This window comes from Halorubrum sp. C191 (genome assembly GCF_002727095.1).
In the GTDB taxonomy this organism is placed as follows: Archaea; Halobacteriota; Halobacteria; order Halobacteriales; family Haloferacaceae; genus Halorubrum; species Halorubrum ezzemoulense.
This window is the reverse complement of sequence record NZ_NHNZ01000101.1, coordinates 1-54,319: the sequence shown is the minus strand read 5'-3', so window position 1 is coordinate 54,319 and position 54,319 is coordinate 1. Positions and strand designations below refer to the sequence as shown.

Annotated in this window: 63 protein-coding genes and 1 pseudogene (1 of these 64 cut by a window edge); 33 read left to right on the top strand and 31 right to left on the bottom strand. The window is 69.2% G+C overall.

Translation table 11 applies throughout. The features are described from left to right. From Z052_RS09910 to Z052_RS09890, 5 genes are all read left to right on the top strand, one after another. Positions 1-237, top strand: partial view of a hypothetical protein gene (locus Z052_RS09910; protein ID WP_141213559.1) — the end only. 243 nt of this gene lie to the left of the window's left edge; only the last 237 of its 480 coding nucleotides appear in the window; its start codon lies beyond the left edge, outside the window; it ends in the stop codon at positions 235-237. A 161-nt stretch (positions 238-398) separates the two neighbouring features. After that, the gene (locus Z052_RS09905; RefSeq protein WP_086220379.1) at positions 399-857 is read left to right on the top strand and encodes a hypothetical protein; all 459 of its coding nucleotides are present in this window, start codon (positions 399-401) and stop codon (positions 855-857) included. Then, the gene (locus tag Z052_RS09900) at positions 854-1,777 is read left to right on the top strand and encodes a hypothetical protein (RefSeq protein WP_086216498.1); all 924 of its coding nucleotides are present in this window, start codon (positions 854-856) and stop codon (positions 1,775-1,777) included. Before Z052_RS09905 ends, Z052_RS09900 begins: the two co-directional genes overlap by 4 nt. A gap of 56 nt (positions 1,778-1,833) precedes the next feature. After that, positions 1,834-2,253: a hypothetical protein gene (locus Z052_RS09895; RefSeq protein ID WP_198943834.1), complete on the top strand. Its 420-nt coding sequence runs from the start codon at positions 1,834-1,836 to the stop codon at positions 2,251-2,253. Between the two features lie 2 nt (positions 2,254-2,255). After that, on the top strand, positions 2,256-3,011 hold the full coding sequence (locus Z052_RS09890; protein ID WP_129452384.1) for a hypothetical protein: 756 nt from the start codon (positions 2,256-2,258) through the stop codon (positions 3,009-3,011). Between the two features lie 71 nt (positions 3,012-3,082). Here Z052_RS09890 and Z052_RS09885 read toward each other — a convergent pair whose 3' ends face one another. After that, complete coding sequence (locus Z052_RS09885) at positions 3,083-4,594, bottom strand: hypothetical protein (RefSeq protein WP_141213560.1); 1,512 nt, start codon at positions 4,592-4,594, stop codon at positions 3,083-3,085. A gap of 334 nt (positions 4,595-4,928) precedes the next feature. On the opposite strand from Z052_RS09885, the gene Z052_RS09880 reads away from it, so the two are divergent. The 3 genes from Z052_RS09880 (at position 4,929) to Z052_RS09870 (ending at position 6,769) form a co-directional block, all read left to right on the top strand. Further along, positions 4,929-5,723 carry an alanyl-tRNA editing protein gene (locus tag Z052_RS09880; protein ID WP_086216495.1) on the top strand — a complete coding sequence of 265 codons (795 nt, stop codon included), beginning with the start codon at positions 4,929-4,931 and terminating at the stop codon, positions 5,721-5,723. A 123-nt stretch (positions 5,724-5,846) separates the two neighbouring features. Beyond that, entirely contained in the window at positions 5,847-6,167 is a 321-nt protein-coding gene (locus tag Z052_RS09875) for a transcription factor S (protein WP_049929490.1), read from the top strand. A 71-nt stretch (positions 6,168-6,238) separates the two neighbouring features. Then, on the top strand, positions 6,239-6,769 hold the full coding sequence (locus Z052_RS09870; RefSeq protein WP_094519394.1) for a hypothetical protein: 531 nt from the start codon (positions 6,239-6,241) through the stop codon (positions 6,767-6,769). 7 nt (positions 6,770-6,776) lie between these two features. Here the strand turns inward: Z052_RS09870 and Z052_RS09865 are convergent, their stop codons facing one another. The 4 genes from Z052_RS09865 to Z052_RS09855 form a co-directional block, all read right to left on the bottom strand. Further along, on the bottom strand, positions 6,777-7,364 hold the full coding sequence (locus tag Z052_RS09865; RefSeq protein WP_094519395.1) for a hypothetical protein: 588 nt from the start codon (positions 7,362-7,364) through the stop codon (positions 6,777-6,779). A 47-nt stretch (positions 7,365-7,411) separates the two neighbouring features. Continuing rightward, the gene (locus tag Z052_RS09860; protein ID WP_049929493.1) at positions 7,412-7,792 is read right to left on the bottom strand and encodes a methylglyoxal synthase; all 381 of its coding nucleotides are present in this window, start codon (positions 7,790-7,792) and stop codon (positions 7,412-7,414) included. Between the two features lie 102 nt (positions 7,793-7,894). Then, positions 7,895-8,071, bottom strand: coding sequence for a hypothetical protein (locus Z052_RS20210; protein WP_155120023.1), 177 nt, complete (start codon positions 8,069-8,071; stop codon positions 7,895-7,897). A gap of 67 nt (positions 8,072-8,138) precedes the next feature. Continuing rightward, complete coding sequence (locus Z052_RS09855; RefSeq protein ID WP_049929494.1) at positions 8,139-10,064, bottom strand: beta-CASP ribonuclease aCPSF1; 1,926 nt, start codon at positions 10,062-10,064, stop codon at positions 8,139-8,141. A 221-nt stretch (positions 10,065-10,285) separates the two neighbouring features. On the opposite strand from Z052_RS09855, the gene Z052_RS09850 reads away from it, so the two are divergent. Then, positions 10,286-10,801, top strand: coding sequence for a hypothetical protein (locus Z052_RS09850; RefSeq protein ID WP_086219613.1), 516 nt, complete (start codon positions 10,286-10,288; stop codon positions 10,799-10,801). Positions 10,802-10,835: 34 nt separating this feature from the next. On the opposite strand, the gene Z052_RS09845 is transcribed toward Z052_RS09850, so the two are convergent. From Z052_RS09845 to Z052_RS09815, 7 genes are all read right to left on the bottom strand, one after another. Further along, the gene (locus Z052_RS09845) at positions 10,836-11,675 is read right to left on the bottom strand and encodes an SDR family oxidoreductase (protein WP_241897920.1); all 840 of its coding nucleotides are present in this window, start codon (positions 11,673-11,675) and stop codon (positions 10,836-10,838) included. A 72-nt stretch (positions 11,676-11,747) separates the two neighbouring features. Further along, positions 11,748-12,224, bottom strand: a complete 477-nt coding sequence (locus Z052_RS09840) for a GNAT family N-acetyltransferase (protein WP_094519397.1) — start codon at positions 12,222-12,224, stop codon at positions 11,748-11,750. Positions 12,225-12,278: 54 nt separating this feature from the next. Next, complete coding sequence (gene psmA, locus Z052_RS09835) at positions 12,279-13,040, bottom strand: archaeal proteasome endopeptidase complex subunit alpha (protein WP_094494733.1); 762 nt, start codon at positions 13,038-13,040, stop codon at positions 12,279-12,281. Between the two features lie 4 nt (positions 13,041-13,044). Then, the gene (locus tag Z052_RS09830; protein WP_094519398.1) at positions 13,045-13,524 is read right to left on the bottom strand and encodes an Rpp14/Pop5 family protein; all 480 of its coding nucleotides are present in this window, start codon (positions 13,522-13,524) and stop codon (positions 13,045-13,047) included. A gap of 7 nt (positions 13,525-13,531) precedes the next feature. Beyond that, on the bottom strand, positions 13,532-14,155 hold the full coding sequence (locus Z052_RS09825) for a class I SAM-dependent methyltransferase (protein WP_094519399.1): 624 nt from the start codon (positions 14,153-14,155) through the stop codon (positions 13,532-13,534). After that, complete coding sequence (locus Z052_RS09820) at positions 14,136-14,888, bottom strand: RNase P subunit p30 family protein (protein ID WP_094519400.1); 753 nt, start codon at positions 14,886-14,888, stop codon at positions 14,136-14,138. Before Z052_RS09820 ends, Z052_RS09825 begins: the two co-directional genes overlap by 20 nt. Before the next feature lie 123 nt (positions 14,889-15,011). Then, positions 15,012-15,827 (bottom strand): DUF6498-containing protein, encoded by an 816-nt coding sequence (locus Z052_RS09815; RefSeq protein WP_049929504.1) that lies wholly within the window; start codon positions 15,825-15,827, stop codon positions 15,012-15,014. Positions 15,828-15,898: 71 nt separating this feature from the next. Here Z052_RS09815 and Z052_RS09810 point away from each other — a divergent pair, with 71 nt between their 5' ends. The 11 genes from Z052_RS09810 to Z052_RS20205 all read left to right on the top strand — a co-directional run bounded on the left by Z052_RS09810 (position 15,899) and on the right by Z052_RS20205 (position 22,895). Next, positions 15,899-16,183 (top strand): DUF357 domain-containing protein, encoded by a 285-nt coding sequence (locus Z052_RS09810; RefSeq protein WP_086216485.1) that lies wholly within the window; start codon positions 15,899-15,901, stop codon positions 16,181-16,183. An 81-nt stretch (positions 16,184-16,264) separates the two neighbouring features. Then, positions 16,265-17,383: a M20 family metallopeptidase gene (locus tag Z052_RS09805; protein ID WP_094519757.1), complete on the top strand. Its 1,119-nt coding sequence runs from the start codon at positions 16,265-16,267 to the stop codon at positions 17,381-17,383. Between the two features lie 102 nt (positions 17,384-17,485). Continuing rightward, positions 17,486-17,638 carry a 50S ribosomal protein L39e gene (locus Z052_RS09800; RefSeq protein WP_004050128.1) on the top strand — a complete coding sequence of 51 codons (153 nt, stop codon included), beginning with the start codon at positions 17,486-17,488 and terminating at the stop codon, positions 17,636-17,638. Further along, on the top strand, positions 17,639-17,917 hold the full coding sequence (locus Z052_RS09795; protein WP_049929507.1) for a 50S ribosomal protein L31e: 279 nt from the start codon (positions 17,639-17,641) through the stop codon (positions 17,915-17,917). Between the two features lies 1 nt (position 17,918). Continuing rightward, positions 17,919-18,584 carry a translation initiation factor IF-6 gene (locus Z052_RS09790; protein WP_049929508.1) on the top strand — a complete coding sequence of 222 codons (666 nt, stop codon included), beginning with the start codon at positions 17,919-17,921 and terminating at the stop codon, positions 18,582-18,584. A gap of 102 nt (positions 18,585-18,686) precedes the next feature. Further along, positions 18,687-19,664, top strand: coding sequence for an ABC transporter ATP-binding protein (locus Z052_RS09785; protein ID WP_094519758.1), 978 nt, complete (start codon positions 18,687-18,689; stop codon positions 19,662-19,664). Further along, positions 19,661-20,476 (top strand): ABC transporter permease subunit, encoded by an 816-nt coding sequence (locus Z052_RS09780; RefSeq protein ID WP_094519759.1) that lies wholly within the window; start codon positions 19,661-19,663, stop codon positions 20,474-20,476. The genes Z052_RS09785 and Z052_RS09780 overlap by 4 nt, the downstream gene beginning before the upstream one ends. Before the next feature lie 126 nt (positions 20,477-20,602). Continuing rightward, positions 20,603-20,779, top strand: a complete 177-nt coding sequence (rpl18a, locus tag Z052_RS09775) for a 50S ribosomal protein L18Ae (RefSeq protein ID WP_049929511.1) — start codon at positions 20,603-20,605, stop codon at positions 20,777-20,779. Next, entirely contained in the window at positions 20,779-21,237 is a 459-nt protein-coding gene (gene pfdA, locus Z052_RS09770; protein WP_049929512.1) for a prefoldin subunit alpha, read from the top strand. Before rpl18a ends, pfdA begins: the two co-directional genes overlap by 1 nt. 15 nt (positions 21,238-21,252) lie before the next feature. After that, entirely contained in the window at positions 21,253-22,332 is a 1,080-nt protein-coding gene (gene ftsY, locus Z052_RS09765; RefSeq protein WP_049929513.1) for a signal recognition particle-docking protein FtsY, read from the top strand. A gap of 101 nt (positions 22,333-22,433) precedes the next feature. Further along, a complete protein-coding gene (locus tag Z052_RS20205) occupies positions 22,434-22,895 on the top strand; it encodes a hypothetical protein (RefSeq protein WP_158228678.1) in 462 nt (153 codons plus the stop codon). 217 nt (positions 22,896-23,112) lie between these two features. On the opposite strand, the gene Z052_RS09750 is transcribed toward Z052_RS20205, so the two are convergent. The 6 genes from Z052_RS09750 to Z052_RS09725 all read right to left on the bottom strand — a co-directional run bounded on the left by Z052_RS09750 (position 23,113) and on the right by Z052_RS09725 (position 29,586). Then, on the bottom strand, positions 23,113-24,147 hold the full coding sequence (locus Z052_RS09750; RefSeq protein WP_099288992.1) for a tyrosine-type recombinase/integrase: 1,035 nt from the start codon (positions 24,145-24,147) through the stop codon (positions 23,113-23,115). Beyond that, complete coding sequence (locus tag Z052_RS09745) at positions 24,140-24,520, bottom strand: DUF5805 domain-containing protein (RefSeq protein WP_049929516.1); 381 nt, start codon at positions 24,518-24,520, stop codon at positions 24,140-24,142. The genes Z052_RS09750 and Z052_RS09745 overlap by 8 nt, the downstream gene beginning before the upstream one ends. A 414-nt stretch (positions 24,521-24,934) precedes the next feature. Beyond that, a complete protein-coding gene (locus tag Z052_RS09740) occupies positions 24,935-25,840 on the bottom strand; it encodes a hypothetical protein (protein WP_094495704.1) in 906 nt (301 codons plus the stop codon). A gap of 100 nt (positions 25,841-25,940) precedes the next feature. Next, positions 25,941-27,785 (bottom strand): alanine-zipper protein, encoded by a 1,845-nt coding sequence (locus Z052_RS09735; protein WP_099288991.1) that lies wholly within the window; start codon positions 27,783-27,785, stop codon positions 25,941-25,943. Between the two features lie 93 nt (positions 27,786-27,878). Further along, a complete protein-coding gene (locus Z052_RS09730) occupies positions 27,879-28,712 on the bottom strand; it encodes an MBL fold metallo-hydrolase (protein ID WP_094519762.1) in 834 nt (277 codons plus the stop codon). A 220-nt stretch (positions 28,713-28,932) separates the two neighbouring features. Beyond that, entirely contained in the window at positions 28,933-29,586 is a 654-nt protein-coding gene (locus Z052_RS09725) for a TrkA family potassium uptake protein (RefSeq protein ID WP_049929520.1), read from the bottom strand. Between the two features lie 202 nt (positions 29,587-29,788). Between Z052_RS09725 and Z052_RS09720 the strand changes: the two genes are divergently transcribed. The 6 genes from Z052_RS09720 to Z052_RS09700 all read left to right on the top strand — a co-directional run bounded on the left by Z052_RS09720 (position 29,789) and on the right by Z052_RS09700 (position 34,317). Beyond that, positions 29,789-31,243, top strand: a complete 1,455-nt coding sequence (locus Z052_RS09720) for an APC family permease (protein ID WP_094519763.1) — start codon at positions 29,789-29,791, stop codon at positions 31,241-31,243. A 4-nt stretch (positions 31,244-31,247) separates the two neighbouring features. After that, positions 31,248-31,901 carry a TrkA family potassium uptake protein gene (locus tag Z052_RS09715; RefSeq protein WP_049929522.1) on the top strand — a complete coding sequence of 218 codons (654 nt, stop codon included), beginning with the start codon at positions 31,248-31,250 and terminating at the stop codon, positions 31,899-31,901. Positions 31,902-32,154: 253 nt separating this feature from the next. Further along, positions 32,155-32,640: a hypothetical protein gene (locus Z052_RS09710; RefSeq protein ID WP_086216366.1), complete on the top strand. Its 486-nt coding sequence runs from the start codon at positions 32,155-32,157 to the stop codon at positions 32,638-32,640. Between the two features lie 136 nt (positions 32,641-32,776). Beyond that, a complete protein-coding gene (locus Z052_RS20200; RefSeq protein WP_155120025.1) occupies positions 32,777-32,917 on the top strand; it encodes a hypothetical protein in 141 nt (46 codons plus the stop codon). A gap of 122 nt (positions 32,918-33,039) precedes the next feature. Continuing rightward, positions 33,040-33,783, top strand: a complete 744-nt coding sequence (locus Z052_RS09705; protein ID WP_049929524.1) for an SDR family NAD(P)-dependent oxidoreductase — start codon at positions 33,040-33,042, stop codon at positions 33,781-33,783. Between the two features lie 120 nt (positions 33,784-33,903). Beyond that, positions 33,904-34,317, top strand: coding sequence for a universal stress protein (locus tag Z052_RS09700; protein WP_094519764.1), 414 nt, complete (start codon positions 33,904-33,906; stop codon positions 34,315-34,317). Positions 34,318-34,414: 97 nt separating this feature from the next. Here Z052_RS09700 and Z052_RS09695 read toward each other — a convergent pair whose 3' ends face one another. The 5 genes from Z052_RS09695 to Z052_RS09675 form a co-directional block, all read right to left on the bottom strand. Continuing rightward, on the bottom strand, positions 34,415-35,788 hold the full coding sequence (locus Z052_RS09695; protein ID WP_086216368.1) for a glutamate-5-semialdehyde dehydrogenase: 1,374 nt from the start codon (positions 35,786-35,788) through the stop codon (positions 34,415-34,417). Then, positions 35,772-36,647: a glutamate 5-kinase gene (gene proB / locus Z052_RS09690; protein ID WP_086216369.1), complete on the bottom strand. Its 876-nt coding sequence runs from the start codon at positions 36,645-36,647 to the stop codon at positions 35,772-35,774. The genes Z052_RS09695 and proB overlap by 17 nt, the downstream gene beginning before the upstream one ends. Further along, positions 36,640-37,416: a pyrroline-5-carboxylate reductase gene (proC, locus tag Z052_RS09685; RefSeq protein WP_080508529.1), complete on the bottom strand. Its 777-nt coding sequence runs from the start codon at positions 37,414-37,416 to the stop codon at positions 36,640-36,642. Before proC ends, proB begins: the two co-directional genes overlap by 8 nt. An 88-nt stretch (positions 37,417-37,504) precedes the next feature. Continuing rightward, complete coding sequence (locus tag Z052_RS09680) at positions 37,505-38,539, bottom strand: glycosyltransferase family 4 protein (RefSeq protein ID WP_089307634.1); 1,035 nt, start codon at positions 38,537-38,539, stop codon at positions 37,505-37,507. 34 nt (positions 38,540-38,573) lie between these two features. Then, the gene (locus Z052_RS09675; RefSeq protein WP_049929532.1) at positions 38,574-39,440 is read right to left on the bottom strand and encodes a hypothetical protein; all 867 of its coding nucleotides are present in this window, start codon (positions 39,438-39,440) and stop codon (positions 38,574-38,576) included. Between the two features lie 119 nt (positions 39,441-39,559). On the opposite strand from Z052_RS09675, the gene Z052_RS09670 reads away from it, so the two are divergent. Next, a complete protein-coding gene (locus Z052_RS09670) occupies positions 39,560-40,573 on the top strand; it encodes a lysylphosphatidylglycerol synthase transmembrane domain-containing protein (RefSeq protein ID WP_086216373.1) in 1,014 nt (337 codons plus the stop codon). Between the two features lie 9 nt (positions 40,574-40,582). On the opposite strand, the gene Z052_RS09665 is transcribed toward Z052_RS09670, so the two are convergent. From Z052_RS09665 to Z052_RS09655, 3 genes are all read right to left on the bottom strand, one after another. Continuing rightward, positions 40,583-41,050, bottom strand: coding sequence for a hypothetical protein (locus tag Z052_RS09665; protein WP_094519766.1), 468 nt, complete (start codon positions 41,048-41,050; stop codon positions 40,583-40,585). 63 nt (positions 41,051-41,113) lie between these two features. Beyond that, a complete protein-coding gene (locus Z052_RS09660) occupies positions 41,114-42,850 on the bottom strand; it encodes a DUF2070 family protein (RefSeq protein WP_094519767.1) in 1,737 nt (578 codons plus the stop codon). Continuing rightward, positions 42,851-43,915 carry a glycosyltransferase gene (locus Z052_RS09655; RefSeq protein ID WP_089307638.1) on the bottom strand — a complete coding sequence of 355 codons (1,065 nt, stop codon included), beginning with the start codon at positions 43,913-43,915 and terminating at the stop codon, positions 42,851-42,853. A 262-nt stretch (positions 43,916-44,177) separates the two neighbouring features. Here Z052_RS09655 and Z052_RS09650 point away from each other — a divergent pair, with 262 nt between their 5' ends. Then, positions 44,178-45,647, top strand: a complete 1,470-nt coding sequence (locus tag Z052_RS09650; protein ID WP_094519768.1) for an NAD(P)H-hydrate dehydratase — start codon at positions 44,178-44,180, stop codon at positions 45,645-45,647. Then, a complete protein-coding gene (moaC, locus tag Z052_RS09645; protein WP_089307640.1) occupies positions 45,640-46,176 on the top strand; it encodes a cyclic pyranopterin monophosphate synthase MoaC in 537 nt (178 codons plus the stop codon). The genes Z052_RS09650 and moaC overlap by 8 nt, the downstream gene beginning before the upstream one ends. A gap of 30 nt (positions 46,177-46,206) precedes the next feature. Here moaC and Z052_RS09640 read toward each other — a convergent pair whose 3' ends face one another. Then, entirely contained in the window at positions 46,207-47,391 is a 1,185-nt protein-coding gene (locus Z052_RS09640; RefSeq protein ID WP_094519769.1) for a glycine cleavage system aminomethyltransferase GcvT, read from the bottom strand. Positions 47,392-47,523: 132 nt separating this feature from the next. Between Z052_RS09640 and Z052_RS09635 the strand changes: the two genes are divergently transcribed. Continuing rightward, positions 47,524-48,186, top strand: a complete 663-nt coding sequence (locus Z052_RS09635) for a S26 family signal peptidase (protein ID WP_049929542.1) — start codon at positions 47,524-47,526, stop codon at positions 48,184-48,186. Between the two features lie 189 nt (positions 48,187-48,375). Here Z052_RS09635 and Z052_RS09630 read toward each other — a convergent pair whose 3' ends face one another. Then, positions 48,376-48,948, bottom strand: a complete 573-nt coding sequence (locus Z052_RS09630; protein ID WP_049929543.1) for an NYN domain-containing protein — start codon at positions 48,946-48,948, stop codon at positions 48,376-48,378. A 220-nt stretch (positions 48,949-49,168) separates the two neighbouring features. Between Z052_RS09630 and Z052_RS09625 the strand changes: the two genes are divergently transcribed. Both Z052_RS09625 and Z052_RS09620 read left to right on the top strand, forming a co-directional pair. Beyond that, entirely contained in the window at positions 49,169-49,420 is a 252-nt protein-coding gene (locus tag Z052_RS09625) for a hypothetical protein (protein WP_049929544.1), read from the top strand. A 110-nt stretch (positions 49,421-49,530) separates the two neighbouring features. Then, on the top strand, positions 49,531-50,709 hold the full coding sequence (locus Z052_RS09620) for an inorganic phosphate transporter (RefSeq protein ID WP_094519770.1): 1,179 nt from the start codon (positions 49,531-49,533) through the stop codon (positions 50,707-50,709). A gap of 19 nt (positions 50,710-50,728) precedes the next feature. On the opposite strand, the gene ilvD is transcribed toward Z052_RS09620, so the two are convergent. After that, on the bottom strand, positions 50,729-52,516 hold the full coding sequence (gene ilvD / locus Z052_RS09615) for a dihydroxy-acid dehydratase (RefSeq protein WP_049929546.1): 1,788 nt from the start codon (positions 52,514-52,516) through the stop codon (positions 50,729-50,731). Between the two features lie 172 nt (positions 52,517-52,688). Between ilvD and Z052_RS09610 the strand changes: the two genes are divergently transcribed. Continuing rightward, the gene (locus Z052_RS09610) at positions 52,689-53,099 is read left to right on the top strand and encodes a hypothetical protein (protein WP_049929547.1); all 411 of its coding nucleotides are present in this window, start codon (positions 52,689-52,691) and stop codon (positions 53,097-53,099) included. On the opposite strand, the gene Z052_RS09605 is transcribed toward Z052_RS09610, so the two are convergent. Both Z052_RS09605 and Z052_RS09595 read right to left on the bottom strand, forming a co-directional pair. Beyond that, positions 53,083-53,511, bottom strand: coding sequence for a universal stress protein (locus Z052_RS09605; protein ID WP_049929548.1), 429 nt, complete (start codon positions 53,509-53,511; stop codon positions 53,083-53,085). The two genes, Z052_RS09610 and Z052_RS09605, sit on opposite strands and share 17 nt — an antisense overlap. A gap of 283 nt (positions 53,512-53,794) precedes the next feature. Then, positions 53,795-54,156, bottom strand: a pseudogene (locus Z052_RS09595) (VOC family protein). Between the last annotated feature and the right edge of the window lie 163 nt (positions 54,157-54,319).

Sequence of the window (54,319 nt, the reverse complement as noted above, 5' to 3'; positions counted from 1 at the left end):
GCTGGCACTGACTCGTTTTTCGCGAACGAGTCTAACTTAGACGGAATACCGACGGCCGAACAGAGTGAGGTGAACGTGACGCTCGTCGACGGAAACGGGACGGTCCAACATACAGTCGGTCCACCGTATCAGGGCGAGTCCACGGCCGCTGCGACACGCGTCGTCGTCCCGGAGTCGGGCTACGTAGGGAACCACACCTGTACGGCCACCTGTCGTATCGAGGTGCGACTATGGTAGCCGGTCCGCCGAAACGGCGACCGCCGTCCGACGCGGATCGCGGGCAAGCGTACACTCTCGAAGGCGTTATTTCCGCAGTCGTGATCCTCACGGCGCTACTGTTAGCGACGACTGCGGTGGTAATTACCCCCACAACGGCCGGAACGATCGATCGCGACACAATGGCACAGTTGGGGACGCAGACGGACGACGTTCTCGCGACCGCTCACGAGCGGGACGCGCTTCGTGAAGCCGCACTGTACTGGGACTCCCAAGACGGACAATCGGGGTGGCCGACCGCGTACCAGCCCGGCGATGACTGCCCCGACACGATAGCGGACGAGCCACTCACGCTGTGCCTTCTCCTCGAAGAGACGTTCACTTCCCGGTTCTATCGGTACAACGTCTATCTGGATTATCAGACGCAGGGGAAGACGACGGAGACGGAGCCGCTGTTCGTCCAAGGAACTCCCGGTCGAAACGCGGTCACCGCGACCCGTTCGATAGCGCTTCACGACGGGATGGAGTTGACACACAGTCCCGGCGGTACCCTCGGGGGGAACGTCTCGAAGTTCTACGCCGAGGACCTCGACGACCCGACCTTGGTAAACGTGGTCGAAGTTCGGGTGATCGTCTGGTGATCCCGAAACTCGACGACCGCGGTCAACTGATGCTCGTGGGGGCGGTCGTGATGGCAGCGAGCCTATTGGCACTCGTCGTCGTGCTGAACTCTACAATCTACACCCAAAACACCAATCCCGGAAATTCTCTCGGGGAGATGAACGAGGTAGAGCGACAGTTGGAAGTCGTTCGAACGGATGTCGACCGCCTCACCGACCGGCTTGAACAACGAGACGGCTACGTCGACATCCACGAGTTGAACGCGACGTTGACCGTTTACAGCGATCGGAAGGCGGAGCAGATCGTCGACCGGCGGCCGGCGTATCTTGATGTGACGTTGAACGAGAGCGCGTCCGAACTCGAAAGGGAGGTTCTTCGGCAGCGCAACCGCTCACGAGCCGTCCTCTCGCGGGCGAACCAAAGCCACTGGACCCTCGTGGAGGACGCGACGTTCAACGAATCCACCCCGTTCGAGCTCGTCATAGAACCGCGGAGCCCGACGCCGACGACGTTCATCGCCAGGGGTGAAGACGGCGGCGATTGGCGCCTCAACGTTAGCCAAGGCCCGTCGAATACCGTCAGCGTCGACGTCACGTACGACAACGGAACCACGGTCAGTGAGTCGGTCTCGGGGAACGCGACTCGGGTGAACGTCACTGGTGGAGCGATCAACGGGACCCAGCGCTTCGCGTTCGCTCCAGGACTGAACGCCCCGTACGACCTTCGCGTTGAAAACGGTCACCGGTCCGACGGTGCGTATCATCTCCTCGTCGACGAGGCCAGCGACGTCGATTCCGGGAACTTCCACACCGACCCGGGTGACGGTCAGCCGTACGTGAGCCGCGAGCTGTCGACTGCCGTCGTCGATGTCGAATACGTGAGCGACAAAGTGTCTGCGGAGTCGCAGATAACGGTTCGGATCGGTGGTGATTCGGAATGAAAGGCATCGGTGTAACAGACCGGCTTCGCGGCGACCGGCGGGGAGTTTCGGTCGCGTTGACACACGTTCTCACGATGGGGATTACCTCCGTGCTGATCGCCGGGCTTATCATCACTGCGGGCGGCGCGGTCGAGACGCAGCGTGAGCGGGCGGTAGAGGGCGAACTCACGACGATCGGAGAACGGATCGGGACCGAACTCACGGCACTGGACCGCGTCGCCGACCCGACGAACTCGACGATGACCGTCGAGACGTCACATCCCGAGCGGGTCGTGAACTCGCGCTACCGAGTGCGACTGACATCGAATTACGGAGACTGTCGGTCGGACGCCTGCCTCGTGCTCGAATCGCGGGCGATCGAAGCCCCGGTCGTGATCCCCGTCCGCGACGACATCGACACCGTCGAGTCGACCGCCTTCGGAGGGGAGATCAGACTCGTTCACAACGGGACCGCGGTCCGCGTGGAGCGTGTGTAGCCATGACTGCGAACGAGCGCGCCGTAAGCGATATGGTCGGATTCGTCCTCTCGTTTTCACTCATCCTACTCGCTGTCAGCGCCGTGTACACCGGCGGATTCGCCGCTATCACCGAACAACAACAGGAGGAACAGATACACAACACCGAGCGCGCGATGTCGGTGCTCGCGGAGAACTTTCACGACATCGAGCGGGGAAACGCCCCGACACGGGCAGGCGAGTTCCGACTCTCGGGAGGCACGCTATCGCTGGACCGTACCGCGAGGTTCACCGTGTCTGTTGGACTCGATAACGGGACGTTCGCGGAGACCGTCCGAACCGGGTCACTCTCGTACACGAAAGACGAGACCGAGATAAGCTACGAGAACGGGGCGGTCCTACGGACGAACGACGGCTACGGATTCGTGTCACGCCCACCGACCGTGACGTGTCGAGACGGGGAGGCGATCATCTCGTTGGTCGAGATCGATCCGCGCGGTAACGTCACATCGACGAGTGTGGACGGATCGGTACTGGTCACGGTCGCGAAGCAGGATTCCGGAATATACTATCCGAGGCGGGAAAACGGGACCGTCGTCAACGAGGCCGACGTGGCCCAAAACGTAACGATCCAGGTCGAGGAGTCACGCCACGAGAAAGCTTGGGAAGGGTGGTTCGCCGAACGCGAGGGATGGAACCAGACGGCGGCGGGCTACACGTGCGAGGCCGATACCGTATTCGTTCGGACGACCAAGGTGACGGTGGGGCTCTTGCCGTAACAGGCCCGTGACGGCAGGGCCCGGTCAAGTCCGAGACGAGCGGTTCGATTTCGATCGGCTGAGCGATTCACTCACTTGTCGGCGGTCTCGATGATGACCTCGTTCGTCGTCAGTCTGATCTCGAACCCGCCGGCGACCTCCTTGCCCTCCTGGTCCTCTATCTCCAAGAGTGCGATCGCGTCGTTGTAATTGGGATCGCCGATATCGTCTTTCGCGCCCTCCCACGTGGCGTCCGGGTCAGTGATCTCGAAGAGGAACACCACTTGGTTGTCCTCTAGCTGTAGGTGTCCCGTCTCGTTGAGCAGTGGGCCGAGAACTTCTTCGGCGTTGCGTTGCCGGTACCTCGTCTCTATCACCGGCATCTCGTCGCCGTTCTTGAGCACTCTGACGTTCTCCGGGTTCTCACCCGCCGACGCGTCCGTGCGGAGGTTCACCGAGCCGAGATCGTCGCAGTTGTAGTGATACCACGTCGTTCCGTCGTACGTGTCCGCCCCAGCGTAGTCGTAATCGGCACACGACCACTGCGTCGCTCGGATCGACACTGTCGCTCCCGCCTCGACTTCGAACTCGTGAGTCCACTCGGAGAGCTGGGTCTCTCGGTCGTTGAGGTTCTGTTCGGCGGTGACGGGGTCACCGGGATCGTACGGTCCGTCGGGCCACGGCCGCATCTGTTCGTCGTCGGTTACGACTCCCATCGTAACCGGGGCCCAGTATTTTCGCATACCGCCCCACCAGATGGGTGTCTGACTGGACACCTCCGTTCCCAGGACCGTCGTCGAGACAGTCGCGTTCTCCGAGACGCTGATTTCGCTTTCATTCCCCCCGACGCCGAAGTCCACGCCTTCGGAGATCGTTACTGTCACCGAGTCGTCGTCGGGATCGGCGTTGTCGAGGTCGTACGTCGAATTCGTCGAGACTTCACTTTCGAGGTATTCGCCCCACACGTCGGCGTAGCGGCTCTCGACGGTAACGGTCATTTGCGACGCGTTCGAACAGTTCGCCATCAGTTGAGAGTACTCGCGAGACCGTTCACGAGAGTATTCGAGGTTCTTGGTTGCCTGGAGCGTCTCCACCTGTCCGCCGGCGCTGCCGTTGATATTCACAGACGGAAACGTCAGCGTTCCGTCCTTGTACTCCATATCGGGGGGTGAGATCATCTCGTTGCCGCTCGGCGTCCCTTTCCAGATCCCACCGCCCTGATAGGTGACGGTCGAGTAACCGTCGCTCTCGTAGTGAAGCGATCCCATCGGAATCACGAACGGGGTACAGCTCGGGCCGCCGTCGAGTTCGATTACCATCTCCGCGTTGTCGGCGACGCGTACCGATTGCCCCTCGCTGGGGTCGAAAGCGAGCGTGTGTTCGAGGTTGTCGCTGAACGCGACCTCACTCAGCCGGGAGTCAATCTCCCGCATCGTCTGTTCCGCGTCTTGCCCCTGAATTTCGCCCCTGAGATCGCCCATCATGGCCGTTCCGAAGTAGAGAGTTACCGACGCTGCTACGACAATCATCCCGATCAACAGGACGAACCCGATGAGGGTCGACTGCCCTCGTTCCCGTCTTCGAGGTGTGGTGGGCGGTGTCATGGGTATTCTCGACGAAGCAGCATCAAGTGCCCCGGCAGGATGTTATGAAAACGTCGTCAATCTGAAATTGATAAGCTTTCGGTCAAAGTATTGCGTATGATAACTACTGGTGTGGATCAGGCCCCAGTACCCTGTGAAGGTCGAACTGGACTCTCCCATTTCAACCCCCCTTTATTTAGCGGCTCACCCCGCTGCTGTCTGGCGATTCAACACGGCCGCTCAGAGACATGAGGGTGCCCAACTCTGCCGCCGCGGGATGGCTTTCCGGCCGGTGCGTTCCGAAGCGGCCACGGCGAGCCGTGGATATATTTCGGCGGCGACCTTTCCTGTATCCGTGACCGAGCGACTCTACCTCGCGGACGACGCGGTGACGACGTTCGAGGCGACCGTCGAGCGCGTCCTCTCGGACCCGGCCCGGATCGTCCTCGACCGGACCCACTTCTACCCGACCGGCGGCGGGCAACCGCATGACACCGGGACGATCCGGGCGACCGACGGCGACGGGGACGCTCCATGGCGCGTCGTCGACACCGAGATGGCGGACACGGTCCACCACGAGGTCGAACCGACCGGAGACGCTGGTAGTTCGGACGAGGCACCCGCGCTCCCGGAGCCGGGAACCGACGTAACCTGCGAGATCGACGCCGACCGCCGCGTGGCGCACTCGCGGTACCACACCGCACAGCACCTGCTGTCGGCGCTGCTGCTCGACGAGTTCGACGCGCAGACGACCGGGAACCAGCTGTACGCCGACCGGGCGCGTCTCGACGCGGCCTACGAGCGGTTCACCGACGACGACCTCGACCGGATCGAGGCGCGGCTCAACGAGCTCGTCGCCGACGCGCGACCGGTGTCGAGCTACACGATGGACCGCGAGACCGCGGAGGCGACGCTCGACACCGACCGGACGCGGATCGACCTCCTCCCCGACTCGATCGAGGAGCTCCGGATCGTCGAGATAGCTGGCGCGGACGAGGGCGACGAGCCGTACGACCGCACCGCCTGCGCGGGGACGCACGTCGCGAACACGTCCGACATCGGCGAGGTCGTCGTCACCGGTCGAGAGACGAAGGGGCCCGAGGAGGAGCGCGTCCGCTTCGCGCTCGCCGAACACGTCGACGTGGAATGACGGGGGAGACGCCGGCGGCCCGGTCGGCGTCCGCCCGCGACTCTTCCCGGCGCTCGCCAACGCCTCCACCCGGCGTCCGTCTGCGATCCCGCCGTTTATATACGATCCGCGGTAGGTTCGGGCATGAAGTTCTGCGACGAGTGCGGATCCATGATGAAATCCGGCGCGGGCGAGGACCACTGGGTGTGCGACTCCTGCGGGTACGAGATCGGGCGCGAGGACGGCGACGACGAGTGGACGACCCAGTCGCAGGTCGAGTCCGAGATCGTCGACGTGAGCGACGCCGAGGACAAGGGGCTCCCGACGACGACCGCGCAGTGTCCCGAGTGCGACAACGATCAGGCGTACTGGTACATGCAGCAGATCCGCGCGGCCGACGAGTCGGAGACCCGGTTCTTCGTCTGTACCGAGTGCGAACACAAGTGGCGCGAAGACGACCACTGACCGGCTCTTCGACCCTCTGACCGCCTCCCGCTGCCCGTCCGTTTTATTCCCGTCCGGAGAGATACGAGTCCATGGAGCCACCGGTCGTCCCCCGCGACCGCCTCGACGGCTGGACGCTCGTCGCGGAGGCGACGGAGCGCCCCTTCGAGGCGGGACCGGTCTCGGTCACCGCGGGCACGGCGCGCTACGAGCGCGAGACCCCGCCGCCGCGGCCGTTCTTCTTCGCGAGTCGACTCCGCGTCTCGCCGGAGACCGGACCGAACCCGGCGCTCACGCGGCTCGTCGAGTCGCGGGCCCGCGAGGGGTTCCGCGACCGCCTCGCCGAGCGGGACATCACCGGCCTCGCGCGGCGCGACGAGCGACGCATCGACGTCGACGATCCGGACGCGTCGCGCGCGACGCTCACCGTGTCCCACGGGCGCTGCGAGGTCGACGGCGAACACGTCTCGGTGGAGGCGCTGCTCGCGGTGTGGGAGGCCGGAGAGTACCTGCTGGCGGGCGGCGCGTACCCGAGCGGTGACGACTTCGAGGCGACCCGACGGGAGGTGTTGTCGCTCGTCCGCGGGGTTCGTCCCCCGGACGACGACGCGGTCGAGCGGTAGGGGCCCGTCAGCAGTCGACCGCGCCGGCGCTCGAACCGATCGGCGATCCGTCGTCCTCGTAGTCGGCGTCGCCCACCGACCCGGTGAACATCGGGAACCGTAGCTCGTAGGTGTACAGCACGTCGAACGCCGCGAACGGGTCTCCGTCAGCGATCGCCTGCCGCGCGGTCAGTCGCACGCCCGCGGCGAGCGTCACGATCGGTTCGCCGCCGAGTCGCCCGACTGTCTCGACGCCGAACTCGTTGCCCGCGGCGGGGTCGGTGAGTACGGAGAGGTGGATCACCGTCTCCATCGTCGCGCTCCCCTCGTCGCCGCCGATCGCGATCGGGTACCCTGTTCCGGCGAAACACCGCGTGATCGGGCCGACCCGACTCCCGCTCGCGTTTGCTTCGGCGCCGACGGTCCCCGGACCGCCCGCGGCCCCCGCGACCGACGCGTGGGCGCCCGCCGCCGCCAAGCGAACGACCGTTTCCGACCCTGCGGCGTGCTCCGACACCGCGGGCTGGCCCGCGGCCGCGCCGGCGCCGACGGTCGCGAGGAGGAGCAGCAACGCGAACGCGAGGGCGCGGACGCGGGTTCCTGCGGGGCGAGTCATCTGTCGACCCTTGGTTCGGCCGGGTTAAATCTCCGCGGTCGGCGGTATCAGTCGAGAGAATCGCCGCCGAGCAGCCCGTCGACGAGCATCTCCGCGGACGCGACGTTCGTCGCCAGCGGTACGTCCTTCACGTCGCAGACCCGCAGCAGCGCCGAGATGTCCGGCTCGTGCGCCTGCGCGGTCAGCGGGTCGCGGAGGAAGACGACCCCGTCGATCTGGTCGCCCGCTATCATCCCGCCGATCTGGAGGTCGCCGCCGAAGGGACCGGAGGCCTGCCGGTTCACGGAGAGGCCCGTGGCCTCCGCGATCCGCTTTCCGGTCGTCCCGGTGGTCACCAGTTCGCACTCGCCGAGGGCGTCGGTGTGCGACTCGACGAACGCGACCATCTCGTCTTTCAGCTCGTCGTGAGCGATGAGCGCGAGGCGCATACAGGGGAGTCGCGGGGGCGTCGCTTAAGCGCTGGCCTCGTCGCCCGAACCGTCGCCGCCGCGGGCCGTCCGACCCGCGCCGGAGCGACCGAGCGTCACCGGCTACGCGCCGGCGACCGCCGGGACCGGCGCTCCGTCCGCGAGCGTCGTCCCCGACCACACCGGGACGAACTGCGGCATCGCGCCCGCGATCGTCACGCACACCCACGCGATCAACAGCAGGTGGACGAGACCGCCGAGTCCCGGCGCCGCGTCGATGTCGCCCGGAACTACTCCCATACGCGGGAGGCGGAGCGCGTCCGCCCTCCGGCTGTCCCCGAAGACGCTCGCGCCCCTCGCCGCGCGCCTACTTGAACCGGAACGTCTCCAGGTTCTTCGGCGCGAACGTCCGCATGTTGTAGTCGTGGTACAGCGACGAGGAGAGGTCCTGGACGGAACTCTCGTCGCCGTGGACGCACAGCACCTTCTCCGGGCGGGGGTTCATCGTCTTCACGAAGTTCTCTAACCCCTGCCGGTCGGCGTGGCCGGAGAAGCCGTCGACGACCTCGGTGCCCATCTCCAGCGTGAGCGTGTCGCCGCGGCTCCCGCCGCCCCAGCCGTCGACCGGGATCTCGTCCCAGCCGTTCTGGATCCGGCGCCCGAGCGTTCCCTGCGCCTGGTAGCCGACGAAGACGAGGTTCGAGTCCGGGTCGGGGCCGATGTGGCGGAGCCACGACATGATGGGCCCGCCCTCGATCATCCCCGAGGTGGAGATGACGATACACTCGTCCCCGTCGGCGACCTCCTGCCGCTCCTCCTCACCGGCGTCGATGTGGTTGAACTGGTCGGCGAGGAACGGGTTCTCGTCCTCGTGGAAGATGCGGTCTCGGAGGTCGTCGCGGAGGTACTCGGGGTATGTGGTGTGGATCGCGGTCGCCTCCCAGATCATCCCGTCGAGGTGGACGGGCATCTCGGGGATCTCACCCTCGCGCATCGCCTCCTCTAAGACGAGCATGATCTCCTGTGAGCGCCCGACCGCGAAGGCGGGGATGACGACCTTCCCGCCCTGCTCGTACGTCTCGTTGATGACCTCCTTGAGCGCCTCCTCGGAGTCCTCCTGGTCGGTCTGGTAGTCGTTGCGGCCGCCGTAGGTGGACTCAAGCACGAGCGTCTCCACGCGTGGGAAATCGTTGACCGCGCCGTTGAACAGGCGGGTATCCTCGTAGTGGATATCGCCCGAGAACGCGACGTTGTAGAGGCCGTCGCCGATGTGGAAGTGGGTGACCGCGCTGCCGAGGATGTGGCCCGCGTTGTGGAACGTGAGCTTCACGTCCGGGGCGACATCCGTCACGTCGCCGTACTCCAGCGGGATGGTGTGTTTGATCGCGTCGCGGACCTGTGCGGACTCGTACGGCGGCGTCCGCCCGTCCTTCGCGGCGACATCGAGGTAATCGAGCGTGAGCAGCCCCATCAGGTCGCGGGTCGGTTCCGTCGTGTAGATGGGGCCGTCGTAGCCGTACTTGAACAGGAGCGGGACCAGCGCGGAGTGGTCGAGGTGGGCGTGGGTCAGGATGACCGCGTCGAGGGTCGCCGCGCCCGCGCCGAGCGCCTCGGGCACTTGGAGGTACGGCACCTCGCCCTCCGCGCCGGGCTTGTCGCCGCAATCGATGAGGATCCGGGTCTCGGGCGTCGAAAGGATGAATGCCGCCCGGCCGACCTCGCGGCAGCAGCCGAGCGTCGTGATCCGGACCCACTCGTCGTCGGACATCTCCTCGCGGTGGATCTGCCGGCCGACCCGTTCGAGGATGTCGCGGCGCTCCTCGCGCTCGTTCTTCAGGAAGCCGCGGACGTTCGAGACGGTCGAGGACTCTATCGGCGGCGTCCGAACGACCTCTGGGGTCCACCCGACCTCCTGGGTGATCTCGCGGAGCGTCGAGCCCCGGCGGCCGATCACCATGCCGGGCTTCTCGGCCTCGATGACGACCTCGCCGGTGTCCTCGTGGAAGTCGAGGTCTGTCACGCCGGCCTCTTCCGGGATCACGTCCCGGACCTCGTCTTCTGCCCGCGCCGGCGGCGAGAGGGCGCTCGGGTCCGGGCGGACCGTGATCCGCTTTCGGAGCTTCGAGGCCAGCCGTCGGATCAGGTCGCCGTCGCCGGCGAACCGCTTGGGGTCGCGCGTGTACACGACCAGCTCCGGTCCCTCGTATTTCACGTCGGTGACCGTGATGTCGTTCGGAATCTCCTGTTCGATCTCTGATTTCAACGTATCGAGTTGCTTGTCGACTTGACTCATATCTCACTGCGGGTCGTCGGGGCCGCCGTCGTCGAATCGCGCCGCGGGTCGCGCCGCGACACGCCGCCGATCGGTCGACCGTGACGGGTAGGCATAGTGGAAGTACTGTCCGTAGTGTTCCGTGCGGGAACAGCCAGCGAAAACCCGCTTGTCTCAGGCTACTGCCCCGCCGTTATAAAAGCCTTCGCAAAGGGCAAGCCCCGGGCGGCCGAACGCCGCCCATGCGCGTCACGCCGCAGACGGTCCGCGACGAACACGCCTGGGTCCGCGACCGCGCCGACGTCGTCGTCCCGGTCCTCAACGACACCCGCGACCGCCTCGGTCGACGGTTCGAGACGACGGTGGACGAGGTGGCGCCAGACGCCTACCGCCGCGAGGTCGACGCCGTCTTCGCCGACGGCGAGGTCGCGGTCAACGTCGCGGCCTGCGTCGGGCTCCTCCGCGACCTCGACGTGGCGGGCGACTACCCGGGCTTCGTCGTCGACGAGGTCCTCGGGCGCGAGCTGGCGGCGACGATCGCCGGCGGCCGTCCCCTCTCGCTGCTCGCGCAGGCGACGTTCCACGTCGCGGACACGCACGTGGACCGCGACGCGGCGGCCGAGGCGGACGGGGCCGGCGCCGGAACGGCCGGCGCCGACGACCTCGACGCCGCGCTCGCGGCGGGGTTCCAGACGCGGCTCCCCGGCTGGAACTGGCGGGAGGGGGAGAGCCCGTTCGCGGTCGACGCGGACGGGTGACCCGCCGCCGCCGCTCGACCGGAGCGCGCCCGCGCTACGAGGTGAAGCTCCGAATGAACCCGTAGGCCTTGTCGATCAGGGCGTCGGGGAGGAACCGCGCGAGGACGCCGACGCTCGCGACGGTGCCCGGCTGGACCCGCGTGGGCGGCTGCGTCGCGCTCGCGGCGTCGTAGATGGCGTTCGCGACGAGTTCCGGCTCGACCGAGCCGGGGCCGTCGCCGCCGATCAGCTGCGCGTCCTCGAACATCGCGTAGAACTCGTCGTACGCCTCGGTCCGCTCGATCCCCTCGCGCTCCTCGGGGTCGGCTTCCGACTCCGCGCGCTTCGAGAAGTTCGTCCGCACGGGCCCCGGCTCGACGACGACCACGTCGATGCCGAGGTCGTCGACCTCGTTGCGGAGCGCGTCCGACATCGCCTCCAGGGCGAACTTCGACCCGCTGTACACGCCGCCGCCGGGGATCGACACCCGCCCCGCGACGGAGGAGACGTTGACGATGGTCCCGTCGCGCTCGCGGCGCATCGACGGGAGGACCGCCCGGATCAGTCGGTGCGGCCCGTACACGTTCACGTCGAACTGCTCGTGGACCCGCTCCGTGGTCACGTCCTCGACCGGGCCGAACTGGCCGTAGCCGGCGTTGTTGATCAGGGCGTCGACCGCGCCCTCCTCGTCTAAGATCCGCTCGACCACGCGGTCGATGTCGTCCTGATCGGTGACGTCGAGCGTGGCGAGCTCGCAGCCCGCCTCGCCGAGCGCTTCGATGTCCGCCGGGTTCCGCGCGGTGGCGTACACGGTCCATCCCTCGTCGAGGAACGCGTGCGCCGCGGCGCGACCGATGCCCGAGGAACAGCCGGTGATGAGTGCCGTCTTCTGCACGCGTTTCCGGTCTGTCTCCGACGCAATAACTCTCCCGACGCGGGCGCGGCCGACCCGCCGCGTCCCGGTCGGCTACAGCTCCTCGGTCCGGATCCCCATCGCCTTCGACGCCGGCGCGGTCCGCTCGAACCCCCACCGCTCGTAGAATCCGTCGACGTCCGCGAAGCGGTTGACGTACGCGCCGTCGGGGGCGTTCGCGCGGAGCCACGCGACGAGCGCGCTGACCATCGCCGTCCCGATCCCCCGGCCCTGATGCGGCGGCGCGACCGCCGTGTCCGAGAGGTGGAACACCGACCCGCCGTCGCCGACGAGCCGCGCCATTCCGACCGTCGACCCGGACGCCGTCTCGACGACGTGGACGCCGAACGTCGTGTTCGGGAGCCCGCGCTCGACGGCCTCCCGGGACCGGTCTGTCATACCCGCCTCCCGCCGGAGCCGGCGGAACGCCTCGACGGAGGGGGTCGTCTCGCGGAGCTCGTACCCGTCCGAAAGCGGTGACTCGCCGAGTCCCCGGTCGGCGTCGGCAACATCGACCGCGTCGTCGCTCATGTGTCGGCGTTCGCGGCCGCAAAAGTAGTCGCTTCGGTGCCGCGCTGGCCCGCGCTACTCCTCGTCGTCGCCCTCGTCCTCGTCGGTCGCGAGCAGGTCGCGCTCGTCGAGGATCGACTCGATCTCGTCGACCGGCCGCTCGGCGTACTCGGGGTCGTCGACGGTGATCGTCGCGACGCCGACGCCGTCCGGGGACAGCTCGCCGTCGTTCGACTGCGCGAGGGTGTCGAGCGCGAGCCCGACCGCCTCGTCCGTCGAGATGCCCTCCTCGTACTCCGTCTCCAGATAGTCGCGGAGGTCGCTGCGGTCGGAGCCAATCGAGAGCGCCTGCCACTCGTACGGCGTGCCCGACGGGTCCGTCTCGAACAGGCGCGGCTCGCCGTTCTCGATGCCGCCGACGATGAGCGCGACGCCGAACGGGCGCGCGCCGCCGACCTGCGTGTACTGCTGGATGTGGTCGGTGATGTTCTTCGTCAGCGTCTCGATGCCGACGGGCTCGCCGTAGCGGAGGCGGTTCACCTGCGCCTGCCGGCGAGCGAAGTCGATGAGCTGGCGCGCGTCGGCGACGTGGCCCGCGCTCGCGACGCCGACGTGGTCGTCGGCCTTGTGGAGCTTCTCGATGCTCTCCGGCTCCATCAGCGGGGAGCGGGCGCGCTTGTCGGCCGCGAGGACGACGCCGTCCTCGGCGCGGATCCCGACGCTCGCCGTCCCTCGTTTCACCGCCTCCCGGGCGTACTCGACCTGGTAGAGTCGGCCGTCCGGAGAGAAGATTGTGATGCCGCGGTCGTACGCCTGCTGTTGGGATTGGCCCTGCATGATATCACTCGGTGTCGAACGTCGTCGCGCCGACGCGGTCCGACTCGGTCTCCACGTCGCACGCGTCTCCGCGCACGACCGCGGGCCGCTCGGACCCCTCGAACGCGACGTCTCGCTGTGTCGAACTGGCGGTCGCGCGACCCATATATCTTTCCTCACAGGCACGTACCGTCCCCGAAATCCCCCGCACGCGGATTCCGACCGGCTTGCCGTCGACCTCGCTCACGCAGGCCACCGCCGCGCGCGCCTCGTCGACGTGGCCGTGTCTGACCCGGACGACCGCCTCCCCGGTCCCGTCGGCGTGCGCGAACGACAGAAGCGTGAGGTCCGCGTCGGCGCTGCCGGCGTCCCCGAGGAGGTTGCCGGCGCTGTACCACAGTGCGCGCTGGAACGCGCGCCGCCCGACCTCGGCGTCGGGCCACGTCTCGATCCCGACGGCGAGGTACCGCCACCGCGGCCGGAGGTGTTTGGGAAGGTGCTTCACGGCGAGATCACGCCGGGAGTTCGCGGACGCGCTCCGCGACGATCACCGCGACCTGGTCGTGAATGCGCTCGACGACCGTCACCGCGAACCCCTCGTCGGTGAACGCCTCGACCAGCGTGCCGACCGTCGCGGGGTCGTCGACCTCGGGGCTGTAGAACGGAGTCTCGGGGTCCGGCTCCTCGAAGAAGGCGACGTCGCCGAGGACGATCCGCCGAGCGCCCGTCTCGCTCATCACGCGGATCGCCTCGCGCTTCTCGTCGTCCGCGAGGTGGTGGAGCGCGAAGTTCGAGGTGACCACGTCGACCGGTCGGTCGGCGTCGATCCCGGGGTCGCGGAACTCGCCGTACGCGAACTCGACGTTTCCGAGGCCGCGGTCGGCCGCCTTCTGCCGCCCCTCGTCCATCATCCCCTCGCTGATGTCGCGGGCGAGGACGCGCTCGGCGTCCTCGGCGAGCGCCAGCGCGATGGCCCCGGTCCCGGCTCCCAGATCGAGGACCACGTCGTCCGCCCCCGGCGACGCGTGGTCGATCACGAGGCTCGCGCAGGCCTGGTACTCGTCGCTCTTCGAGTCGTCGTACGACGCGGCCTTCTCGGAGAACCGTTCGGCGTGTTCAGCGACCGTCTTCTTCATACCTGCCACGTCGGACCCCCGGCTCTATGAAGCCCTCGGAGCGCCGCTCTCGGTTACGCTCGACGAGGTCGCCCCACGCCCGGAGCCCCGCGCGGACGGCCTCGGCGTCGAAGCCGATCGCCTCGCCGACCGCGACCAACTCGCGGGGCGCGCGGAGTCCGAGGTGCGACCGCGCGTTCGCGCTCACGACGTACGGCGCGTCGTAGTGGGCGACGATCTCCCGGAGCTTCCGGAGGTCGGCGAGCGCCCGAACCCGCTTCCCGCCGGTCTCGTGGAGCGCGGGGCCGAAGTCGAACTCGACCCGGACGCCGTTGTCCCGTGCCGCCTTCGCGAGGACGTGGTTGAAGTCGCCGCCGCCCGCCATCGGCCGGACGAGGACGTCGACGCGGGCCTGCTCGACCGCGAACCGGTTCAGTGCGTCGTCGCCGCCGACCACGCAGACCACGGTTCGGTCGGACCGGTAGTTTCCGACCGCGCCCGAGGCGCTCGTCGGATCGTCGGCGTCGATCTCGACCGCGTCGACGACGTCGATCCCGTACTCCTCGCGGAGCGCCTCCGGGTCGCGAGCCGGGCTCTCGCCGCGGTCCGCAGCGCTCAGACCGCCGTCCCCGGCCGCCGTCAGCGCGTCGCGCGTCCGCACCACGATCCCGTCGTACCCGTGCCGGGCCGCGGTGGCGGCGTGGCGCGCGACGGTTGCCTCCCCGTCGGGATAGGCGTGAACGGCCTCGTACATGCCCCGCCGTTTCGCGGCCGAGCGTATCGGCGTTGCGCTTTCGGCACCGCGACGCCGGCCGCGTCCTGTCTCCTCGCCGCGTTCGCTTCCCTCCCATCGCCGACGCGACCGCGCCCCGCGTCGTCAGGCGTCTCCGACGGACTCTTCGTCCTTCTTCCAGTCGCGCCTGGCGTCCTCGCCGGTAAACCACGTCGCGATCCCGTCCGGGTCGTCCTCCTGGAAGGCGCGCCGCCGGCTCCATTCGACGGTCGCCTTCCCGAGCGCGATCGGGAGGAGGTACGGAACGAGGAGGACCGCGTCGGCGACGCCGTCGAGCAGCCCGGGAGCCAGTACCACATCGATCACGGCGATTCCGAATGTCACCGAAACGACCGTCAGTATCGCGACGACGAAGTAGAAGAAGACGACGCGCTGGGCGGCCTCGACCACCATGTACGGCGACTGGTCCTCGTAGGCGCGCTCGGCGAAGAACTCCCGACGCACCTCCCCGACCTGCGCGCCGCAGACGCCGAGCGTCGCCACTCCGACCGTGGGCGTGAGGTACGAGAGCGCCTCCCAGCCGACCGCCAAGAGCGGAAACATCATGAACGCGAACACCCCGAGCGACCGGCGGACGACGCGGAAGTTCCGCCGGTAGATCGGCGGGAGCCACGAGACGAGGTGAACCGGCTCCGCGTCGGTCTCCCACACCTCGTCTCGCTCGGCGTCCTCGTCGTAGCCGGTGATGTAGAACGAGCGGTCTTCGAGCCGGATCGGTCGCTCGGCGAACATCGCGGCGGCGGCGTGGGCGATCACGAGGGCGGCGACCTCTATCCAATACACCGCGAGCAGTTCACCGACGCGCCAGCCGAACCCGACGACGCCGGCGAGCGGGAGGAGGTTCGTCGCGACCACGAGGGCGAGGGCCGATCGGCCCCCTGCGGGAGGGCGGGACTTCATCAGTCCAGTGTAACGGGTCGCGAGCGCAAAAATACCCGACCGCTTTTGTCCTCCCGACGGAACGCTCTGACATGCCCGCCGATCTTGAGGAGAAGACGGACCGCTACGAGCGGATGCTCGCGGACGCGCTGGCCGTCGCGGAGCCGCGCCCGCCGGCGGACACGCCGCTGGGCGAGGCCGCGGCGGACGTGACCGAGATGGCGGAGTCGTACCTCGACGACGGCCGCCACTTCCGCGACGACGGCGACCCGGTGAACGCGCTCGCCTCCTACTCGTACGGCTACGGCTGGCTCGACGCCGGGGTCCGGCTCGGGCTGTTCGCGGTGCCCGACGACACGGAGCTGTTCACGACCTGAGCGCCGGCCCGCTCCGGGGCCCGCGCTCGCCGCGCCTGACGTGAGGGACGCGCTTATGCGGCGACGGCCGTCACTGAGTCCATGGACGAACTCGCGGACCTCACCGAGCGGCTCGTCTCGATCCCATCGCACGAGGACGAGACGGCAGCGGGCGACGCGATCGAGGAGTGGCTGCGCGCGGAGACGGACGCGAGCATCGAGCGCGACGACGCCGGCAACGTGCTCGCGGTCAGGGGCGCGACCGACGACCCCGATGCCGACTCGCTCGCGCTCGTCGGCCACCACGACGTCGTTCCGCCCGCGCCCGAACAGACGGCCGGCGAGGGGACGGAGGGCGAGTACGTCGTCGAGCGGCGCGACGGTCGGATCTACGGCCGCGGCACGGCCGACATGAAGGGGTCGGTCGCGGCCGCGATGCTCGCGTTCCGGAACGCGACGCCGCCGGAGGGCAGGGAGCTGATCTTCGCCTCCTTCGTCGGCGAGGAGGTCGGCGGCGACGGGGCTCGCCACGCGATCGACGCGGGGTTCGCCCCGGAACGCGCGGTCGTCGCCGAGGGGTCGACGAACTACTCGAAGCCGGGCGTGACGGACGTCGCCGTCGCCCACCGCGGCCGCCGCGGGTCGCGGCTCGTCGCGCACGGGGAGGCGGCCCACGCCTCGGAGCCGGAGGCGGGCGAGAACGCGATCTACCGCGCCTGCGACGCGATCGACGCGGTCCGCGGGCTCGACGCCCCGGAGGCGACGGTCCTCGGGAACGACGTGTCGGGGTCGCTGGCGGTCACGATCGTCGACGGCGGCGAGACGTGGAACGTGATCCCGGAGCGCTGCGAGGCGACCGTCGACGAGCGTACCGTTCCGGGCGACCGAGCCGATCTGGCTGGCGTCGCCGACGCGACGGCCGGGGTCGAGCTCGTCGTCGATCAGGACCTCCCGCCGATGGCCTGCGGCGACGCGGCGTTCGCGGACGCCGCCCTCGACGTCGCCCGCGCAGTCCACGATGAGTCGGGCTTCGACGCGCCCGAACACGTCACCAAGCCGCACGCAACCGACGCCGGCTGGCTCGCGGGGGCGGGGACCGACTGTCTCGTCTGCGGGGCCTCCGAGCCGGGCGAGGCACACACCGACACTGAGAGCGCGAGCCTGGAAGCCCTCGACCGCTGTCGTCGGATCTACATGGGGGTCGCCGAACGGGAACTGTAGTGGCCGCGAGGGGGAGGCCCCGGACGGAGCGGGGACTCACGGGCGCCTCGCGCGACCCGTATGGAAGGGGTTTTATGCGCCCCGCGGAAAGTGTGCGCCACTATGGGAGACAAGTCGAAGGCTCAAAAGAAGCGTCTGGCGAAGGCGGAGCGCCAGAACACCCGCGTCCCCGCGTGGGTCATGATGAAGACGGACATGAACGTGACGCGAAACCCCAAGCGGCGCAACTGGCGCCGGAACGACCTGGACGAGTAAATGTCGACGAACGACTTCGAGGAGCGCGTCGTCACCGTCCCGCTCCGCGACGCCAAGGAGAAGCCCGTCCAGCAGCGCGCCGACTACGCGATGAAGATCACGCGGCAGCACCTCGCGAAGCACTTCTCCGTCGACGAGGGCGACGTGATCATCGACGGCTCCGTCAACGAGGCCGTCTGGGCGAACGGGCGCCAGAACCCGCCCAGCACGGTGCGGGTCCGCGCGGCTCGGTTCGTCGAGGACGGCGAACCGGTCGTCGAGGCCGAGCACGCCGAGTAACGTGTTACGGGCGACCTTCACCGGCTCGTCGTACGTGGGCGTGTTCGCCCGCGCCGTCGACGACCTCCTGTTGATCCGACCGGACGTCGACGAGGCGCTCGCCGAGGACCTCGGGGCGGAACTCGGCGCGGAGCCGCTGCTGACGACGGTCGGGAGGTCCAACACGGTCGGATCCCTCGCGACGGGCAACGAGAACGGGATCCTCGTCTCCTCGCGCGCGACCGAGCGCGAGAAGGAGCGGATCGCGGACGCCGCCGGCGTCCCGGTGCGCGAACTCCCGGGCGAGATCAACGCCGCCGGGAACGTCGTCCTCGCGAACGACTACGGCGCGTACGTCCACCCGGACCTCTCGCGCGAATCGATCCGGACGATCAAAGACGCGCTCGACGTTCCCGTGACCCGGGGCGATCTCGGGGACGTCCGGACGGTCGGAACCGCGGCGGTCGCCAACGACACGGGCGTGCTGTGTCATCCACAGTCGACGGAGTCGGAGCTTCAAGCGGTCGAGGAGGCGCTCGACGTCCGCGCCGACCTCGGCACCATCAACTACGGCGCGCCGCTCGTCGGCTCCGGCCTCCTCGCCACCGACGAGGGGTACGTCGTCGGTGACGACACGACCGGACCGGAGCTCGGCCGCATCGAGGAGACGCTCGGCTTCATCGACTGAACCGCGCTCCGCCTTCTCCCCGCCGCCTCCTCGTCGCCGCCCCCGCTTCGCTTCGCGAACCTCACTCCCACATTTAAGAGCTACAGCGGAGTTGAGGACGGTATGCCCGCTATCGAGTGCCGCGGCCTCTCCAAGTACTACGGCGACGTCCGGGGGATCGAAGACGTCTACTTCACCGTCGAGGACGGCGAGGTGTTCGGCTTCCTCGGCCCGAACGGCGCGGGGAAGACGACCGCGATCCGCACGCTGTTGGGGTTCCTGTCGCCGACGGACGGCGGCGCGACGCTCCTCGGGCGCGACGCCACGGACCCGGTCGCGTCGCGTCGCGCACGCGAGCGGATCGGGTACCTCCCCGGGGATCCGGGGCTCGACCGCGACCGTACGGCCGGCGCGTTCTTAGACCACCAAGCGGCGCTCCGCGGGGAGTCGAGCCGCGACCGCCTCGTCGAACGCTTCGGGCTCGACGAGTCGCGCCGCATCGGCGACCTCTCCCGGGGAAACCGGCAGAAGGTCGCGCTGGTGGCCGCGTTCATGCACGACCCGGAACTCCTGTTGCTCGACGAGCCGACCTCCGGACTCGATCCGCTGCTTCAAGAGGAGTTCGCGGGCCTCGTCCGCGAGCGCGTCGGCGACGGGGCGAGCGTCCTCCTTTCCTCCCACGTGCTGGGCGAGGTGGCGGCGTTGTGCGATCGCGTCGGCGTCCTCCGAGAGGGGCACCTCGTCGCGGTCGAGTCGGTCGCAGACCTCCGCTCTCGCGGCGGCAAGCAGGTGCGGATCCGCGTCGCCGAAGACGTCGATCGCGGCGACTTCGAGCTCCGCGGGATCATGAATCTGCGCGTCGGGGAGACCGTCTCGTTCACGTGGACCGGCGAGTACGACGCGCTGGTCGACCTGCTCTCGAGGTACACCGTCCTCGACCTCGACGTCGTCGATGCGCCGCTCGAAGAGGCGTTCATGACGTTCTACGACGGCGACGTTCCGGGACCGATCGGCGGCGGCGAGCGTCAGGAGGCCGAGGCGTCGACCAACCGCGGAGCGCACGCGGATCCGACCGCCGAATCGGGGGGTGACGAGCGATGAGCGACCGCGCGACCCCGTGGCTCGCGATCGCACGGTACGACGCCGCCGGCCGGGCCCGCGGAACGGTCGTGCTGACTGGCCTGCTCTCCTCGTTCCTGTTGGTGTTCCTCGCGTTCTTCCCGTCTCTGGCGACCGCGGACGTCGACCTCGACGCGTACGTCGAGGCGTTCCCGCCCGCGGTCCGGGAGGCGTTCGGGATCATCGCCATCTCATCTGTCGAGGGCTTCCTCGCGGTTGAGTTCTACCAGTTCGCCTGGCTCCTGCTGGTCGGGCTGTACCTGGCGTACCTCGCCGGCGGGACGATAGCGGGGGACATCGCCTCCGGTCGCATGGACCTGACGCTGTCGGCGCCCGTCGCGCGACGTGACGTCGTGATCGGTCGGTTTCTCGGACTGGTTCCGCTCGTCGTCCTCCTCAATGTCGTGCTGCCGGTCGTCGCGTACGTCGGCGTCGTCGCGGTCGGCGAGACGATCGCGGTCGAACGCCTCGCGGCGGTCCACGCGCTCGCGGTGCCGTATCACGTGGCGTGCGTCGCGGCGGGTATCGCCGTCTCGACGCTGCTCTCGCGGCCGGGGGTCGCTCAGCGGGTCGCGCTCGGGGGACTGTTCGCGCTGTTCATGTTCGACTCCCTCGTCGCCAGCACCGACTACGCCGCGGCCGGGAACGTCAGCCCGACGGCCCACTACGACCCCTCCGCGGTGTTGGTGTTGGGCGAGTACGACCTCACGGGCGCCGCAGTCCTGCTCGCCGCGACGGCCGTCCTCCTCGCGATCGCTATCGTCCGATTCCGCCGCGCGGACCTCTCGAGATGACCTCCCTCGGCACACGATTTCCGTGACGCGACGCCGTGACGGCCGTCGTCGCGGGCGGTCCGCGATGACGCGGCCGCCTGTCGCCTTTTAGGAAGATACTTCCCTGTCCCTGCCGGATCGGGGAACATGAGTACCTACACGGTGAGTGGACGGTTCCAGAGCCGAGACGGCGACCAGCCGTTCACGAAGGACATCGAGGCGGAGAACGAGGACCTCGCCCGCGAGCGGATCTACACCACGGTCGGGAGCCAGCACAACCGGAAGCGCACCCAGATCGAGATCGAGGAGGTGTCCGAGGCATGATGGGCGGCGGACAACAGCAGCTCCAGCAGCTCTCACAGGAGATCCAGGCGCTCGACGAGGAGATCGAGGCCCTCGAAGGCGAAATCGCCGACTACCGCGAGGAGAAGGCCGACATCGACGACGCCGTCGAGGCCATCAAGACCCTCGACACGGGCGCGACCGTTCAGGTCCCGCTCGGCGGCGGCGCCTACCTCCGCGCGGAGGTCCAGGACATCGACGAGGTCATCGTCTCGCTCGGCGGAAACTACTCCGCGGAGCAGGAGCAGGGCGACGCGATCGACGTCCTCCGGCGCAAGCAGGAGGCGCTCGACGACCGGATCGAGGAGACGCAGGAGGAGGTCGACGAGCTGGAGTCCGAGAGCGACGAGCTCGAACAGCAGGCCCAGCAGATGCAACAGCAGATGCAGCAACAGCAGATGCAGCAGATGCAGCAGGCCGAGGAAGGCGACGGGGAGTAAGACGGAGACTATACCGTGTTCGACGGACTGAAAGACAAGCTCTCCGGCTTCCGCGAGGACGTCGAGGAGTCGACGGAGGCCGAGGAGGACGAGGCCCCGCCCGAGGAAGCGACGACCGCTGAGAGCGGCGCCGACGCGACCGCGGAATCCCCTTCGGCGGTCGACAGCGACGCGGGCGGTTCGGACGAGTCGTCGAACGACGACGAGCCGAGTACCTTCCAGCGCGCGAAGGCGTTCGCGACCGGGCGCATCATCATCGAGGAGGAGGACCTCGAGGAGCCGCTGTGGAACCTCGAGATGGCGCTGCTCGAGAGCGACGTGGAGATGAGCGTCGCCGAGCAGATCCTCGACAGCGTCCGCGAGAGCATGCTCGGCGAGTCCCGCAAGCAGGTCGAGACGACCGGCGAACTCGTCGAGTCTGCGCTCCACGACGCCCTCCTCGACGTCATCGCCGTCGGACAGTTCGACTTCGAAGAGCGGATCGCCGAGGCCGACAAACCCGTCACCATCGTCTTCACCGGCGTCAACGGCGTCGGGAAGACGACGAGCATCGCGAAGCTCTCCGAGTGGCTCGGTGACCGAGGCTACTCATCCGTCCTCGCGAACGGCGACACGTACCGCGCGGGCGCGAACGAGCAGATCCGCGAACACGCCGACCGGCTCGGCCGCGACCTGATCAGCCACGACCAGGGCGGCGATCCGGCGGCCGTCATCTACGACGGCGTCGAGTACGCCGAGGCGAACGACGTCGACGTCGTCCTCGGCGACACGGCGGGGCGGCTCCACACGAGCGACGACCTAATGGCCCAACTGGAGAAGATCGACCGCGTCGTCGACCCGGACATGACGCTGTTCGTCGACGAGGCCGTCGCGGGGCAGGACGCGGTCAACCGCGCGAAAGAGTTCAACGACGCCGCCGCGATCGACGGCGCAATCTTGACGAAGGCCGACGCCGACTCCTCCGGTGGTGCCGCCATTTCGGTCGCGTACGTCACCGGGAAACCGATCCTCTTCCTCGGAACCGGGCAGGGGTACGACGACATCACGCGATTCGACCCTGAGGCTCTCGTCGAGAGCCTCCTCGACGAGGAGTGACCGTCGGGCGGACCGCGCCCACTCTTTCCTTTCGGTCGCCTGAGCCGTTCTCCGCGCTCACCGCACCCGGAGCGCCAGCTCTCGAAGTGGGCGCTCGCGGGGTGGTAGTCTGGTTCGACGCCCGGCGGCTCCGGCGGTACGGGGCCGCCGTCGCTCCCCGCGGGCGAGAGCTTCTCGTACCAAGGCCCAGCCGGGCCACGGTACGTGTCGACGCAGTCGACGAACCGGTTGCGCCGCTCGCGGAATCGCTCGGCGGCTACGTCGCCGCCCCGGTCGCGGGCGCGCTCCCCGAGCGCCGCGGCCGCGCCGGTCCCTTCCGCGAGCGCACAGCCGTACCGCTCGCCGGAGCCGGGTACCGGCTCGCGGTCCGCCGGCGCCGCCGCGAGGCACGAGGCTACGTCGCGAGAGCGGTCGCCGAAGCCGTTCGCCGCGCGGGACAGCCGTCGGGGTCCGACACAGAGGATGGCGGTGACCGCCGTCCCGGCGAGGACGGACAGGCCGGTGAGGGCGGCAATCTCAGGAGCGCCATCGTCGTTGCCTCACCGTTTTTTTCCGACATGTGAGTGACACGGTGCTTCGCCGTCAGTCGACACGCGGACCGTTCGAGCGGCCGGCCGCGCCGTCGACTATTTTCGGAAGGGTTCAGCCCACCGTGCTCGTGTGCGACCACCCCAGTATCTTCGCGACCGGCCCCACAGTTTGGATATAGCCACATACGATTTACGTGGCTGCGCTCGAACGAAACGAGTCGCTACTGGGACGACGAAATTGGAACCACTCTCACGCGAAGAGTCGGTAGACGTTCGCCTCGTAAACCTCCCGGACCTGATCCCCCCAGTTGTGCGTGTACGTGTCGATCACGTCGTCGGCGACATCGCCGCGGAGGTACTTCACCACTCCGCGGTCGCCGGTTCTGTCGCGGAGGTGCGTCGTGAAGAAGTGGCGGAAGTAGTGGGGCGTGACGTTCTCGTCGGCGCCGCCGCCGGTCCGGTACCACCCCTCCTCGCGGGCGTGCCGCTCGACGACGTGTCTGACCGCCTGCGGTTCCAATCGTTCCCCCCATCCCTCCGCGGTGCTGACGAACAGCGGCTCAGCCGGCGACGGCGAGTCCGGACGCACCGCGAGCCACGCCTTCAGCGCTCTGCGGAGTTCGTCGTCGACCGGGATCACCGTCCCGCGCTTCCGTTTGTTCGCGGCCGTTCGCACCTCCCCGTTCAGCTCCTCGCCGACGGTCGCCTCGGCGGTCACGAAAATCGAGTCCGGCCGTTCGGACAGCGCCGGGCGTCCCCCGAGCGAGTACGCCGCGTTGAGGAGGTCCGGGTCGCTGACCGACAGGTCTCGCAGGTCGAGGTTACACAGCTCGCCGACCCGCATGCCGGTCTTGAGGAGCGTCACCACCAGCGCGCGGTGGAGCGGGTGCCGGATTTTGGCGACGAACGAGCGCATCGCAGAGACCGAGACGTCGCGGCGGGCCGGGTCCTTATCGACGGTCTCGTCCATTTCCTCCATCACCAGCGTCATCGGGTTACCGTCGAAGGCCTTTACCTCCGTCATGTACCCGTAAAACCGGTGGAGGTACGCCGCGTACGTCGCGACCGTGCTGTCGGCGACGTCACCCCGCAGCGAGTGGACGAACGCCATACAGTCGCGGTGCGTCGCGGCCTCCGGATCAACGTCGTCCAAGAACGCCTCGAACCGCCGGAGAACGCGCTCGTACGCCGCCCTGGTCCGGTCCGTCTTTCCGTGGTAGGTGAGGTCTTCGAGGAAGTAGCCGACGGGGTCGTCGGGGTCCGGAGACGCTCTCGCGCTACTCATCGGTCAACACGTACCCCCCTTCTCGGCCGCTGTACCGGATCCGATTGCGCTCCTGTAGCTCGTCGAGGGTCTCCTCCAGTTCGTCCTCCACGTCGCCGACCACCGCTTGGACGAGTTCGTCCCACGAGCGGGGCCCCGATTCGAGAGCCGCGTGGACGCGCTTTTCGAGGTCGCTACCCCCGGGGTCGGCGGGCTCGGAAGGGGGCTCCTCCCGACCTTCCGATCCGGTCGGCGCGAACCCCCTCCGCCCGGCCTGAACCATCGTCCTGACGAACTCGCTCAGCGACATGTCGAGCTCGTCGGCGTGGTCGCGCCACACGTCCTTCTGTTCCGTCGGCACGTACGTCTTCACCGACTGTCGATCGCCTCCCATCGTTCTCGGACGACCGTTCTCGCTGCCGTGACTTCAATCTATCCTAGATTTCTGGATAAGTGACCTTATCTCAGTGAGCAGGACCACATTTTGGCCGGGTTGAGTTTATTATCCAACTCTCTAGCACCATCAGTTCCAACCACTAGTTATACAATCCAAGATATTCGATTGGGACACGCGATGCCCAACGGACGGCAATGTGAATCTGATCGGCCCCGGATGTCGTCCGTCGGCTCAATCGCTTTCCCCGCTCTGCGCGAGCCGTTCGGTGCGGCGACGAGAGTCGTAGTGCGAGAACGCTGGGGTAACTGGCGATAGTACTCGGCGGGTGCCGGTTCGAAACGGCACACATCGGCGCCGGACGTCGTCCCGACTCGAACGCGTACATCTCATGCCGCTATACTATCTCTGGTATCAGACGCGGATCTCCGAGTCGGCCGCCTCTCGTTCGAGCGCCCGGAGGACGCGGGAGACCGAATCGTCGGCCTCGGCCGCGTTACGCATCAGGACCGTCTCGCTCGGGAAGAGGTGTTCCCCGACGGCGAGTCCGTGTTCGCGCGCCGTCGAGCCGGTGACGGTGAGGTAGACGCCGAGACCGACCCTGGCTATCGCCGCCTCCTCCTCCTCGTCGGCCTCCGGGTAGACGAACTCCACCCCGTCGAGCGCGTCGGTCCCTAACACGGCAGTGACGAGGCGCTCGTACCGCGGCGAGATACACAGTGACCCCTCGTAGTCGGCCAGATACGCGCGGTCGTACGTCTCTCCCGGTCTGCGTCGGTCCTCGCGTCCCATCAGCGTGTGGTACACCGTGTCACCGAGACCGGTCACCACGCGCACGTCGGTGTCGACCGGGTCGATCCGGTCGTTGATGTCCGAGATGTCGCCGAGTCCGCCCCCTCGGATCCCGACGACCTCCTCTAAGACGAGGTCGGCGGAGTCGAATCCGAGCGCGAACTCGTGGGTTCGGAGCGCACGGAACGGTTCCTCGCGGCCGACGAGCTTGACCGTCACGTCGCCGAGATCCACCGTGGCGGCGTCGAACACGATTCGCCGCGGCTTGCCGTCCCGGTCGTCGCGCAGCAGCGTGTACTCCGGTTCGGCCGCCGTCGTCGGGTCAGAGTACTCCGCGAGCCGCTCGTACGGGCCCTCGTCGGCGTCGACCGACCCCTTCGTGACGGCCTTCTCGTATCGGAGCGTGTTGCTCACGCCGTCCGCGAGCCGGTCGAGGCGGTCGTCGCTCGCGACGGTCGCGATCCGCTCTAAGACCGCTTCGAGCGGGCGCCCCTTCCGGGGCACGGCGACCGGGACCGGGTCTGTCATTGCCCCATCTGCGACCGCGCGCGTAAAACGGGTTGCGTTTTTCAACCGGGGTGCCGCCGACGGCGTTCGGCGTCGCCGCTCGATCGTCGAAACGGAGCGGCTACGGGCCGAACGCCTCGTTGAGCCGGGTACGGAACTCGTCGAGCTCGTCGAGGTGGTCGTTGATCTCATCTAGCTCGGCGGCAACGTCGTCGAGGTCCTCTCCGAGCCGGTCCTCGATGTCGGTGAGCCGGCTGTCCACCTCCGCGAGGTCGTCCCACAAGTCGTCGAATTCCTCGTCGAAGCGGTCGAGTCCGGACTCCACGTCGTCGACGCGCTCCGCGACGCCGGCCGCGCGGTCCTCGGCGCTTTCGGCCCGCTCTTCGGCGTTCTCGGCCCGTTCGGCCGCCCTGTCGACCTCCTCGTACAGCGTCTCCACGTCGTCGCCCAGGTCGTCGACCGTCTCCGCGGCGGCGTCCGCCGTCCCCTCCACCCGGTCGACGTCGTCGGCGAGGTCCTCGACGTCGCTCTCGACGGCCGCGACGCCGTCTCGGACCGACTCGACGGTTTCCTCGACGGACGCGACCTCGTCCTCCACGCCGCGCACGTCACCTTCCACGCTGCGAACGTCGTCTTCGACCGCCTGTACGTCGTCTTCCACGCCGCGCACGTCGTCTTCGACCGCATCGAGGTCGGTCTCGACGGTCTCCACGCGCTCGTCGACCGCATCGACCGCGTCGGAGGTCGACGCGACCGCGGAGTCGACGCGGGCGACGTCCGACTCGATCTCCTCGCGATCGTCTTCCGCGTCGTCGAGGCGATCGTCGAGGGCGTCGACCTCGGACTCGACGGCGTCCACACGCTCGTCGATCCCGTCGAGGATCTCTCGGGCGGTCCCCTCGCCGTCGATGAACTCCGCGAGCGCGTCGGCGTACGCCTCGATGTCGGCCACGCTCGACTGGAGTCGAGCGATCCGCACGTCGACGCTGCGCGGCACGCTCGCGTCGAACGCCCTCTCGATGGTCTCGATGTCCTCCTCGTCGGCCGCCCCGGTGCGGATCTCGGCCGCTAACGCGGCCGCGAGACCGCCTTCGCCCGGAAGACTCGCCTCGTCCGTCTCGTCGGTTTCGTCGAGTTCGTCGGCTTCCGTTCCGTCTTCGTCGGCGACTTCCGGCTCGTCTTCGACGGCCGACTCGGCGGCTGTGTCGTCTGTTTCGGGCGTTTCGTCGGGCTCATCGGCAGGGGTTGTCTCTTCGGCTCCGGCCTCGGGTTCGACCGCGGCGCCGACCGATTCCCCCTCATGTGGGGACACCGCGGCCGTCCCGTCGTCGGCGACCGTTCGCGGCTCGGGGGTGTCGGGCTCAGGATCGGCCTCGGTTTCGCGGCCGGCGGCGGCTTCCGTGGCGCTCTCTGCCTCCGGTTCCGGTTCCGCCGCGGGTTCCGGGCCGGGATCGCGGGCCGAGGCGCCCTCACCGGACTCCGCGGGGTCTCCCGCCAACAGTTCGTCCTCTTCCGCCATTCCGGGGAGCGTCGCGCGGTCGCCGGAGAGCACCTCTCGGACGGCGTCCGTGTCGCCGGCGCCGAGGACGTCTTCGATCTCCTCGCCGACCGGCACGTGTTCGATCACCGGTGTGCCGAGGAACCCGTCGAGGTCGGGGTCGTCGTCGCGGATCCCGAACACCGTCTCGACGGTCTCGTCGGGGTCTATCACCCGTTCGAACTCCACGCGGTGGTCCTTGTACGCGGTCCAGTTCTCGCTCTCGTACTCCGGGTGGAACCCCACTCGGTCCATCGGGAACGACTCCGGGATCCGGTCGACGATACGCACCCGTACGGGGTCCTCACGGTGTGAGGAGAGGGTGTACATCACCGCCGGCACGGGGAACGCGTCGTCCGTGAAGGATTTCTCGACGCGGATGCCGTCCTCGTCGACGGTCGTGGCCGCCTCCGCCGTCCGTTCGCTCATACTCCACGGTCCCGGAGCAGGGGCTTAAATTCCACGGGCCGGGTTTCGCCGGTGATAACCGATACGCCGCGAAAACGGCCGTTCAGCTCCCGTCTACAGGTCTATTCGATCGCCGATCTCCACGATCTCCAGCCGATCCGGAGACTCGTAGCTCCGCACGTGGTCGTGGAGCGCGGTCGGGTCGGCGGTCAGCCCCTTCCACATGTCCCAATGGGTCGGGACGAGGCGGTCGAGGCCGAGGTCGTTCGCGGCCGTCGCGATCTCGTTCTCGTCGCTGTACCACTTCGTCTGAACCGGTTCGCCCGTCTCCTTGTCCGGTATCGTGCCCTCCGAGCCGAACGCCAGGATGCCGAGGTCGATGTCGAACCGCTCCGCGAGCCCCTCGAACGTCGGCGACGGCTTGCTGTCCCCGGCGTGGAACACCGTCCCGGCGTCGTGTTCGATCACGTAACCCACCGGATGCGTGGCGTCCGCGTCGCGGGTCTCGACGACGTGAACGGTGAACTCGCCGATCCGCAGCTCGTCGCCCTCCGTCACCTCGGTGAACTGGGCGTCGTCAACCGCGTACTCGTCGGTCCACCGCTCCTCCTCGCGCGCGACCGCGAGCGAGTCGTCGGGCGCGACGAGGTCAGCGTCCGCGTTGGCGAGGATCGGCGCCTGCGAGGGCCCGTGAACGTGATCCGTGTGCTCGTGGGTGGCCAACACCGCGTCCGCGACCTCGACGTCCTCGGGGTCGAAGGGAATCGGGATCATCCGTACCGTCCGCGGCGGGTCGCCCGTGCCCACGTACGGGTCGATCCAGAGGACGGTCCCCCCGCTCCCCTTGATCGCGAAGCCGTTACAGCCCAGGTACCACAGCGCCACCGTGTCGGGGTCGGCGTCCGCGACCGCGCGCGGCAGCCAGTCGCCCCAGTCGGAGTCTGTCATACCCCGTGCTGCGTGAGCGCCGGGGGTAATAATTCCGGAGTGGGTCGGATTCGCTCGGGTGCGTCCAAATTTGTCGGACGCGCGAAGCCGGAATGTCGTTTGAGACGGAACTCGTAAATCGTATATCGCTATATCAAATCTGGGCGACGAGCGACGAGAAACACCCAGTCACGAACGGGCCCTGAGCGGTCGCGACGGCGGTCGCGGCCGTCGGGCGAGGTCACCCGCGAAAGAGTTTGACGACCTCGTCGACGACGTCCGACTCGACGGCGAGGATATACTGTTCTGACGGTTCCAGCAGCGTGTCGGGACCGGCGAGCGACTCTCGGTCCGACGTGGAGATGAGGAGACTCCCGGCCGGAAGGGCGATCTCGTCGAGCCGGCGTCCCGCGACGGGGGCGGACTCGGAGACGGTCACCTCGATGATGTCGAGGTCGGCGGTGGGGAACACGAGCGTTCGGATCTCTTCGCCGGTGAGCATATCGGCCGCGTGGTCGCCGCCGAGCGACTGCGGTAGCAGCGTGGCGTCGACGACCTCGCCGTGTTCCTGTTCGGTCCGCGACTCCGACCTGGCCAGGGTCCGGATAGCCGGCGCGAGGTGGTGCGCGGTCATACAGATATCCGTGTTCGTCTCCGTCTCGTCGGTCAGCGCCGCGATAGCGTCGGCGTTTCGGAGGTCCGCCTGCCTGAGGATCGACTGCTCGGTGGCGTCGCCGTGGATCACGGGGCCGAGGTACGCGTCGGACAACTTCTCGACGCGGTCCGCGTCCACTTCGATCAGCAGCACCTCGTGGCCCTGTTCGGTGAGGTTCTCCGCGGTCTGGAGTCCGACTCGCCCGCCGCCGGCGATGACGAATCGCTTTGACTGGGTCATCGTGTCGTCCCTCGGCTTCCGACGGCTTTAATCCGGGCCGGATTCCGGCCCTCTGGAACAACTACCAGCGCGCTGCCGCCGGGCGGGCGTATCAGGCCCCGCCACGATTCCGCGACTCCCGAATTCACCCGGGGTATAAAGTGACGAGAGTACCAGTTTCGGGGCGTACGATGGACGATACGGGACGCGGCTTTCACGACCGATGAGCGGAAGCGAGACTCGTTCTCCGGAAGCCGAGCTCGGACTGCTCGACGCGACGATGATCGGCATGGGAGCGATGATCGGTGCCGGCATCTTCGTACTGACCGGACTGGCCGCGGAAATCGCCGGGCCGGCGGCGATCGTCGTCTTCGCGCTCAACGGGGTCGTCACCGCGTTCACCGGCCTGTCGTACGCCGAACTCGCCAGCTCGATCCCGAAGAGCGGCGGCGGGTACGCGTTCGTCCGGGAGATATTCGACGACCTCTCGTCGTTCATCATGGGCTGGATGCTCTGGTTCGCGTACATGATCGCCGGGGCACTCTACGCGCTGGGATTCGCTCCGAACTTCCTCGAACTGCTCCACGTCTACGGGGCCGTCGCTCCGCCGGAGGAGGTCGGTGACGTCATCCTTCCCGTCGTCGGCGCGCAGGTCAGCCCGGGCTTCCTGCTGGCGTTCGTCGCCGTCTTCGTGTTGGTGGCGCTCAACGCCGTCTCAACGGCCGCCAGCGGGAAGGCAGAGACGGTGTTCACGATAATCAAGGTGAGCATCCTCGTGGTGTTCGTCGCCTTCGGGCTGGCGTCGCCGATGTTCTCGGGCGCCGAGTTCCAGCCGCTGTTCCCCGCGGGCGGCGGAGCGGGAGCGGTCCTGCCGGCGATGGGGCTCACGTTCATCGCCTTCGAGGGGTACGACCTCATCACGACCGTCACGGAGGAGGTGAAGAATCCCCGGGAGAACATTCCGAAGGCGATCTTTGTGAGCCTCGCCGTGACCGTGGTCGTCTACCTGGCCGTGGTCACCGTCGCCGTCGGAACGCTCGGGGCAGAGGGGCTCGCGGAGGCGGGGGAGGCCGGGATCGCCGCGGCGGCGACCTCGTTCATGCCGACCGGGCTCCCGATCATCCGGAACGGCGGCGCGCTGGTCGTCTTCGGCGCCGTGTTCTCGACGCTGACGGCGCTAAACGCGGTCGTGATCGCCTCTTCGCGGGTCGCGTTCTCGATGGGACGCGAGGGGCAGTTGCTCCCCTCGTTCGGCCAGATCCACCACCGATACGGGACGCCGTTCGTCGCGATCCTCGCGAGCGCCGTGGTCATGTTGGGCTCCGTCGCGCTGCCGACGCAGAGCGCGGGGAACATGTCGAGCCTCTTCTTCCTGCTCTCGTTCGTCATCGTCAACGTCGCCGCGATCAGGCTGCGACGCGAGCGACCCGACATGAACCGTCCATACGAGATGCCGTTCTATCCGGCCCCGCCGCTGATCGGCATCGCGCTCAACCTGGTCTTGACCGGGGTGCTCGTGGAGTACCTGCTGCGGACGGACCCGTTGGCGCTAGCGCTCAGCGCGGCGTGGATCCTGCTCGGCGGCGCCGCGTATCTCGCGCTCAACAGACTGCGGGCGGAACCGGACGCGGACTCGGCGGCGGCAGACGCGACAGCCATTCCGGAGACGGAGGACTGAATCCATGACGAGTTCACTCGACATCGTGATCGCGGGCGGCGGACGTGTCGGCTTCCAAACGGCTGAGCTACTCGCAGACCACGGCCACGAGGTGACGATCGTCGAGCGGGACGAAGACGTCGTCTCCGAGATCGCAGACGAGTACGTCGCCACGGTGATCCGCGGCGACGCGACGAACCCCGACATCATCGAGCAGGCCGGCGTCGAACGGGCGGACGTCGTCGCGGCGCTCACCGGGGAGACGGGGCTCAACCTCGCGGTCTGTCTGGCCGCCAGGGAGCTCTCTCCGGGGACTCGGACGGTGGCTCGCATCGACCGGGCCGCCGGCGAGGCGTACACGCGGTTCGTCGACGCGGTGTTGTTCCCGGAGCGAGCGGGTGCCCGCGTGGCGGCGAACGAGATCGTCGGTGACGACGTCCAAGCGCTGACGGACGTGACGGGCGACCTCGACATCATGCTCGTCCGCATCGCGGAGGGAGCGCCGGCCGCCGGGAAGTCGCTCACGCAGGTCCGGTTTCCGGACGGTACCCTGGTCGTCTCCGCCGCGGACGCCCAACAGGTCGCCCGTCCCGACACGACGCTCACGCCGGGGAAGCGCTACGTCGTCGCCGTCGAGCCCGGCGTGGCCGACGAGGTGATGAACCTCCTTCAGGGGTGAGCAGGACCGACGTGTACGCCGGCTCCCAGTGACACTCTCTCCACGGGGACGTTCGGGCGGCGCGTGTGTCGTTGCGGCGACGGCCCTCTCGGGTCGCTGTCAGCGTGGGCGACGGATTGAAGCGCCGTCTGACCGTTGCTAGGCTGTATGCGTGACGACGACCTCGGAGCAGGCGGAGCGGCCGCCGACGCCGCGACCGACCCGGCCGAACCTGCCCGTCACACGACCGTTCGGGACGCCGAGTGAGCGTCCGATGGCAGTCCGTGCGCTACGTTCTCTCGTCGCTATCCTCGTCGGACCGCACGAGCTCGCGCACGCGGCGGTGGCGCGACTGGCCGGCATGACCCCCGAGATCACGCTTCTCCCGGAACACGCGAGCGGGATTCCCCTGGGGCAGTTCGACGCGACGATTCCGCCGTCGACGTCGACGAGCGTCATTCGGGTCTGCGCGCTCGCGCCGCTCCCGATCAACCTCGCCGTCGCCGTCGGAGTGGGGACCGCGCTGCCGGCGGACTCCCCGCTCGCGGTCGCGTTGTTTCCGCTGATCGCGTACTGGGCCACGCTCTCGGGCGGGGACGTGGCCGTCGCGGCGAACCCGGTGGCGGCGCGGAACGCGGGTCGGTTTCGCGCGCCGGGACGGTGGTGGCAGACGGTCGCGTCGCTCCTGCTCGTGCCCCCAGTGGCGGTCGCCGTCGCGGTGTCGCTGCTCGTCGACCTCCCACCGCCGGTCTCCCCCTAGCGGCCACTCCGCCGGACCCGCGTCGGCACCGGTCGCGTAACGAGCGGTCGGCCGGCTGCGAGGGCCTTTCGCGGTCGATACGGGCCGATCGCGACCGAGGATTTAATCCTCCGCAATCAGTATGTTATACTGTACTATGTGTCACGGACGCACTCCGCGAGAGTGGACGCGAGACGAAGAGGCGACGACCGAGGAGACCGCCGAAGACCCGTCGCTGTCCGAACCCGACGAGGCGACGGACGTCGAGATCCTCACGGACGGCGGCGACGACGAGTAACCCGGTGGTCGACTCGCCGGTCGCCGTCGCGCCACTGCTTTTTCGAGGCGATGCCGACCACCGACCGCCGACGCCGCGATCCGTGAGGAACGCTTAGGAGCGATCCGGTACATGGATCCCGCATGGAGCTACGCCCCGACCTGAGCGGACGGACCGCCCTCGTGACCGGCAGCGCGAAGCGCGTCGGCCGCGAGCTATTGCTTTCGATCGCCGACTGCGGCGCCGACGTCGTGGTACACTACAACGAGAGCGAGGCGGCGGCGACCGCCACCGCCGAGGAGGTCCGCGAGCGAGGCGGGACCGCAGTCACCGCTCAAGCCGACATCACCGACCCGGACGCCGTCGACGAGCTGTTCGACACGGTGGAGGCCGAGGTCGGGTCGGTCGACATCCTCGTCAACAACGTCGGCGACTTCGACGCTCGCCACTGGAGCGACATCGAGTGGGAGTCGTGGCGGAACGTGGTCGAGACGACGTTCTACGGCACGGTGCTCTGCTCGCGTCGGGCCCTGCCCGCCATGCGCGACCAGGGGTGGGGCCGAATCGTGAACCTCGGCTTCGCCGACAGCGACCGGATGCACGCCCACCCCGTGAACTTCCCCTACTTCGTCGCGAAGACGGGCGTGCTCATGTTCACGCGGATGCTGGCGGCGGACACCAGCGACGACGGGATCACGGTCAACGCCGTCTCGCCGTTCGCCGTCTCGAACACCGAGGCCGGCGTCGAGGACTTCCCCCGCGGCCGCCCGGCGGGCTTCGAGGACGTCGCCGCGCCGCTCCGGTTCTTCCTGAGCGACGCCGCCGCGTACGTCAGCGGCGAGAACGTCGCCGTCGACGGCGGGCGACTGCCGGAGTTCGACGCCTGACTGGGAGGACTCCGGCCCGTCACGGTGGCGCCCGCGCCTCCGGCGGGCGACGAGCGGGGCGAACGGACGACCGACCTCGACCGGAGCAACGGTTAATATTATCTGACACGTGAGAGGCGTATGGCTATTCTCGCTGCCATCAGCGACGACGACCGCTACGAGGCGGTGATCGAGACCGCGGCGCGGCTGGCCCAGGCGACCGGTCAGTCGCTGACGGTCGCCCACGTCATCAGCAACGCGACCGCGTCTGGGGCGGAGCGGAGCTTCCGCGACGAGATCGAGTCGTTCGTCGAGGATATCGGCGTGGGGACGACGGTCACGCTCGAACATCTCGACCGGAGCGGGCTTCGGTCCGGAACGGCGGTCGGGAAACAGCTCGTCGATATGTCGGACGACGTCGCCGTCGAGCACATCGTGATCGGCCACCGGTCGAAGGGCCAGTTGGCGTCGCTCCGAGAGGGGAACACCGCGTTCGCCGTCGCCGAGGGAGCATCGGTGCCGGTGACGATCGTCCCCGGCGCGACGGGCGAGTGAGCGACTGGCACGGGTCGGCTGCCCGCCCCTCGCGGTCCGCGCAGTCACGGGCCGACCGACTGGCGGCGATCGGACCGACGGGGTATCGGCGCCGTCGCTATCGCGTCGACAGCGAGCCCGGCGTCCACTCGGCGCCGTCGAGCTCGCGGTGCGTGAACGGGACCGCGTCCTCGCCGCTGTAGCTCGCGACGAGGTGGCCGTCGCCCTCGAGGTAGTACTTGTACGTGGTGAGCCCCGCCAGTCCGACCGGCCCGCGGGCGTGGATCTTGCCGGTCGAGATGCCGACCTCGGCGCCGAGCCCGTAGCGGTAGCCGTCCGCGAACCGCGTCGACGCGTTGTGGAACACGCTCGCGGCGTCGACGCCGGTCATGAACGTCTCGGCCGTCTCGGCGTCCTCGGTGAGGACCGACTCGGTGTGTTTCGATCCGTGGTCGTTGGCGTGTTCGACCGCGGCGTACACGTCGTCGACGACGGCGATCGACAGTTCGAGGTCGCCGTACTCGGTGTCCCAGTCGTCGTCGGTCGCGGGCTCGATGTCGACGACCTCGCGGGTCCGCCGGTCGCCGCGCAGCTCGACGCCGGCCGCCTCGTACCGCTCGACGAGACCGGGGAGGAACGCGTCGGCGACGGACTCGTGGACGAGCAGCGTCTCGACGGCGTTACACACCGCCGGGTACTGGACCTTCGCGTCGAAGGCGACGGCTTCGGCCATCTCCAAGTCGGCCGCCTCGTCGACGTAGACGTGGCAGATCCCCTCGGTGTGTCCCAACACGGGGATCTGGGTGTTCTCCTGGATGTAGGAGACGAACTCCGAGGAGCCGCGCGGCATGACGAGGTCGACGCGGTCGTCGAGTTCGAGCAGGCGGTCGACCTCCTCGTGCGCCTCGATGAGCGCGGCCCAGCCGTCGGGCAGGTCGGCGGTCGCCTCGACGATCGCCTCGTACAGCACGCGGTTCGACTCGCTGGCCTCGCTGCCCCCTTTGAGGACGACGGCGTTGCCGGACTTCAACGCGAGCGCCGCGATCTGGACCAGGGCGTCGGGCCGCGACTCGAACACGGTCGCGACGACGCCGATCGGCACGGCGACCCGGTACAGCTCCAGGTCCTCGTCGAGCTCGCGCGCCGCGAGCGTCTCCCCGAGCGGGTCGTCCTGTGCGGCGACCGACTCGACCATCGAGGCGATCTCCTCGATCTTCGTCTCGTCGAGCTTCAGGCGGTCGACTAAGGCCTGCGTGTACTCCCCCTCGGCGAGCATCCGCTCCGCCTCCTCGACGTCGACCGCGTTCGCGTCGAGTATCTCGGACTCGCGCTCGCGGATCGCGTCGGCGATCGACCGGAGCGCCTCGTTCCGCGTCGCCTCGTCGGCGTTCGCGAGCCGGAGCGCGGCGCGTTCGGCCCGCCGGGCCAGCTCGTCGGTGTCGGCCTCCACGTCGGTGTCCGGTTCCGTGTCGGTGTCACTCATCGTCGTCACCAGTCTCTGGCACGAATAGCGTGCCCGTCGGCTTACCCGCTACGATCCGCGCTAACACGTCGCGCTCGGCGGAGCCCGCGATGATCGCTGGGATCCCGTTGCGGCTCACGTCGTGGGCGCCCTCCACTTTCGTCCGGATCCCGCCGAAGTCGGTCGCGGTGCCGTCGCCGACGATCTCGCGGAGCCGCTCGTAGCCGTCGTCGACCGCCTCGATCAGCTCGGCGTCCGCGTCGCGCTTCGGGTTCCCGGTGTAGACGCCGTCGACGTCGGTGAGCGTCACGAGGAGGTCGGCGTCGAGACCGATCGCGATCGACGCCGACAGCATGTCGTTGTCGCCGATCCGGAGCTCGTCGGTCGCCACCGCGTCGTTCTCGTTGACCACGGGGACGACGCCCCACGACAGCAGCTTCTCGACGGTGTTGGTGAAGTTGTCGAACCGCTCCGGCGCGTCGAGGTCCGTGCCCGTCACGAGGATCTGCGCCACGTCCTGGTCGAACCGCTCGAAGCTCTGCGTGTAGTGGCGCATCAACAGCCCCTGTCCGACCGTCGAGAGCGCCTGGCTCTCGGCGATCGAGTCGACCCCGTCGCGCGACTCCGGTCCCACGTCGAGCCGTCCGGTGCCGGCGCCGACCGCCCCCGAGGAGACCAACACGACCTCGGTGCCGCGCTCGCGGAGGTCCATCACGTCGGCGACGAGCTTGTCGAGCTTCACGCGGTCGAGCCGGGAGTCCGCGTCGGTCAGGGAGTTCGTTCCGGCCTTGACGATCACCCGGTCCGCGCCGGCCGCCTCCCGCCGAGCGGCCTCAACGCGCTCGGGGTCTGCCGTGCCGACTCGCTCGACGCTCGCGTCCTCAGGCATCGTCGAAGGCCTCGGCGAGCTCTCGGGAGCGACGCTCCGCGGCCGCGACGGCGTCCTCGACCGCCTCGTCGGCGTCGCTGTCCCAGAGCACGTCCATCCCCTCGATCGTCGTCCCGTTGGGCGAGCAGACCGCGTCGATCAGCTCGTCGACGCTGCGGTCGTCGCGCAACACCGTCTCCGCGGCGCCCTTGAACGTCTGGGCGGCCAGCGTCTCCGCCTGCTCGGGGTCGAGTCCGCTGTCGATCCCGCCCTGCTTCATCGCGTCGATCAGGTAGAAAGCGAACGCGGGGCCGCTGCCGTTGACGGCGGTCGAGACGTGCATCAGCGACTCGTCGACCTCGACGAACTCCCCGACCGCGTCGAGCATCTCGCGGACCTCGTCGGTGAGGCCCGCGTTCGTCGCCGCCGCGGCCATGTCGCCCGTCTCGGCGGCGAGGTTGGGCATGATCCTGACGACCGGCGCGTCCGTGCGCTCGGCGACGAACTCGCGTGGGAGCCCCGCCGCCAGCGTCACGAGCTGCTGGTCCGCCCGGAGGTCGAGGTCGTCGAGAACCGCCGGCGCCACGTCGGGCTTCACCGCGAGGACGACGATGTCGGCGTCGCGCGCCGCCGCCACGTCCTCGGTCGTCTCGTCGACGGCGTCTTCGATCGCGGCGAGCGCCTCGGGGTCGAGGTCGATCGCCGTGAGGTGGTACCCCTCCGCGCGGGCAAGCCCCCTGAGCAGGGCGCCGCCCATGTTCCCGCAGCCGATAACGCTCACACGAGTCATTTGGCTCTACGGAGTCGACCGGAGGACATACCAACTGCGGTTTTCGCAAGTTTCCGCGAACGGCCGCCGATCGGCCGCTCCGGACCGCTCAAACGAGATCCGCGTACAGCGAGCGGTACCGGTCGGCGATCGCGTCGAGCGAGAACTCCTCGCTTCGCGCCGCGGCGTTGGCGCCGAGCCCCGCCCGGCGGTCGGCGTCGCGGAGCTCGTCTAGCGCGTCGACGAAGCCCTCGACGTTGTCTCCGGGGGCGTCGGTGACGTCCGCGCTCGCGGCGCCGTCTCCACCGCCCTCGCTGCCCACCTTCAGACATTCCTCGCCGTCTTCCAGCCACGAGAACGTCTCGATGTCGCGCACGACGAGGGGTTTCCCGGCCGCCATCGCCTCCAGCAGCGCGATCCCCTCGTTCTCCTCGTGGGTCGGGAAACAGAACACGTCGCCCGCGGCGTACGCGCCTCGGATGTCGTCGACGAACCCCGTGAACGTACAGTTCGACGGCGCCTCGTCGATGAGCCGCTTCGTCTCGCGGCCCTTCAGCGATCGGTCGACGTGGCCGAACCACGCGAAGTCGACGTCCGGCATCCGATGGGCCGTCTCGACGAACGTCTCTAACCCCTTCCGCTTGATCACGTGGCCGACCATGAACACCGTCGGCGGGTCGAGGTCGTAGCGCTCGCGGTACTCCGCTTCCAGCGACTCGAAGCCGTCGAGCTTCTCGCGGTCGACCCCGTTCGAGACGACCGTCGTCGGCACGTCCGCGTACCCGCGGATCACGTCGCGGTTGTACTCGGAGGGACAGACGAGCCGGTCTGCGAGCCCGTACGCGCGCCGGAGGTACGGCTTCAGCGGTCGCGCGAGCGCGTTCGTGAACCGGAAGCTGTCGCCGAAGTCCTCGGCGGTGACGTGGGTGTGCGCGACGACGGGCACGCCCGCCTTCCGGGCGCGCCGCGCGTACCAGACCGAGCGCGGGCCCATCAGATTGAGGTGGAGTACGTCGGCGTCCAGCGTCGGCTCCGTGGTGTACTCGATCCCGACCCGGTCGAACATCTTGCGCTGGTGGTCGACGGACGCGGCCATCCCGCCGGTGACGTGCTCCTCGAACTCGAAGTAGTGGCTGACCTTCATCGGAGACACCGGCGGTGGACCCGGTTGGAGCCGATCACTCGACTTCCAGCCACGGGACCTCCATCAGCGCGGGGATGTACGTCTCGATGTGGTGTTCCCAGACGCCCTCCTCGCCGAACGCCTCGCCGTGGTCGGCGGTGACGACGACGTCGCCGTCGAGTTCCTCGACGAGCTCCGAGACGCTCTCCAAGGCGATCCGGAGGTTCTCCTCGTACATCGACAGCGCGGTCACGCGCGTGCCGTCCGTCACGAGGTCCTTCGGGTCGAGTTCGAGCCACAGCCCCGCCTTCTGGGCGAACTCGCTGTCGTCCAGCCGGCTCTCGATCTTCGGCCGGACTGTGTCGCTGAGCGAGGAGAGCAGTCCGCCGTCGTCGTCGCCGCCGTCGCTCGCCTCCTCTTCCCCCTGCTCTCTGATCCCCTTCTGGATCTGCTTGAGCTTCTGCCCCTTCCCGCGGGAGAGGTAGGGAGCGTGCGGCTGCATGTAGTGGAGGACGGTGCGGTCGGCGCGCTCGACCGCGTCGAGGTTGTTCCGGTACGCCCGGGTGAGCCCCTCCGGCGGGACGGTGCCGAGATCGTCGTCCCACTGGGTCTTCCAGACGTCGTGGATGTCGCTGATGTGCTCGGAGGCGGTCCACTCGTAGTCGCAGCTGGCGCCCCACTTGAGCTCGTTCAGCGGGATCCCGAGGTCGTTGATGAACGGGTTCCCGGAGAAGTACGCGATGTCGTGTTCGCCCGTGAACGTGCGGTAGGCCCACTCCGGCGTCGACGACCCGACGCTCTCGCGCTTTTCGAGCGTCCCGTCGAGGTACTCGTCGTACACGTCGGCGAACACGTCGTACCGGCACGCGTCGAGCACCAGACAGTAGTCCCAGTCCGACTCGAGGAACCGCTGATCTTCCATTGGGTGAGTCGTCGGCCCGCCGGTACGTATGTATTCCCATTCGGCGCCTCCGGGGTCGAGAGGGCCGCGCGGCGGCCGCGAAGCAGACGTTTCAAGTTCGCTACCGACCCACCCCGTCTATGGAAGGCCCACAACGGCGCGCGCTAATCTTGGGGGCTGGCGGCGCGGTCCTCCTCCTCGCGGTGCTTTTCGTCGTCGTCGGGGTCGATCGCGTCGTCGACGCGCTCGTCCGCGCCGACCCGGCGCTCGTCGCCGCGGCCGCCGGACTGGGGCTCTGCTGGCTCGCCGCGTGGAGCCTCATGCTGCGCGCGGTGTTGGGTGCGCTCGACGTCGAGATGTCCGTCCCGACCGCGTTCCTCGTGTACAGCGGCGCCGCGTTCGCCAACAACGTCACCCCGTTCGGGCAGGCCGGGGGCGAGCCGGTCGCCGCCGCGCTCATCTCGAAGGTGGGTGAGGCGCGCTACGAGACGGGGCTCGTCGGCATCGCGAGCGTCGACGTGCTCAACGTCGTCCCCTCCGTCTCGCTCGTGTTCCTCGGCGTCGGGTCGTACGCGGCCACCACCGCGGTCGGCGACCGCGTCGGGTTCGCCGTCGCGAGCGCGGTCGGCCTGATCGCCGCGATCGTCACGGCGATCGCCTTCATCTGGCGCTACCGCACCGCCGTCGTCGACCGCGTCCCCGGCGCCGTCGGGCCGTTCCTCGGGCGGTTCGAGCGCTTCGACGCCGAGACGATCGAGGCGGGGCTCGCCGACCGGCTGGGGAACTTCTTCGCCGACATCGAGCGCGTCGGCACGGACCGGCGGCGGCTCCTCGGCATCGTCGCCCTCTCGCTCGTCGGGTGGCTGTTTCAGGCGGCCGCGCTCACCGTCGCGTTCGCCGCGGTCGGGCACCCGGTCTCGCCGTTGATCCCCGTCTTCGTCGTCCCGCTGTCGTACGTCGCGGGCGCGACGCCGCTCCCGGGCGGACTCGGCGGCATCGAGGCCGCGCTCGTCGGCCTCCTCGTGCCCACGACCGGGGTCGCCGCGTCCGCGATCACCGCCGCGGTCCTGGTCTTCCGCGGCGCGGTCTACTGGCTCCCGATGGTGATCGGCGGCGCGTCGGCCTCCGCCCTCGGGGTCAAGGCGTTCGAGTAGCGCGGGTCGTCACGGCCGATCCGTCCGTCTGCGCACCGCCGCGCCGGCGACGAATGCCGCGCTCCCGAGCGTGAGAGCGACCACGAGAGCGACGACCGGGCCGATCCGGAGCCCGGTCAGCAGTTCGGCGCGGGGACGCAGAGCGACGACGGACGGACGCGGGACCGCGTACCCGCCGTCGCCGAGCGTATCGCCGCGGGCGAGCGCAGCGAGCGGCGGGACGACGAAGACCCAGACGGTCGCGAGGAAGACGGCTCCCCAGCCCACGAGGAGGCCGCCGCGACGTCGTCCGGCGTCCCCAGCTGCGCCGGCCGCGACGGCGATGAGGGCCGCCCAGAGGGGATAGCGTCCGGCGGCTCCCGTCGGCTCCCACGGGAGGACGACGAGGAGCGAGGCGGCGACGAACGCGGCCGCGACGACGCCGAGGGCGCGTTTCGGCGTCCGATCGGTGCTGAGGAGGAGGGCCCGGGAGACCATATCGAGGTCTCGGAGCGAGCGCACAAAAACGGCGGGTGCGGCTTCGCCCGGAGTACCCCAGTCTCAGAAGAAGAGCCACAGCACGAGCAGCACGTACAGCGTCACCAGGGCGATGATCGTCAGGCGGATGAGGATGTTGACGCTGAACACGAGCCCGTTATAGTCATTTTTCAGCAGCTTCACCGGCTCCGTCCGTCGGCTCGCGAACCCCACGGTCGCGGGCGCGACGTCGTCGACGGCGCGGTCGACCGCGCGCTCGATGGCGTCGAGGTCGGACTCGCGCATGTTGGCCAGCTCGTGGATCGACGCGTGGGTGTCCGTCGAGAAGGGGATCACGGCGTCGAACTCGTCGCGGTACGCGTCGGCGGTCGCCCGCACGTCCGGGGTGAGGCCGTTCGTGTCGACGCCGATCCAGAGCACCTCCTGTCCGTCGACGGACTCGACCATCGCCAGCGCGTTCTGTGCGGTCCGCGTCACCGCGAAACCGGCGGCGTAGCCGTCGGCGAGGTCGGCCGTCGCGAGCCGGTCGCGGAAGTCGTCGAACGCGCGCTTCAGCCGGTCGGCCTCGGCGGAGCCGTACTGTATCTCCACCTCGGGGCCGTTCTGGATGTCGTGTCTGTGCTGGTCGATCAGCAGCACCTCGTCGTGGTCCACGTCGCGCATGAACACGCCGGTGTCGTAGTCGTCGATCCCCTCGCCGTGGAGGACGATCACCTGCCGGTCGCCGATCCGTCGGCCGTGGAACCTGACGTCCGCGTACCCCTCCCGCTCGCCGTACGACTCGGTGACGAGCCGCGAGACTCGCTCCGTCCGGTCCGGGTCCGCGACCGCGTCGAGGATCCGCTCCGCGTCCGCCGGGTCCGAGAGGTCCTCCTTGTGGGTACACGGGACGTGGAAGAAGAAGCCGGCGTCGCCGTCCGCGGCGGCTCCGCCGTCGGCCGCGACCGCGGCGCGGTCGGTCGCGCCGTCCTCGCCCTCCCGACCGCCGTTCAGCGCGTCGATCAGGTTCCCGCTCAGCTGGCCGCCGCCGAACCCGCCGAGCGGACCGGGGTGGACCCACGGCGCCGCGACGGTGAGCCGGTCCCCGTTGTCGACCGCGAACGTCTCGACCGCGGGGCGGGCCTCGACGCCCAAGTCGAGCGACTCGCGGTCGTTCCGGAGCAGCCCGGAGGTGAGCGCGAACGCGGAGACGTCGGTGTTGCTCCGGATCAGGTAGTCGACGACGAGGAGCACCAACACGAGGAACCCGGCCGCGATGAGCAGCGACGCGAACGCGAACACGTGGCGGTACGTCGAGAAGCCGAGCTCGCTCCCGCCCAGCGCGTAGAAGGCGGCGATGAGCAGGGCCGGCTCGGCGAGCGACGCGAGGAGGATCCGGTCGGAGCGGTCGATCCCCGTCGAGACGACGAGCACCAGGATGTTGAGCAGGTACAGCGTGATGAAGCTCAGCCAGATGATGCTCCACGCGTTCCCGACGTTGTCCGCGCCGGAGAGCACGAGCGCGTACACGAACAGGACGAACTGCGAGGTGAGCGCGAGGAAGTAGCTCCACGACCGCGGGTAGCCGTCGAGGACGCGGGGGAACAGCTCCGCGGCGACGACGAACGGGACGAGGAAGATGAGGACCGCCACCGGCACGATCCGCGACGGGTCCAGAGCGAACGGCGTGAAGACCGTTATCGCCGCGACCGTGGCGACGCCGTACACCCCGCTCAGAAGGACGAGCGCGGCGGCCTGAACCCGGAGCCGCGGCACCGAGAACACGAGCCGCTGGAAGGCGTCGACGTTGTCCGCGCCCATCTAGCCGGTCACCCCGTAGATCGATTCGAGCTCGTCGACGGTCTGCTCCACCGAGAACCGCTCGACCGCGGCGCGGGTGTCCCTGTCGCCGTCGAGGCAGTCGCGGACCGCGCGCTCCATGTCGTCGAGGTCGTCCAGCGCGAACCGCGCGCCGTTCTCCGGACCGATCGTCTCGTCGAACGGCGCCACGTCGGCGGCCGCGACCGGGGTGCCGCAGGCGTTCGCCTCCAGCGTCGAGAGCCCGAGCGTGTCGCAGGTCGAGGCCGTGACGAAGACGTCGAGCGCGGCGTAGAAGTCGGGGAGTTCCTCCCGCGGGAGGAAGTCGTGGAACCGGACGTTCGCCGGGGCGTCCGCCTCCAGCTCCGCCCGGACCGGCCCTTCGCCGACGAGTTCGAACCGCGCCTCGGGGAGCCGCGCCGCGAGCCGGAGAATCTCGTCGACGTTCTTCTTGCGGGTCATCCGACCGCTGTACCCGACGACGGGCCGGTCGTCTCCGTTCGGTCCCCCGTCGGCCGCCAGCGAGTCCGCGCCGGCGTTCTCGCGGGGGCGGAACCGGTCCATCTCGATGCCGACCGGGAGCCGGTACGGCTTCACGTCGCGGCGGATCCGCGAGGTCGAGGCGGTGACGCAGTCGAACGCGTTCAAAAAGCGGTTCTCGTAGGCGACGTACGCCCGTCCCGCGAGCGCGGCGAGCCGTTCGGACTTGAGCCCCTGGACGAAGTAGTCCTCCACGGGGGTGTGATGGGTGTACACCGAGGTGGCGCCGTACCGCTTCGCGTACCGGAGCCCCATCAACCCAGTCGACGCCGGGCCGTGACAGTGGACGACGTCGAGGTCGGGGAGCGTCGAGAGGCGGCGGTAGGTGGGGAAGCGGTACTGCCGGTAGAACGGGTTCGGCAGCGAGCGGACCGGGATCTCGCCGTCGTCGGGCTCGTGGCTGCTCGCGGGGTAGACGACGTACACGTCGTGGCCCCGCGCTTCGAGGCGCTCGCGCCACGCCTGTATGGTGTAGGTGACGCCGTCGATCCCGGGGAAGTAGCTGTCTGTGAAGAAGCCGATGTTCATGGTGGCGTCTGTCGGTCGTGCGGTCGCGGTCGGCCGCGGCCGCCGGGGCGGACTCGGCGCGGAGGGGACGAGCCGGGTACGTCGGCCGCGGAGGGGGTTGCCGGGGCGGCCGGGCCGACGAGGGGTACCGATGCCACAGTTATTCGCCGAGTTCTCCACCTGACCGCTTCAACATTTTCATTTCCGAAGCGCGGCGGGCGCAGCGCTGTCGAGGTGGCTCTGACCCCGACCGCTTAATCCCCGGGCGCTCGAACCGCCGAGCATGATCACGACCGACCGCATGGCGGCCGTCGACGCCAACGCGGCCGCGCTCGGCGTCCCGCGCAAACAGCTGATGGAGTCGTCCGGCAACGCCGTCGCCCGCGAAGTGCGGGCCGTCGCGGACCCGGGTGCCGCCGTCGCGCTCGTCTGCGGCCGCGGGAACAACGGCGGCGACGCCCTCGTCGCGGCGCGGTTCCTGAAGCGGTACGACGTGACGGTCCACCTGCTCGGACGCCCCGCGACGATCCGGACCGACATCGCGCGAGAGAACTGGGCGGCGGTTGAAGCGACGGAGATCACGACCGAGACGGTCACCGACTCCCGCGACTTCTCCCTCGCCGCTCCCGACGGCGACGGCCCGGACGTCGTCGTCGACGCGATGCTCGGCTCCGGGGTCTCCGGCGGCCTCCGCGAGCCGGAACGAACCGCCGCCGCGGCGATCAACGCGACCGACGCGACGGTGATCGCGGTCGACGTGCCCTCCGGGATCGACGCCGACACCGGCGAACCGACCGGCGAGGCGGCGACCGACGGTCCGGCCGACCCAGTCGCCGTCGACGCCGACCGCGTGGTGACGTTCCACGACGAGAAGCCCGGACTCGACGCCGCCGGCGTCACGGTCGCGGACATCGGGATCCCGGCCGCCGCGGAGTGGTTCACCGGCCCCGGCGATCTCCTCGGGCTCGACCGCGATCCGGACTCGCACAAGGGGGACAACGGCGAGGTGCTGGTGGTCGGGGGCGGACCCTACACCGGGGCGCCGACGCTGTCCGCGATGGCCGCGCTCCGCGCGGGCGCCGACCTCGTCCGCGTGGCGTGCCCCAAGTCGGTCGCCGGCGCGGTCCAGGGGTTCTCGCCGAACCTCATCGTCCGCGCGCTGCCCGGCGACCGCGTCGAGCCCGCCCACGTCGACCGGGTCGCGTCGCTCGCGGCCGAAAGCGATGTCACTGTCCTCGGCCCGGGCCTCGGCGGCGGCGACGGGGCTCGGGAGTTCGTCCGCGAGTTCCTGACGGGCTACGACGGACGCGGCGTCGTCGACGCCGACGCGCTCCGGGTCGTCCCCGAGGTCGACACCGACGCCGACCTGATCTGTACGCCGCACCAGGGCGAACTCGTCGACATGGGCGGCGAGAGGGCGTCAGACCCGGACGAGCGCGCGGAACTGGTCGACGAGTTCGCGGGCGGGCTGGGCCACACGCTGCTCGTGAAGGGCGCTGTCGACGTGGTCGCCGACGGCGACGAGACACGGCTCAACCGCACCGGGAACCCCGGCATGACGGTCGGCGGGACGGGCGACGTGCTCGCGGGGACGGTCGGCGCGCTGGCGGCCGTGACGGAGCCGTTCCGGGCGGCCGCGGTCGGCGCGTACGCCGTCGGCCGGGCCGGCGACGCGGCCGCGGAGGCGAACGGCGCGGGGTTGGTGGCGACGGACTTACCCGATCGGCTGCCGGAGGCGATGCGTGATGAGTGAGGAGGACGCGGTCCGGTCCGGCGACGGGAGCAACGGAGGCGACGGCAGCCCGGACGACCTGACACACACCGACGACGCCGGCGACGTCCAGATGGTCGACGTGGGCGCGAAGCCCGACAGCAGCCGGCGAGCGGTCGCCCGCGGGGAGATCCGGCTGACGCCGGGGACGATCGCGGCGGTCGAGGCCGACGCGGTCGAGAAGGGCGACGTGCTCGCGACCGCCCGGATCGGCGCCGTTCAGGCGGTGAAACACACCTGGGAGACGATCCCGATGTGCCACCAGATCCCGATCACGAACGTCGACGCCGAGTTCGCGGTCGGCGACGACCGGATCGAGCTGACGGTCGCGGTCGAGACCACCGGCAAGACGGGCTGTGAGATGGAGGCGCTGGAGGGCGTCACGACCGGGCTCAACACCGTCTGGGACATGGTGAAGGCCGCGGAGAAGGACGCCGACGGCCAGTACCCCGACACGCGGATCGCGGACGTGAAAGTGGTCGACAAACGGAAGGAGACGGTCGACGCGTAGCCGCGGCCCGGGGGGCCGCCGCGGTTCGCCTCAGCGGTCGAGGAACGGCGGGACCACGACTTCGGCGCGCTTCTCGTCGCCGCGCACGACGACGCTCACCTCGGTGCCGGCGTCGGCGTACGACTCGTGGAGGTACCCCAGCCCGATCGGCTCGTCGAGCGTCGGGCTCATCGTCCCGGAGGTGAGCTTCCCGACTCTGGTGAGGTCCCCGTCGGTGACGGCGTACCCGCCGCGGGGCACGCCGCGCTCCGAGAGCCTGACGCCGACGAACTTCTCGTCGACGCCCTGCTCCTTCTGGACCTCCAGCGCGTCGCGGCCGACGAACTCCGTGTCGAGCTTCACGACGAAGCCGATCCGCGCCTCGTACGGGGTCCGGGGCTCACCCTCGGGATCGAAGTCCTGTCCGGACAGCAGGAACCCCATCTCGGTGCGGAGCGTGTCGCGCGCGCCGAGGCCGCACGGCTGCGCCTCGCGGGGCGCGTCGACGAACGCCTCCCAGACGGCGCCGGCGTCGGCGGCCGGGCACATCACCTCGAAGCCGTCCTCGCCGGTGTAACCGGTGCGCGCGACCCAGCTCTCGACCCCCGCCACCGCCGCCACCGCCGCCTCGAACTTCGAGAGGCCGACGACGCGGTCGCGGGGCGTGGTCTGGTCGAGGGCGTCGGCCGCGTCGGGGCCCTGGACCGCGAGCATCGCCCAGTCCCCCGTGGCGTTCGCGACGGTCGCGTCGAGCCCCCACTCGTCGCGGTGCGCGGTCCAGCGGTCGGCCATCTGTCCGTCGTGGCCCGCGTTCGGTACGAAGAGGTACGCCGGGTCGCCGCTCGGCGCGTCGAGGTCGCCGCCGTGGTCGCTCTCCAACGCCGTGAGCGACGCCGCCCCTTCCCCGGCCGGAGTCCCGTCGGGGAGCCGGTAGACGACCGTGTCGTCGAGCATCACGCCCTCCCCGTTCGTGATCGCGGCGTACTGGGAGTCCCCGGGGTCGAGCGCGCGCACGTCGTTGGTCGTGAGTCGGTTCATCAGTTCGGTCGCGTCCGGGCCGGCCACCTCGATCTCGCCCATGTGGGAGACATCGAAGACGCCGACCGACTCGCGGACCGCCGCGTGTTCGGTCCGGATCGAGTCGAACTCGACGGGCATCTGCCAGCCGCCGAAGTCGGTGAACTTCGCACCGCGCGCGTCGTGGGCGTCGTGGAGCGGAGGGAGACGGTCGGTCATACGCGCACCCTCTCCCGGGCGAGCCTAAGGTGTTGTGACAGCGGCGGTCCGCGCGTCCGCGGCGGGCCCGGCCGCGTGGCCCCGACCACCTCGAGCGACAGCCTCAAGCGGTCGCCGTGCCGTCTCCCGACCGTGAGCAGTTCCCGTCCCGACACCGCCGCCGCGGTGGCGCCCGCGGTCGCCGTCCTCCTCGTCGCGGTCCTGCTCGGCGCCGTCGTGGGCACGTGGCCGCCGTTCGTCGCGGTCGAGAGCGGCAGCATGACTCCCGGCGTCGAGCGCGGCGACCTCGTCGTCGTCACGGCCGCCGACCGAACGCCGTGGGGCGACCTCTCGAGCGCCGCCGACGCGGACGCGCCGACGCGGCTCGGCGGACCGGGAGACGTGGTCGTTTACGCCGTTCCGGGCGCCGGGGGTCGCCCGGTGTTCCACCGCTTGGCGTTCCCCGTGGAGGCGGGCGAGGACTGGACGGAGCGGGCCGACCCGGACCTCCTCTCCGGCGACTGCGGGGAGCTCTCAACCTGTCCGGCGCCGTACGACGGGTACGTCACGCGCGGGGACGCGAACGGGCTGTACGACCAGAGCGCGGGCATCGCCCCGGTCGTCCCCGAGGAGTGGATCGCCGGCAAGGCGCTGTTCGCGGTGCCGAACCTCGGCTGGACACGGGTGGCGATCGACGCGGCGGCCGCGCGGTACGGCGGGGTCGCGACCGGAGTGGTCCTCGTCGGTCTCGCGGGACTGGCCGGCGGACTCGGCGCGCTGCTCTTGGGACGGCTCGGTCGGGGACGGCGGCGGTGAGTTGTCTCGGCGGGAGCGATTCTCTCATGAAAGCTCGCGACCGCCGGTAGCCGTCTTTTATACAATTCGGTGCGGCCGGCGCGAGGAGCGCGTGGGAGGTAGCGGTGAGGGAGGGGCGACCGCGGGGAGCCCCGAGCGAACCGCGAGGTCGGCGTTCAGCTATACGCGGCCGCCGGCGTCGCCCGACCGCTATCGCGTCGAGGGCGATCCGGCGTCCGTCTCGTCGTCGTCGCTCCCGGCGGCGTCGCTCTCGTCGCCGTCGAGCGTCACGGAGCCGTTGGCGGCGTTGCGGAGCGCGTCCGAGCGCCCGAACTCCCCGGGCGCGATGGCGAGCGTCCGGATCCCGTAGCCGTTGGCGGTCTCGACGACCGGCTTGAAGTCCGTGTCGCGCGAGGCGATCGCGAGGGTGTCCATTCGGTTCTCGGCCGCGAACCGCGCGGCGTCGACCGCGAGCTTCACGTCCACGTCGCCGCTCGTGATCACGACCTCGAAACCACGGGCCTCCGCGGCCTGAATCAGCCCCGGCGTCGCGTGCTCGTCGAGGTAGAGCCGGGTCGTCACCAGCGGGCCCTCGGCCTCGGCGGCCAGCCGCACGTCGTCGAGGTCCACGTCGAACTCCTCGCGCAACACGTTCGGGCCGTCGACGAACAGCGCCACGCCGTCGGTGTTCGCGTCCGTCGCGCGCTCGCCGGTCGTGCCATCGCTGCGGCCCGCCTCGCCGTCAGCGGTCGTCTCGCCTTCGGGCCCGTCGCCTCGGTCCATGAGCGGGCTTCGCCGCGGCCGGAAATAGGTATGCTGATTCGCGAGCGCTCCCGACGAACGCCTCCCGCCCGGTCTCGGTGTGTCGTCTGCCCAGTTATCCCCGGCAATTCGCCCGACCGACTTGGCGCTTCAACACCTTATATCCGTATTACGACCTGCCTCACGTCCGTAGTGAATATACGGAGACTTGAAATAGGATGTCCAAGAATAACGAGATAAGATGTCTCAATCAAACGCGTACACCGTCATTTCCGCACAGAACGATCACGATTGTACCACTGTACGTGCCCATCCACGCAACGAGACGTTCCACGTCGTCGACTACGCCGACGAGGACGCCCGCGAGCGCGTCGCCGACCTGCCGGTAGGGTCGGTCGTGAAGATGGAACTCTCCCGCGCCGGGCGTCGGAGCAACGTCTGGCGCGCCGAGTCGGTCAAGACCGCGCAGACCGACGGCGGCGAGTCCCGCTGACGCCGGACCGGCGGCCGCACCGGAACCGCGGCCGCAACGCCGTCAGTTTCGAGCCCGAATCGTGACCGATTACGACACTTATATGCCTCGTATGGCGGTACCACGATTCGATGGTGGAAACGCTCCTGGCGGTCGGGGTCGTCGCGTCGGCGTTCGTCGGCTTCAACATCGGCGGCTCCTCGACCGGCATCGCGTGGGGACCTCCCGTCGGGGCCGGCATCCTGAAGAAGACGACCGCCGCGGGACTCATGACGGCGTTCGTCTTCCTCGGCGGTTGGACCGTGGGGCGAAACGTGATGGACACGCTGAGCGGCGGGATCATCACGACGGAGCTCTCGCTCTCGGCGGGCGTCGCCGTGTTGTTCTTCATCGGACTCGGGATCCTCATCGCGAACATCTTCGGGGTCCCCGTGCCGACCTCGATGACGACCGTCGGAGCGATCGCCGGCCTCGGACTGGCGACCGACACGCTCGACTATGCGACGGTCTCGCGGATCGTCTCGTGGTGGATCGTGACCCCGATCATCGGGTTCTGGGTCGGCGTCGTGATCGGTCGGTACGTCTACCCGGCGGTGAACCGGCGGGTCCACATCGAGAAGTCCCCCGGCCCGCTGCTGCGACTCGACCGGGAGGGCGGGGTACCGAAGCCGGAACTCGGCCCGAACACGACGGTGACGGAGCTCATCAGCACGGTCGTCGTCCTCCTCATCGGCTGTTACATGTCGTTCAGCGCCGGCGCGAGCAACGTACCGAACGCCGCCGCGCCGCTGGTCAGCGGCGTCGGAGGGCTTCCGGAAAACACCGCTATCGGGATCGCCACGCTCGCGATCGGACTCGGCGGCTTCACGATCGCCCGCCGCACGATGGAGTCGGTCGGCGGCGAACTGAGCGACATCCCCCTGCTCGCGGCCCTCTTCGTGATGACGACGGCCTCGACGATCACGACGGTCCTCTCGTACCTCGGGATCCCGATCAGCCTCGTCATGGGCACGGTGATGACGATCGTCGGCATCGGGTGGGGACGCGCGACGCGGCCGGTCACCGTTCAGGAGGCGGTCACCCGGAACACCGGGGACAACGAGATCGTCCCCGGCGCGATAACCGTCTCGGAGGACGAAGAGGAGCGGTCGGCGCCGATCGGCGAGGCGGAACCGGAGGCGGTGTTGGAAGCCGGCGACCTGTTCAACCCCCGAGCGGTGCTGAAGTACATCTCGATGTGGATCATCGGCCCGTCCGTGTCGACCCTGCTGGCCTACGGGTTCTTCGTCCTCGTTCCGGGTGTCGCCTGACGGCGCGCGAACCGCCCGTTCAGTCCCGCGTGAGCCGCGGGTTCGTCACCGCGCCCTCCGCGGCCGAGGCGAAGTCGCGGCCGTACTTCGCGAGGATGCCGCCCTCGTAGGGCGGTTCGGGCGCGTCCCACGCCTCGCGGCGCTCGTCGAGCTCCTCGTCGGAGAGGTCCACGGTCAGGTCGCGCTCGGGGATGTCGACCGTGACGTGGTCGCCGTCCTCGATGAGCCCGATCGGACCGCCGACGGCGGCCTCGGGCGCGACGTGGCCGATCATCGGACCGCGGGTGCCGCCCGAGAAGCGGCCGTCGGTGAGCAGCGCCACGTCGTCCTCGTGGCCCGCGCCGACGACGGCGGCGGTGACGCCGAGCATCTCGCGCATGCCGGGGCCGCCGCGGGGCCCCTCGTTGCGGATGACGATCACGTCGCCGGACTCGATCGCCCCCGACTGGACGTACTCCATCGCGTCCTCCTCGTTCTCGAACACGCGGGCGGGGCCCTCGTGGTAGAACTCGTCGTCGCCGGTCACCTTCAGCACCGAGCCGTCCGGCGCGAGGTTGCCGTCGAGGATCTTGATGGCGCCCTCCTCCTCCTTCGGGTCCTCGACGGGGTAGAGGAAGTCGGCCTCGATATCGTCGTCGGCCGGGAGTTCGCCGCGCTCCTCCAGGGCCGCGATCTCCTCGGCGAGCGTCCGGCCCGTCACGGTCATCGCGTCGCCGTGGAGCAGGTCGGCCTCAAGTAGGCGGCGGAGCACGACCGGCACGCCGCCGACCTCGTGGAGGTCGTTCATGACGCGGCTCCCGCCGGGCTGGAGGTTCGCGATCTTCGGCGTGCGCCGGGAGATCTCGTCGAAGTCCTCGATAGAGAGGTCGACGTCGGCCTCGCCCGCGAGCGCGAGCAGGTGGAGGACCGCGTTCGTCGAGCCGCCCATCGCGGTCTGGGCCGCGATCGCGTTCTCGAACGACTCGCGCGAGAGGATGTCGGAGGGGCGGCGGTCGTTCTCGATACAGTCCATCGCCAGCTCGCCGGCGCGCTCGGCGACCGCGTAGCGCGCCTCGTCCTCCGCCGGCGGCGAGGCCGATCCGAGCGGCGCCAGCCCGAGCGCCTCCGACAGCGACGCCATCGTGTTCGCGGTGAACATCCCGCCACAGGAGCCCGCGCCGGGGCAGGCGTGCCGCTCTAACTCGTCGAGTTCGTCGGCGTCCATGTCGCCCTGCGCGTACGTGCCGACACCCTCGAACACCTGGACGATCGTCACGTCGCGGCCGTCGTGTTGCCCGGGCATGATCGAGCCGCCGTAGAGGAAGACGCTGGGGAGGTCCGTCCGGATCGCGGCCATCATCATCCCGGGGAGGTTCTTGTCGCAGCCCGCGACCGTCACGAGGGCGTCCATGCGCTCGCCGAAGGAGACGAGCTCGACGGAGTCGGCGATCACCTCCCGCGAGATCAGGCTCGCCTTCATCCCCTCCGTCCCCATCGAGATGGCGTCGGAGATGGTGATCGTGCCGAACTCGATCGGCATCCCCCCCGCCGCGTCGATGCCGTCGAGCGCGGCGTCCGCCACGTCGTCGAGGTGGACGTTACACGGCGTGATGTCGGCGGCCGGGTTCGGCACGCCGACGATCGGCGACGAGAGGTCCTCGTCGTCGAACCCCATCGCGCGGAACATGGCGCGGTGCGGCGCCTTGTCCGGCCCCTCTGTCACCTCGCGGCTCGGCAGGTCCTCGTCTTTCGTCCCGGCGAATCGGTCCGCGTCCTCCCGGCGACGACGCCGCTCGCCGTCGTCCGATCTCGACTGCTGTTCGCTCATACCCGACCCTGTCGCTCGGGGGTCTTAAACCGCCGCGTCGGGGCGAGGGTTGCTCGGCGGGGATCGCGGTTCCCCCCGCACGGAGTCGGCTTCCGGAAGCGGGGCTCGACACCCGTTATTCGACAGACGATAACGTATTGAACTCGCCCCTCGTCGTCGGTCGCGTATCAGCATGTCCGTCGCAAGCGCGGCCCGTCGCGTCGACGAGGATGACAGCCAGTTCCCCCCGCACGGGCCGGTTGAGGCATGTCTCGGCTACCTCCTGTTCTACATCCTCGTCATTCGCGTGACCCCGGCGGTCGTCGCGACGTCGGGCGACGCGGCCCTAAGTCTGCCGTCCTCGTTCGTCCGGTTCGGGCTCGCGGCCGCGCTGTGGTTCGTGCTCGTCGTGACGGCGGTCGACCAGGCGCGGCGGCTCGCGGCGCTCGGGGTCGGCACGAACGACGACCCCGGACTGCGCGTGCGGTCGCGCGTCGTACCGTCGTCACCACGAACCACGGGGTATCTGCTCGCGCTGATCGCGGACACCGCCGTCGCCATGGTAACGTTCGACGGAGCCGCTCTGGTCACCGAACGATCGTGACCGGGACCGGCGACCGCCTGGCGACCGTTTCGGCCACGTTCCCCACGAGGAACCGGCGCGTCATGCGGCGGCGGTCCGCCCCGTGAGCGCCGATCACGACCGTGTCGTAGTCGCCCGCCCGATTGATGATGTTCCGGGCCGGGTGGCCGATACCCACGACCGTGTCTATCTCTCGCCCCCGCTCGGCGGCCGCCGCGCGCGCCCGCTCAAAGGCGGGCTCGGCGCGTTCGGCGGCGGCCTCGTCGATGTCGTCCGCAAGGGCGAGGTCCGTCGCTTCGCCGAACATCGAGGAAGGGACACCGACGACGTGTAACACGGTGACGTCGGCCTCCGGAAAGCTGTCGAGCGCGTACGCGAGGGCCTCCACCGAGTGGTCGGAGTCGTCCATCGGGACGAGGATGCGTGAGACCATACCGTAGGTCAGACCGCCTACCCACCTAAGTCTCTTCCTCAGACGACGCCCGGGACGAGCCGATGGGATCCGTGGCGCCGCCCCGTCAACTCCCCGACACATCGGTCACGGACCTGCTTCCGCCGCGACGGCGTCGGAGTCGAACGACCAGACCGTCGACACCGCGGCCGCGCCGGCCGCGCCGGCCGCGTTGCCCGTCGCCACCAGTTCCCCGAGATCCGAGACGCCCCGGCCCCTCGCGGCGATGACCGCACCGGCGAACGCGTCGCCGGGCTCCGGCGGCTCACACCCGCGCTTTCAGCTCCACTCGGTAGCCGAACGGGTCCCTGACGTACACCGCGCCGGCCTCGCCGGTCGCGCCGAGCGGGGAGTCGAGCCGATTTTCGACCTCGACGCCGGCGTCGNNTCGACGACGACCGCGACGTGGTCGTAGTTCGTCCTCGCCGGCCGCTCGAACTCGGCGGTCGGCCACAGGTGGATCACCGCGGTCGCGGAGAGCCGCACGTCGAAGAAGGGCTTCTCTCCGGCCGCGTACAGCGCGTCCTCGATGCCGAAGCCGAGCGCCTCGCCGTAGAACTCGCGGGCCGCGTCGGCACCGCCTTCCGGGATGCGGAGGTTGACGTGGTCGATATGGCGTGCCTTCACGGGGGAGTGTTCGGCGTCCGGGCGCAAAAGTCGTCGGGCCGGGTACTGCCGGTCCGCGTCCGGCCGGAGACGTGGCGGTCGGCGACGGCGGGACGGTCCTGCGAACTGCGAACGTCCGCGGCACACTTATACACAGTCATGTAAACATCGCGCATGTCAGTGC

Excerpts from the sequence above, each read along its gene's own strand:
- Z052_RS20200 (WP_155120025.1), top strand. The coding sequence starts at position 32,777 with ATGTGTCACGGACGCACTCCGCGAGAGTGGACGCGAGACGAAGAGGCG.
- Z052_RS09715 (WP_049929522.1), top strand. The coding sequence starts at position 31,248 with ATGACGAGTTCACTCGACATCGTGATCGCGGGCGGCGGACGTGTCGGC.
- Z052_RS09740 (WP_094495704.1), bottom strand. The coding sequence starts at position 25,840 with ATGACAGACCCGGTCCCGGTCGCCGTGCCCCGGAAGGGGCGCCCGCTC.
- Z052_RS09815 (WP_049929504.1), bottom strand. The coding sequence starts at position 15,827 with ATGAAGTCCCGCCCTCCCGCAGGGGGCCGATCGGCCCTCGCCCTCGTG.
- Z052_RS09675 (WP_049929532.1), bottom strand. The coding sequence starts at position 39,440 with ATGGAAGATCAGCGGTTCCTCGAGTCGGACTGGGACTACTGTCTGGTG.
- Z052_RS09665 (WP_094519766.1), bottom strand. The coding sequence starts at position 41,050 with ATGGTCTCCCGGGCCCTCCTCCTCAGCACCGATCGGACGCCGAAACGC.
- Z052_RS09605 (WP_049929548.1), bottom strand. The coding sequence starts at position 53,511 with ATGGTCTCACGCATCCTCGTCCCGATGGACGACTCCGACCACTCGGTG.
- Z052_RS09865 (WP_094519395.1), bottom strand. The coding sequence starts at position 7,364 with ATGACTCGCCCCGCAGGAACCCGCGTCCGCGCCCTCGCGTTCGCGTTG.
- Z052_RS09620 (WP_094519770.1), top strand. The coding sequence starts at position 49,531 with ATGGTGGAAACGCTCCTGGCGGTCGGGGTCGTCGCGTCGGCGTTCGTC.
- Z052_RS09805 (WP_094519757.1), top strand. The coding sequence starts at position 16,265 with ATGGACGAACTCGCGGACCTCACCGAGCGGCTCGTCTCGATCCCATCG.
- Z052_RS09750 (WP_099288992.1), bottom strand. The coding sequence starts at position 24,147 with ATGAGTAGCGCGAGAGCGTCTCCGGACCCCGACGACCCCGTCGGCTAC.
- Z052_RS09660 (WP_094519767.1), bottom strand. The coding sequence starts at position 42,850 with ATGGGCGCGGACAACGTCGACGCCTTCCAGCGGCTCGTGTTCTCGGTG.
- Z052_RS09705 (WP_049929524.1), top strand. The coding sequence starts at position 33,040 with ATGGAGCTACGCCCCGACCTGAGCGGACGGACCGCCCTCGTGACCGGC.
- Z052_RS09855 (WP_049929494.1), bottom strand. The coding sequence starts at position 10,064 with ATGAGTCAAGTCGACAAGCAACTCGATACGTTGAAATCAGAGATCGAA.
- Z052_RS09630 (WP_049929543.1), bottom strand. The coding sequence starts at position 48,948 with ATGGACCGAGGCGACGGGCCCGAAGGCGAGACGACCGCTGACGGCGAG.
- Z052_RS20210 (WP_155120023.1), bottom strand. The coding sequence starts at position 8,071 with ATGGGAGTAGTTCCGGGCGACATCGACGCGGCGCCGGGACTCGGCGGT.
- Z052_RS09820 (WP_094519400.1), bottom strand. The coding sequence starts at position 14,888 with ATGTACGAGGCCGTTCACGCCTATCCCGACGGGGAGGCAACCGTCGCG.
- proB (WP_086216369.1), bottom strand. The coding sequence starts at position 36,647 with ATGCCTGAGGACGCGAGCGTCGAGCGAGTCGGCACGGCAGACCCCGAG.
- Z052_RS09800 (WP_004050128.1), top strand. The coding sequence starts at position 17,486 with ATGGGAGACAAGTCGAAGGCTCAAAAGAAGCGTCTGGCGAAGGCGGAG.
- Z052_RS09700 (WP_094519764.1), top strand. The coding sequence starts at position 33,904 with ATGGCTATTCTCGCTGCCATCAGCGACGACGACCGCTACGAGGCGGTG.
- Z052_RS09650 (WP_094519768.1), top strand. The coding sequence starts at position 44,178 with ATGATCACGACCGACCGCATGGCGGCCGTCGACGCCAACGCGGCCGCG.
- Z052_RS09670 (WP_086216373.1), top strand. The coding sequence starts at position 39,560 with ATGGAAGGCCCACAACGGCGCGCGCTAATCTTGGGGGCTGGCGGCGCG.
- Z052_RS09875 (WP_049929490.1), top strand. The coding sequence starts at position 5,847 with ATGAAGTTCTGCGACGAGTGCGGATCCATGATGAAATCCGGCGCGGGC.
- Z052_RS09885 (WP_141213560.1), bottom strand. The coding sequence starts at position 4,594 with ATGACACCGCCCACCACACCTCGAAGACGGGAACGAGGGCAGTCGACC.
- Z052_RS09745 (WP_049929516.1), bottom strand. The coding sequence starts at position 24,520 with ATGGGAGGCGATCGACAGTCGGTGAAGACGTACGTGCCGACGGAACAG.
- Z052_RS09625 (WP_049929544.1), top strand. The coding sequence starts at position 49,169 with ATGTCTCAATCAAACGCGTACACCGTCATTTCCGCACAGAACGATCAC.
- Z052_RS09725 (WP_049929520.1), bottom strand. The coding sequence starts at position 29,586 with ATGACCCAGTCAAAGCGATTCGTCATCGCCGGCGGCGGGCGAGTCGGA.
- Z052_RS09850 (WP_086219613.1), top strand. The coding sequence starts at position 10,286 with ATGCGCGTCACGCCGCAGACGGTCCGCGACGAACACGCCTGGGTCCGC.
- Z052_RS09825 (WP_094519399.1), bottom strand. The coding sequence starts at position 14,155 with ATGAAGAAGACGGTCGCTGAACACGCCGAACGGTTCTCCGAGAAGGCC.
- rpl18a (WP_049929511.1), top strand. The coding sequence starts at position 20,603 with ATGAGTACCTACACGGTGAGTGGACGGTTCCAGAGCCGAGACGGCGAC.
- Z052_RS09890 (WP_129452384.1), top strand. The coding sequence starts at position 2,256 with ATGACTGCGAACGAGCGCGCCGTAAGCGATATGGTCGGATTCGTCCTC.
- Z052_RS09610 (WP_049929547.1), top strand. The coding sequence starts at position 52,689 with ATGTCCGTCGCAAGCGCGGCCCGTCGCGTCGACGAGGATGACAGCCAG.
- Z052_RS09785 (WP_094519758.1), top strand. The coding sequence starts at position 18,687 with ATGCCCGCTATCGAGTGCCGCGGCCTCTCCAAGTACTACGGCGACGTC.
- Z052_RS09795 (WP_049929507.1), top strand. The coding sequence starts at position 17,639 with ATGTCGACGAACGACTTCGAGGAGCGCGTCGTCACCGTCCCGCTCCGC.
- Z052_RS09780 (WP_094519759.1), top strand. The coding sequence starts at position 19,661 with ATGAGCGACCGCGCGACCCCGTGGCTCGCGATCGCACGGTACGACGCC.
- Z052_RS09870 (WP_094519394.1), top strand. The coding sequence starts at position 6,239 with ATGGAGCCACCGGTCGTCCCCCGCGACCGCCTCGACGGCTGGACGCTC.
- Z052_RS09730 (WP_094519762.1), bottom strand. The coding sequence starts at position 28,712 with ATGACAGACTCCGACTGGGGCGACTGGCTGCCGCGCGCGGTCGCGGAC.
- moaC (WP_089307640.1), top strand. The coding sequence starts at position 45,640 with ATGAGTGAGGAGGACGCGGTCCGGTCCGGCGACGGGAGCAACGGAGGC.
- Z052_RS09720 (WP_094519763.1), top strand. The coding sequence starts at position 29,789 with ATGAGCGGAAGCGAGACTCGTTCTCCGGAAGCCGAGCTCGGACTGCTC.
- psmA (WP_094494733.1), bottom strand. The coding sequence starts at position 13,040 with ATGCAGGGCCAATCCCAACAGCAGGCGTACGACCGCGGCATCACAATC.
- Z052_RS09640 (WP_094519769.1), bottom strand. The coding sequence starts at position 47,391 with ATGACCGACCGTCTCCCTCCGCTCCACGACGCCCACGACGCGCGCGGT.
- Z052_RS09680 (WP_089307634.1), bottom strand. The coding sequence starts at position 38,539 with ATGAAGGTCAGCCACTACTTCGAGTTCGAGGAGCACGTCACCGGCGGG.
- pfdA (WP_049929512.1), top strand. The coding sequence starts at position 20,779 with ATGGGCGGCGGACAACAGCAGCTCCAGCAGCTCTCACAGGAGATCCAG.
- Z052_RS09810 (WP_086216485.1), top strand. The coding sequence starts at position 15,899 with ATGCCCGCCGATCTTGAGGAGAAGACGGACCGCTACGAGCGGATGCTC.
- Z052_RS09840 (WP_094519397.1), bottom strand. The coding sequence starts at position 12,224 with ATGAGCGACGACGCGGTCGATGTTGCCGACGCCGACCGGGGACTCGGC.
- ilvD (WP_049929546.1), bottom strand. The coding sequence starts at position 52,516 with ATGAGCGAACAGCAGTCGAGATCGGACGACGGCGAGCGGCGTCGTCGC.
- Z052_RS09905 (WP_086220379.1), top strand. The coding sequence starts at position 399 with ATGGCACAGTTGGGGACGCAGACGGACGACGTTCTCGCGACCGCTCAC.
- Z052_RS09860 (WP_049929493.1), bottom strand. The coding sequence starts at position 7,792 with ATGCGCCTCGCGCTCATCGCTCACGACGAGCTGAAAGACGAGATGGTC.
- Z052_RS09735 (WP_099288991.1), bottom strand. The coding sequence starts at position 27,785 with ATGAGCGAACGGACGGCGGAGGCGGCCACGACCGTCGACGAGGACGGC.
- Z052_RS09710 (WP_086216366.1), top strand. The coding sequence starts at position 32,155 with ATGGCAGTCCGTGCGCTACGTTCTCTCGTCGCTATCCTCGTCGGACCG.
- Z052_RS09655 (WP_089307638.1), bottom strand. The coding sequence starts at position 43,915 with ATGAACATCGGCTTCTTCACAGACAGCTACTTCCCCGGGATCGACGGC.
- proC (WP_080508529.1), bottom strand. The coding sequence starts at position 37,416 with ATGACTCGTGTGAGCGTTATCGGCTGCGGGAACATGGGCGGCGCCCTG.